Here is a 56128-nt window from a genome sequence, read left to right on the forward strand (position 1 = left end):
CACCCCCCGGGTCATCCGTTCGACAGGGGGGAACAGTCATGCCGGGCCCGGAGGCCAGCGGTCCTCTTACAGGACCGCGGAAAACATAACGGGGGGGGCAGAGCCTGGCCGGCGGCCGATTCGTGGTCGTAGTGCCCGATCACCTCCCAGCCCGCCGTATCAAGGTCACCCGCCAGGGCGATGACGGTGGAGGCGTCGTCCTGGACCAGATAGGCGAGGGTGATGAGACCGCCGTCGGCCGCGTACCAAGACTCGATCGGGTCCAGTTCGCCCCGCCGTCGGGCAGCACGGGCCTCGTCGGTCCACAGGCGCTTGTCGTCGGCGGACAGTTGGGGGCCGGGTTGATGGTGCTGGTCGGCGAGATCGGCTGCGATGGAGCCGTAATCGGCCCAGAAGGCCAGGTGCGGCCACACGGTCGTGTGCTGCTCGCATTCGCCGGCCGATCCGGGCGCGGCGGGATGGTCCAGCACGAGGGTGATCTCGGTGTGGGAGGCGGCGAGGGCGTCGAGCAGGTCACGCCAGGCCGCGGTGTGGGGGGCCGGAGGCAGTCGGTCGAGGCCGCTGCGCGCAGCGTGCAGAAGCTGGTGGCCCTGCTCGGCGAGATGCGTGGCGTAAGCGGCGAGGGCGGCTCGGGTGCGGCGGCCTCGGGCAGTTGCCGACGCGCCGAGGTGGACAGTGCGGCCGTAGCGGTCCCGGGTGGCATCCAGCGCGGTCTCGGTCTCACGGTCGATGACCGCCATCCGCAGCCGGAAACCGCGTCCCCGCTCGGCGAGCTTGGCCGCGCTGGGTGTGGTGGTGTCAGAGATCAGGTGCTCCTGGCGGAAGGTTTCAGCGGCGGGGTGGCCTGCCGGGCGGCGCTTGGGCGGTCATGGCTGGCGGCCGTGCAGGCGTGGCCGGAGCCTCCTGGCCGGGTGGGTGAGGGCGAAGGCCGGGGTCGAGGTGCACCGGGTAGCGGACGGCGGTGAGCATGTCTGCCGCCCAGGCCGCGTGCTCGTTCTCCCAGCGCTGGCCCAGGTCGAACGGCAGCCGTATCCAGTGCCCGCGCAGGGCCGGCAAGAAGAGGAACCCGGCTCGGAGCAGGATGTCTCGGGCGAACGCATCGATGGTGCCGGTGACCTCAATCTCGCCACCTCGCCCGTGAGTGATGCGGATCGTCTCACCGCCGGGTGTCATCGGGAGCGTCCAGCGGGCAGGTGAACGGTCGGGGCGTAAGTGGGCATCGGCGGGATCGGTCGCGGGGCCGGTGCGGTGGTGGTCGGCGCGGCACGGCGTTGGGGGGAGCGCACGGCCGCGGCCTGGGCGGTGCGGGCGCGACGATCCGAGACAGCGTGGCGCCGGGCCGGGCGCGGTGCAGCGGCCGGTGCGTCCGGGTCCAGGCCCATGTCGGCGGACACCGAGTAGCCCTGGGCCCGCAGGTCGCGGACGGCTTGGCGGGTGCGGCGCGGACCGTCACGGTCGGGCTCCGTGAGGCGGAAGAGCCCCGGGCGGTCAGGCACAGGCTCGAACTGCTCACGAGTGAGGAACCAGTGGGCCAGGTGCGCGGGCATCGTGGCGGTGAAGGAGGCGACGAAGCCGTGCTGCGGATGAGTGCCGAAGGCGAAGTGAGTACCAGGGTCCAAGAAGGTGGGTCTCCTTAAGAATCGGGTGCCGGTCAGCGATGGCGCGCCTGGCCGGGCGGGAGGCGGCGGGGCGGCTGGGGAAGGACGGCAGTGGGGCGTGGGCGAGGGGAGGCATCGCGGGCCTGGCGGAGAAACTGGTGGCCGTGGGCGAGCCAGCTCTCGATGGCCGGCCAGGTCCGCGCATGGTGCTCGGAGCGGGCCAGCGGAAGGCCGCTGTTCTGGTCCTCGCGTACCTGTTCTGCGGTGAGGAGCGCGTCGGCGAGCTGGTCGAGCACCTCGGTGTCCTGCGGCCATGCGCTGGTCGCCGGACGGCACTGGTCGAGCAGCGCGGGACCGTGGTCCAGGACGGTGAGAAACTCCCGCCACACGTTGTCCAGGAACTCGCCGGCAGCCGTGGTGAACACCGGGTGTTCGGACCGCAAGGCACCGCCGGACTTGGCGGCGGCACGCAACTCGTTCCAGGAGTCCCACTCCGACTGGATGAGGTCGAGGGCCTCGGCCGTGTGTGCGATCCGGCGCTCGTGGACGGCGCGGTCGTAGGCGGGCAGGTAGCGCTGGATGATCGCCTGCGCGGCGCGGCCGGGGAACGGAGGCACGGTGACGCTGCGAGGAGCGTGCGGATCGTCATACCCCTCACCGAACGGCTCAGGCGCGAAAGCGCCGATGAGGTAGCCCAGTTGATGGCCGGGGCGTTCGACGAGGAGCAAGGTGGTGCCGGAGATCGGGTCGGTGAGAGTGGCGGCGTAGGGGATTCGGTCGGTCCGTACGGCGCGGGCGAGTTCGCCGCAGTCCCATAGATAGGGCACGAGGTCGTCCTGCCACACCGGGTGGGAGTAGATCTCGACCTGCGTGTCCCACTGGCCGGGCAGACAACGGGCGATGTCCTGGGCGGTGTCACCGATGAAGCGCCGGCTGCTGGCCGTCACCTGTATCCCCCGCGTCTCGGCACGTTCGGCCAGGTGGGCCAGGGTGACTCTGGCCGCCGCCTCGTCCGCGTGAGTCAGGCGGTACACCCCCGCCTCGGCCCGGTGGAAACCGGCATCGTTCAGCGCGCTTTCCGCGGACTTGTACTGCTCGCCGGTCGCGATGGCGACGACGCCAGTGTTGCGGCTGTAGGCGAGCGTGATCTGCGCGTCAGCCACTCAGGCGCTCGCGGGGTGCGAAGACGTATCGTCCGCCGCGTAGCCTTGACCGGCGACAACAACGTCCATGACGACTCCAATCTGGGTAAGGAGAGCACCGCTGTGCCCCTGGTTTCTGTGGTCATGCCTGTGCACAATTCGGCGGCCACGCTGGGGCCCGCGGTTCGGTCGGTGCTGGCGCAGACCCACACCGATCTCGAATTGCTGATCACGGACGACGGCTCTTCGGACGAGTCGATGGATCTGCTGAGAGAGCTGGCGCGGCAGGACGAGCGGGTCCTGCCGGAGGCAGCGGTCCGGCAGGGGGGCGCGGCTCGGGCCCGCAACCTGGCGATCGCGCGGGCTCGGGGTGACTACGTCGCCTTTCTCGACAGCGACGACCTGTGGCTTCCGACGAAGGTCGAGAAGCAGCTCGCCTTCGCCGCGGAGGCCGGCACACCCCTGACGTTTACCTCCTACTACAAGATGGACGCCTCGTTCGAGGGTGAGGCCGTCGACTTCGTCCCGAACGGGCGTGTGGTGTGGGCGCCGGAGCGCGTGGACTACAGCGCGATGCTGGTCCAGGACCACATCGGCGCTCTGACCGCCATGTACGACCGCAGGGTGGTCGGTACGAAGCTGATGCCGGACATGCCGAAGCGGCAGGACTACGCCCTCTGGTTGTCGATCATGCGAGATGGGACTCCCGCGCGGGCGCTGCGGGAGCCGTTGGCGGTGTACCGCGCACAGCGGGCGGGGTCGCTCTCGTCGAACAAGCTGTCGCTGGTCCCGTACAACTGGAACCTCTACCGCCAGCATGAACAGCTCTCGGTGTTCCGGTCGGCTCGGGCGCTGGCCGGGTCGGCATGGCACTCGGTGCGGAAGTCACGCATCTAGCCCCCGATCACGAGTTCGGGGCGACCGGCGCATCCGCTCGGGGAGGGGCCCGACCGGTGCCCCGCCCCGCAGCTGTGCCGCGTAGTCGGCGGCTGGACCCGACCCGGTGGGTCACCGGTGCTGGCACAGGAGCGAGCGCAGGCTGCGGCCGTACTGCCAGGCGTGCTCGCGGGCGGCGCTCTCCAGCTGGTCGTATCCCGGCTGGGCGGTCATCTGCCCAGGGTGCTTGCGGTAGCGGTAGACCGGCAGTGGCAGCAGGATCCCGGGAGCAAGGCTGGTGATGCCGACGGCCGCCATGCTATCCCGGCACACCTGCTGCGTCTCATTGGTTGACTCACGGTCGTTGGGGTCGCACGAGAACCTCTCTGTATCTCCTGCACTCAACTGAGTTGGCATGTACGGTCCCGAGGCATGTTGCTGATCTCCTTCTCCCGTGAGGGGTGGGAACAGTGGGGGCTGGACTACGAGCCACTGATCCCTGAGCGCATGCCGATTCTGATCGACGACGACCTCCGGTTCGAGGACGAGTCCGGACCGCGAGCCACCGTGGTCGCCAACACCTGGCTGCGCGAGCTGCCGATCAACAAGGTGCCGGCGTGGCGGTCTTGGTGGGCGTACGCTCGTGCGCTCCTGGCCTGGCTGGAGTTCCTCCAGCGGTACGGCGTGGATCCGTACGGCGACCGCGAGGAACTCCGCGCTGCGCTCGGCGGCCTGGCCGAGTACCGGCTGGCCGGGCCGCTTAAGGAGCGGTGGGACGTCGAGACCTGGAACCAGCGCGTGAACGCGATGTCCCGCTTCTACGGCTGGTGCGTGGACAACGAGCACTGCATGAACGTGCCGTTCACCTATTCGTGGGCCCGGCGCTTTACTGAGACGGGCGGCCCGCGCGAGGTGCGGCGCAACAACGCCTCCATCCGCCGGGCACAGCGGCACGTCACGATGAAGTACCTGGAGGAGGAGTTCGCGGAGCTCTTCGTCAACGCCCTGGCGGGGCTCGGGCCGGACGGGATGCCGTCCGGGTTCCGCGGCCGGATGCTGGGGCGGAACGCGGCCGTGGCCACGTTCGTCCTGTCGGCTGGGCTGAGGGCTCAAGAATTCACCTATCTGTTGCGGTACGAGGTCCCCGGACTTCCGCCGCGGCGGACGCCGATTCCGGTGCCGCTGCCGTTGAGCAGGGCGGTCACCAAGGGCAAGAAGGCCCGGGAGTCGTGGGTGATGTACGACGCGCTCGCGAGGATGCATCAGTACCTGGATCTGGATCGGGAGATAGCCGCGAGCCGGGGCTTATACGTCCCGGGCAGGGGTCCTGGCCTGGAGGTTCGCGATCCGGACTGGGAGGGCGGCCACGTCGACGGCCTGCGCCGGGCGTGGCGCCTGGTGCTGCCGGACGAGCGGCTGCGGCTGGTGGACGAGGCCGGGTGCTCGCCGTTGGTGGCTCTGCAGTCGACTGGTGTGCCGTTCACCGACTGGGACACCGTTTTCCGTCGGACCTCGCGGCGCATCCGGCGGGACTTCGAGCCGAGGTTCCCGATCGTGTCCGCCCACACCCTGCGCCACACGATGGCGATGGCGACCCTGAAGCGGCTGACCCAGGGCTATTACGAGCAGGCCGCGCGGCTGGTGCTGGACACCGACGAGGACGCGGCGCTGGCGCTGTATCTCACGCGCACCGAGCCGTTGCTCGTGCTGCGCGACATCCTCGGTCACTCCAGCGTTCTGACCACGGAACTTTACGTGCGCCGCCTGGACGTACGGCGCATCTACCGCGAGGCGTACCTGCGTCAGGGCCGCGCCGCCGGCCTCGCCAGCCCGGCCGAAGAGGCCGAGGCCGCCGCCGAGTTCACCGACGAGGAGGACCTCTGACATGCCTGCTACCGTCCACCAGGACCCGTTACGCGTCGAGTTCGTCTTCCCTGACGGGCAGCGCTTGACCTGCCTGCTCGACGGTACCGAGGACGACGAGCTGGCCGCCGAACTCTCGCGCGGGCTGCCCGGTCTCGTCCATCCGCTGGGGCAGGTTGCCGCGCCGCGCACCGCCAAGCGGTACGTGCGCGACCTGCGCAAACTGGTCACTGGCCTGACCGCGCTCGGGCTGACCGGCGGGCTGGGCGAGGTGACCGTCCCGATGCTGGTGCGGCACTGGCTCGCCTCGAGCCCGAGCCATGTCATGGGCTCGCGTTGGCTGTTGCTGTCGGTCCAGGACGCGACCGGGCTGATCCCGAAGCCCGTGGTCCACAACATCACCGGCCGGCTCATCAAGAAGATCCCGAAGTCGGACCCGATCCGGCCCTACACCGAGGGTGAGTGGGCGCGGCTGCTTGATGGGCTGCGGTCGGTGGCGGCGCAGGCGTGGTCGGCGCACCGGGAGGCGAAGAACCTGGCTGCTGCCGGATGCCACCCGGCCGAGGGCGCGCTGACCCGCGAGAACGTCGCCTGGCTGCTCCTGCAGGAGGGCCCGATCAGCGGCGAGGAGTTCGGCGAGATGGCCGGATGCTCGCCGAAGAACAAGTGGGTCACCGTTCATGTGAACCAGCTCAAGGACGCGCTGTATCCGACGTCGATCACCTTGGCGGCGCACCGCCTGCTGTTCGGCGCCTACAGCGGCATCGTGCCGGACGGCATCGCGGACCTGGGCCTGGGCGATGTGTCCTGGGCCGGGGAGTCCACGGTGCTGCTGGATTACGTCAAGAAGCGCCGCGGCAAGGAGTCGTCCACGCTGACCGACCGGGCGGTGCGGGTGCTGGAGCGCTGGCTTGCCCTGACGGCGCTGAGTCGCCTGCACGCCCCGACTCACCTGGTCGAGGAGCTGTGGCTGCGCACGCGCCGGCGCCACAGCCGGCGCGAGCATCCGAGGGTCTTCCTGATCGACACGATCGAGGTGAGCTCCCGACGGCAGTGGGCCCAATGGCAGCTCGTCCACCTGACCGGCCTCCAGGGCGACGACGGCAATGCCCTGCCCATCGACAGCCGCCGGGTGCGCACCACGTACCTCAACCAGCTCTCCCGGGCCGGCTGGACCGGGGCCACGACGATCGACCCCAACCACACCCCGGCCGTCGAGGGCGACCACTACCTGTCCTCGCTCACCCCGGCGCAGTTGGAGGCGGTGGAGTCCATCATCGAGGACGGCCAGGCCGACATGCTGCGCAAGGCCCAGCCGCCGACCGTCCTGACCGACGAGGAGACGGCCAAGTTCGCCACCGAACTGCCCGAGCTCGCCCGGCAGATGAGGGTGGATGCCGGGGTACTGGCCGAGCTGCTCGGCGGTGAGCGGGACGTATTCACCGCCTCCTGCAAGGACCAGCTCGCCGGGGTGCACGGCCCGAAGGGCAAACCGTGTCCGGCCCGGCCCTGGGTCTGCCTGCTGTGTCCCCTGGCCCTGTTCATGCCCCGGCACGTGCCGAATCTGCTGCGGCTCAAGGCGTTCTTCTCCCGCCAGTTCCGCCAGATGGCCAACGCCGAGTTCATCGCGGTCTTCGGTCCCTACGCCGACCGGCTGGAGCACGAGATCCTGCCCCGCTTCCCGGACGCCGTCCTTGAGGAGGCCGCAGGCGATGTCGCCGACACGGACGCCGAGGTCCCGCTGCGCCCCGAGGAGGGCACCGACCCCCAGGAGGACGAATGAGTACGCCAGCAGCCGGCCGCACGCCCAAGGCACGGGTCACGCCGATTCCCCCCGAGCTGTCGGCGCGCTCGCCGTTCGCCGGCGCGGACATCGCCGACATGACCGGCCTGACGATGCTGCCGGGGAGCCACCGACCCTGGTTCGAGGAGGACATCTGGGACATGCTCGGCATGGCCGACGCTCCCAAATCCATGAAGCCGTACTACAAGCTCTGGCGCTTCGAGCGCGTCCGCGATCCGCGCTGGCGGCTGGTGACCAAGGAGTTCATCCTGGCCCAGATGTGCCCGCTGGACGAGCGGGTAGCCGCGCTGCCGTTCGCCATCCGCACCGCGATGAAGCCGACCAGCGTGGAACAAGTGATCACGCGTACGGCGACCTGGTTCAACTTCCTCACCACCGCCGGCGTAACCACGCTGGCGGACGTCACCCAGGAGCACTGCGACGACTTCAAGGCACTGTGCCGCCGCCGCAAGAGCCGCCACGACAAGCCTGTCGCCGGGGACGTGGCGCCCGGCACACTCGCCAACCTGGTGCGGCCGGTCCAGGCCCTGGCCCTGTACGGCGACTTGTTCACCGCGGACCGGTACGCCGAGGACTTCATGCCCTGGCAGGGCCGGCCCACGTCGCAGGTCGCCGAGTCCACCGGAGTGGCGGGAAACGTCACCCCGCCGATCCCGGACACCTTGATGCGGCCGGTGCTGGCCGCCGCCCTGTACACCGTCTTCACCCTGGGCCCGCACGTCGCCGACGCGGTCGACAAGCTCCGCGCCCACCGCGAGACGATCGCCCCCATGCCCAAATTGGTGACCCTCACGGCGGAGGCAGCCAGGGACTTGAGCAGGGGCCTGGAACACCACGAGCGTGAGCAGATCCCGCTGCCCAGGCTGCCGACCTACTCCGTCACCCAGCGCATCAAATCCGGCTGGGATCCGGCCGATCCGCTGCTGGAGGTCAACTTCGAGCGGCTGCTGCAGTACACGGTGGGGGTTCATTCGTTTCCGTCTCCGGTATGGGAACTGATCAAGCCCGCGGTGGCGCGGGTCGCCGAGAAGGTCGGCACGGTCTACGAGCACGGCGCACAGGCCGCGCTGATCCCGCGGTGCGACGACGAGTCGGTCCTGGTGCCCTGGACACTGCCGCTGCAGGAGCTGGAGCTGCGCACGCTCGCCCGCATCGTCCAGGCTGCCTGCATGCTGGTGGTCGCCGCGCTCAGCGGGATGCGGGCCAGCGAGTTAGCCGAGATCGGCTCGACCTCCTGCCCGCCGCCGGTGGCGACCTCGGGCGGCCAGGCCCGCTACCGGATCGCCTCGAAAGTCATCAAGAAGCGGCGCTGGGGCGGCGAGCCCGACGAGTGGGTGGTGCTCGAAGAGGCATTTAGGTCCACCGAGTTGAACATCCGACTCGGCGGGGACCGCATCGACAAGGCCCCGTTCGGCACCACCGAGTTCTCCGTCGCGGGCCTGTACGAGAAGTTCAAGACCTTCGTCAACGGCCCCGAGGGCCGACGCCTCGGCCTGCCGCACATCCCGGCGGGTCCGGTCACCAGCCGCGGTGTGCGCCGGACGTTGGCCATCGCGGTGGCCTACCGGCCGGGCGGCCTGCTGGCTGCGAAGGTGCAGCTCAAGCAGGTGCATGCCGCCACAACCGAGGGGTACGCGCACCGTCCTGGCGGGGCCCAGGGCCTGTTCATGGCCGAGGTCGCCGAGCTCGAGCGCGACCGGCAGCTGGAGCTGACGGTGGCGGCCTGGCGTGACTTCAAGGCCGGCCGGATGCCCTCCGGTCCGGGTGCCTCCACGCTCATCGCCTCCTTCGAGCACGTCGACGCTGAGCTGGCCGACCCGCCGCCGGGGCTCGCTCATGTCCTGGACGCCGACCAGCAGCTGTTCAACCTGTTGAAGCCGCTCGCCGCGCGGCTTCACATCGGGGTGGCCAACTACTGCTGGTTCCGTGACCCGGCGAAGGCGCTGTGTCTGCGGCTCGCCGGTGCTGTCATCGGCCCGGACAGTAAGCCCCTGATCGGGATGTGCGACTCGGCCCGCTGCCCGCAGGCCACCCACCACGGGGAGCACCGCCCGGTGTGGCTGAGCAGCGCGGACCGAAGCCGGAAGCTGATCACCGTCCTGCCGCGCAGCCAGAAGGACGCCCGCACCCGCATCCAGGCCGACATCGACCGCTCCCAGCGCGTCGTGGACGCCATCGACCTTGCCACCGTCGGGTAGGAGGGGACGTGCCTCGCATCAGCGGCGAAGACCGCGCCCGAAACGAGGAAGCCATCCGGGCCGCCATGGACCGGCTGCTGCGCGGCGAGCTGCCGCCCGGCGGACGCTGCGACCTCAAGACCCTGGCGGCGGAGGCCGGGGTGACGCGGACCGGCTTCTACGCCAAGCGCAACCGGGACGGGACCACACGGCGCGGCCCGTACCAGCACCTGGCCGAGGAGTTCGAGCGGCGCCTGAAGGCGCTGCAGGACGCCGGAGCGGTGCCCGACCCCCGCGACGGGCAGATCACCCGGCTCAAGCAGGACAACGCCACCCTGCGCGAGCGGGTGTCCGCCCGGGACGCGGAGATTGCCGAGCTGAAGGAGTTCCGGGGGCGGGCGCTGTCGCAGATCGCGGCCCAGGACGCCGAACTGCGGCGGCTGCGCCGCCAGCTCGAAAGCGGCACCGTACGGCGCCTTCCCGCCGCGGGGCAGGCCCCGTTCGGGTCCTGCAGCTGACCACCGCAGCGGCGGCTGCCCTCGGTCAGATGCTGGTGGTCATTGCGGCCGATCGGCGGCGCTACACGTGCAGTACGACGTCGACGGGTGGCGGTGGGGCAGGGACTCCGAACAGCGAGCGGCGCTCCTCGAAGCCCTCGACCTTGATGGGCTGTTGGTGCTGGCGGTGCCAGCGGTCGGCGGTGAGGACGTCGTCGTGTGCCTCGACAAGGCGGTGGTCCAAGGCGAGGCGCCGTACGCCCTGGCCCGCGCCGACCGCGCCGAGGACGCCAGAGCCGACTGGGATGTACCAGAGCGCTGGCCGTCGTCGTCCAAGCCATGGCCGGACGCCGCCCGGAGGCCGAACCCCCGGGTTGGAACGGGCTCGTCCAGCCAGCACCAGGTCGCTGGCGAAGCGCCTGATTCGTGCCTGGGACGGCTATGCTGAACGCCGGTGTTATGCCTACGACAGGGGGCCTCGGTGGAAAACTCCGCAATCTCCAGTGAACTTGTCGCTGTGGATCTCATCCCGCGACCGGTGCTCCATGGCGCCCAGGACGATCAGCCGGAGCGGGGTGTGTTCTACTTCGGAAGGCCGTTCACGTCCCCGCTGGATTTGGAGACCGCGCCTGACCAGATCCGCGCCTATGCGACAGAGAAGCAGGGCGAGGTGGAGTTCCGTCGGCTCGTGGTGAACCTGTCGCTGTCTCCCAAGCCCGGTGAGCCTATCCGTCACGTCACGGTAAACGCAGTGATCGACACTGTCGCTGGATCCAGGGAGCCCTTGTTCAGGGACGCCTCGCCGGTGCGGCTCGCCAAGGCGGTGACTCGCAATTCCAAAGTGAGTGTCAAGACCGACTTCGGGGCGGTGAAGCCGGAAGCCGAGCGAGGATCCCAGTACGAGAAGGAGGACCCGTTCCTCCTCGCGAGAGGGATTGGAACCGGCAACCTCCAATGGGAGTTCCGTGAAACGCCCGGTCAAGCACTGGATGGCTCCCACGAACTCCAGGCCACGTTGGAGTTGCCTGTCGGCGTGACCGGCAGCATCCTGCTTTCGGCCGCAGTGAACATCCGCAGGAAGCGGCTCGGCATCATCGGGTACAACGCGCAGCTCCCGCAGGACATCGCGGTCTTGCCGTTCCGCTGATCAGCGCCAGTCACCGATCAGTGTGAATGCCCCCCAGTTCAGATACTGCGGATAGGCGTTCCTAGTGGCCTGCTGGGCGCGCCGGAAAGCGTCCCTCTTGCTGCCACCCGCCAGCAGGCAGGAATACAGCTCCTCGAAGAACAGTGTCGCGACCGGCGCGGTCACCGGCCACAGGACGCCGATCACAGTGGAGGCTCCTGCCATCAGGAATGCAGCAGGCAGCCCGCGAAGGTTGTCGTTGAGGTCAAAGCGTCCCAGAGCCGACTCACAGGCACTTAGCGTCACCAGTTCGACACCCCGCAAATCCAGGCCGAGAATCTGGTGGGCGAACAGTCGACCGTCACCGCCGTCTGCCTCTGGATCAAGATAAAGGCACTGGTACCAGGGCGCCTCCACGTCATGCGAGCCGTGCGCGGCGATGTGGACATAGTCGACGTGCTTGAGGGCCTTCATGACGGCGCGGGGTGTCGTCGCGCCTTCCCTCAGGAGGCGTGCGCCCGGAACTTGAGCGGCCAGGTTTCGGACATGTTCGGTGATCTGCGGTTGGATGGGCAGCTTGTACTTTGCGCCGCCTCTAGACGAGCCGGCGATCAGCAATCTGCGCCTGCGGACGGCCTTCTTGGGCCGAGGCAGGATATGCGCGCTGCTGCCAACTGTGGTGACGATCCAGTCATCGGCGAGTGGGCGCCCGTCCACGTGCAGCAGATGGAATGGCACGTAGTGCAGCGGGCCATGCGGCCAGAAACATAGGTGCTTCTTGCCCTGTGCTCGCCATTCCCGCAGCCTGTCTGGGGCAGGGCCACCCAGCTTTATGAAGTGCTCCTCCAGGGCCTCGGCGCCGCGCAGCGTTACCGGGCTGCCCAGTGGGTCGACGTTGATCTCTTCCCGAACTTCTGCGACCTTGAGCGCAGTCCAGTGCAGCGTGTATGCGGCATCCTTATCCTTGAGGTCATACCTGATGAGAGCACCGGGGATCCCCAGTCTCGCGATTTGGATCTTCCGATCCTGTGTGGTGACGTAGCAGGAGACAAGTGCGGTGAGGGAAGTGAACATGTCATTGGTGTCGCCCCGATCGTGCTCGGTAAGAAACAGGGAGATCAGGACTGTTTCGTCGTCCAAGTTACTTGCCACGCGTTCAGTCATTTCGAATGTTGCGGGCCTGACTCGTCTTGCCTTTTTCGACGTGTAGGTCTGGAAGAGTAGCGACTTGTTGATTGCGTGGTCGGCAGCACGACGGAGGGTCCCGAGGGGCACCTCGACTCCACTCGCTGGCGTGATCTCGTGGGAGTTGACGACGAAGAACCCTGATGTCCCACTCGGCAAATCCTCAATGTCATCCAGGATGCCCAGCCGGTCTGGCACATACGGTCCGTCCCTCTCCTCCTGTGCGCGGATCAGCTCGTTGAGGTGTTTGATGGAGGGAGGTTGGCGCCATAACCCGGGATTCTGTACCAGCAGCCGGAAGTCAAACCCCTTGAATAGTAGGTGTTGCTGGGCGACCATCGGCATCGCAACGGACAAGTCTGCACGGAGGAGGAAGACTGCAAGGTACTGCCCGAGATTGTGCACGAAGTCCGCACAGTAGTCTTCAGCACCCACCATACCTGTGACGATAGGCTCGACAATCATGAGGAACTTCAAGGCGCGATCGACCAAGTCCTCATTCTGATCTGCATGCTCCAGTACGGGCAGAACCCGATTGATCAATTCGGCGGCTAGCCCAGCCGAGTCGTGGCGGTCGGCGTACCGAGCGGTGTCTTCGGCCGCATAGAAGTACTCCAGCAGCGCCTTGTCGTACTCACCCGCTTCCTCCAGAAGCGCCGCGTGCCGCTTGCGATAGTCCAGCAGAAGATAGTTGAGTACCCACGCATAGGTGGTATGGAATTCTTGGTCGACCTCGTTGATCGTGTCGAGAAGTGTCACCGCCTCCCCTACATCCTCGAGGCGGACATGAAGGGCCGCATGCACCAAGGTCGCAGCACGCTCGCTGGACGACATGTTCGCTCGGGCACAGCCCTCTTCAACGGCCGTGATCAGCTCAGAGAAGCTGGCAGGTGTGCGAACGCACCGCAGCCGGTTTCCCGGGATCTTGTGAGCTAGATGTTTCCATACCTGCAGTGGGATCGGGAGTTCTCCGCCCTCTGCCAGGACCTCGTGGATCGCCGTCCAGATGTCTCGGAGATCACCGGGATCCTCGACAAAGGCGACGACGTCCGACATAAGACTCAAGAGGCTGGAGCCGGAGACCTGTCGACGCAATTCCCGCACCGTGAGAGGCAGCAACCCTTCCAGCGGCTTAGGTTCCTGCACTCCCATCTCCCGGACCGTCGGCGCCACGGCCCGATAGAATTCATCCAGCCGCTCGGCTGGAGCGACACTTCGCATCACTTCCTCTACTGCGGTGGCCGCGGCCTTCCAATGTTCATCCTCACGCTCGGGATCGAGCCGGGCCAGAAGGGGCAACACTTGGGCTCTCGCAATCTGGCAGCTGCCGCGCAACTCCTGCGGTGCGTCCCGTAACGATGCATCCAGGTAGCTGAGTGCTGCCTTCATCGCCCACTGCGGTTCCGGCATGGCACGGCCCTGTTCACCGTTCCACGCCATCTGGCCCTTCGAGGCAGTGACCAACCCGCTCCCAGTAACAACCGAGTACACTCCGGCTCGCACAAAGAACGGCGCCAGCCATCGGGTGAGCGAGCCTGAAAGATCGTCGGGTTCCAGTTCCGCGCAGTAGGGCCCGGCCAGCAGCCATCCCGCCGCCCTCCGGGTCTCGGCAAGTTCCGCTCTCTCCGCTGCAATCAGGTCGCGGTGACGCTTGAACAGCAGACCACCGCGTGCCTTGAGCCATGTGATTCTCCGCTCAAGGATCCCGATCTGCAGGTTGGCTGTGTGCAGCGCCTCCCGCAAGCGGCCGCCCCACGGCTTCTTGTGCAGGCTCCTCCGGGTGACCTCTACGAACAGATCGGCTGCAAACCACCAAGGCGACTCACGCTCTCGTCCCTGCTTTACCTCCGTCAACGCCAGTAGCAGCCGACAGAAGTAGTAGGCATGGTCGGGGTTGCTCTCCACGAGATCGACTGCGACCCGAGCGCAGTCATGTAGTGCGTCCCTCGGGAAGTCCGGCTGTGGGGTTCCCCTCACGCTGGTGAGCGCCGCATTCTCCGACACCCGACGGTCGGCGATCTCCGATGCCAGGATGTACATGTCACCAAGCGGCGGATCGATCCTCACTAACCGCTTCCCCTCTCTCATGCCGAAAAGCGGGCGCTCGTGGAAGTCGAGCAAGGCCATCGCTGTCCTTGGGAGCCTAATGGAGCACCGTGGAGATCTGGTGTGAACGTCCCCATGCCCACACGATTAACCGGACGAACCCGCAGCGCAGTTGAGTGACTCTGTCAGGTCCCCGCCCACGGCCCGTCATGCAGCCAGGAGGTTGTGAGGCGTTGAGACACTTCCAAGCTGGAACAGCTTGACAGACCGCATAACCGCCGACCTCCTGGTGGACTCCGGGCAATGCCAACTCGACCTCGGCCAGCCCGAACGCGCTCGCGAACTGATCGAAGAAGGCATGGCCCTGCTCCCCGGAGCCCGCGACAGGAGGAAGGCGGTCTTCCTCACCTACGAGGCGGGCAGCTACCTCAAGGCGGGCGAGCCTACCGGGCCGCGGAAGCCGCCAGAGCTCCTCCAGAAAGGGAAGGCGATTCGGGCTCAGACCGGTCGGGGTGATCACGGCGACGGCCGGCTGGTCGTGCTGGCGCAAGGACTTCTCCGTACGAGTGTGGCCGGCAACGTTCATTCGGTGGGCCACAGTTGAGCGCGGCAACCGGACACCTCCGGCTGAGGCTGAGCGGCACAGACGGTCAGAGCTACGCGGCGCGAGATCCGGACTGACGGGTGCGGCAGGCGATTGTGAAGTGCGCCACAGGTGCCCGGTCGGCCGCCGGATAGAATGAGACTTGTGACGCGGTGCGTGTATCCGACAACTCCCGCTCTTGAAGCGGCGAGTTAAGCGACACGACCTGCGAGGGACACGGGAAGTGCCGGGATAATAGACGTAGTCCTCTCCCTGGACGAGGCCGCCCATCGGGGCCGCGCGCACCAGCTCGGTGCGGGCCAGGATGGTGGTCGGTCCAATGGGAATGGTGTCGGCCGGTGAGCGCCAGTACGTCCATACATCCCCCGCCTCGTGCCGGCCGGGCGGCGCCGGGCACCGCCAGAGCGTGGTGCTGCCGTCGGGGTGCAGGTCCTCGCTCCACCCGGCGCACTAGCCCACCCCCGCCTGCTCCAGGGCGTCGAGCCTGGCGGCCATCGCGTGGTCCGGGAACAGGTCGTCGTCGTCCGCCCAGTTCACGTACGGGGTGCGGACGAGGTTGAGGGCGAAGTTGCGGGCGCAGGCCGCGCCGACGGGCCGCGGCACAGCCAGGGTGCGCACGCGTGGATCGCTGGCCAGCGCTGCCGGCAGACGGTCAGGGCCGACGCCGTCGAGGGCGATGACGGCCTCCCAGGGCACGGTCTGCCGACAGAGACTGCGGTGCATGGCGGTCAGGAAGCCGAGGCGGTCCTCGCGCAGGCGGGTGGCGATGACGACCGTGATCAGGGGGGTGGGCAGGGTGAGGTCTCCGGTGTGAGGGGGAGGGCGGGTTAGCGGCCCGCGGCCGTGCGGGGCCGTGGCGTGGCCGCGGCCCGAGCGGTCTGCGGGGGCTGGGCCGCGCGCGTGGAGGTGGCGAGCGGCGTGGGCGTGGGCCAGTGAGCTGGATGGTCGCTGAAGCGGGTGCGGGGGTCGGTGTCCCAGCCGATGACCGGACCGGCGTCGGCGTGGGGCACGCTGATCACTTCGATGCCCTCGGAGCGCAGGACATAGCGCCACTGCACGTCTTGGTCGGCGGCGGTCCGTTCCGTGACCGTCATACGGACCGGCGGGGAGCCGTCCGGGGTGATGAGGTGGTCGAGGGTGCTACTGGGCCACTGCTCGCCGCCGGTCAGCACAGTGACGACCTGCGGTGGCGCGCCGGCGAGGAGGTCGGTGCCCAGCTCGTCCCAGCCGACGGCCACGCCGTCGACGAGGCGCTGGACCATAGCTTCGACGTCGCCTTCGAAGCGGTACTGGAAGGCGGCGAGGAGCAGGGGCAGCTTCGCGCTCGGCTGGCCGTCGAGCTGGACGTAGATGCCGTCATAGCCGCTGGTGGTGGGGCGGGCGATGAAGGAACGGGTCGACAGAAGGAGCCTCCGGAGGTTGCGATCAGCGGCCCGGGGCCGCACCGGTAGGCGGTGCGCCGGGCGGCGCGGGCGGGAGGCCGGGCCCAGTGCGGCCCGGCAACGGGCTGGGCGGGGGCGGTGGCGGGTCGTACTCGGCGCGCAGGATCGCCAGGTCCGCTTGATGGCCGAGGGCCAGTGCTGACAGGCTGTCGCTGGCCGCCCTCATCAGCATCTTGGGCGGTGAGCCCAGCTCCGCTCCGCGGTTCTGGCCCCGCCACCGGGCGGCAGCCACAAGGTACTCACTCACCGCTTCGAGCACGGGTGCGGCGGCATCCAGCAGGCGCTGGGTGACCGCACTGGCCTGCGCGGGGGTCTCGGCGGCGGCAAGGGCATGGAGATAGGGGCCGAGGTCGGGCGCTGGCAACGGCTGCTCGGGCAGCGGGTGCTGGACCAGGAACGGCTCGGCGTCCCGCCTGGCCCACCGCAGCAGGTCGTTGTCCGTGGCGATGCCACAGCGGGCGGCGGCGATCTGGTCGCCGTCTCGGCCGACGTTGTCGTACAGCTCGAAGTCGGGATCTCGCAGGGCCAGCTCCTAGAGGGAGAAGTCGGGGACGGTGGGCTTGGCGTCCGTGCGGCGGCAGCCGTAGCCCAGCAGGCTGGAGGGCCTCGGCGTGGCCGGGACGGCGGCGACATCGGAGCAGGTGAAGGTGTAGGTGAAGGCAGGGGCCGGTGCGTTGAGCCAGGCACGGTCGAGCTTGTCCGGCACGATCTGAAGCCCCGGGGCGGCGACGGCGTCGTGCTGGGTGTGCGTGTGGGAGAAGATCACGAGCGCGCCGGTAGTCGTCTTCAGCGCGTACGCATCGCGGAACTCCGTATCGGCGGAGGCGAACTGGGTGGTGCCGCGTGTGCCGAACTTGCGGGTCGTCTGGTCGTGGACCTTGATCTGCCGCCGGGCTGCCTTGGTCGGGGTGAAGACCTTCTTCCCCGTCTTCTCGCCTCCGGTCGCGAAGTTGTCCGCGACGGCCGTGCGCAGCACGCCGACCGGCGCGGCGAGCGAGGTGGAAGAGGCGTCGACCGCGGTGGCGTAGCCGTCCTTGTCGAGGATGATGTCCGGCAGCTGCTCGGGGTCGTCGATGTCGACGGCCGCGACCATCTCCCAGCGTTTGGTCTTCGTGCTCTCGGCCAGCACCAGCACACGGGCGTACTGCTTCCTGCTGCCGGAGCGGGTGACGGCGGCGAACCACCGCTGCTGGCCCGGCCTAACACGCGGGATGTAGACGTCTGTTGCATCGAGGTCGTACGACCACGGCCGGTACGGCTCGCGGTCCGACCTCGGCAGGGCCGCTGACTCCTTGAGGTCGGCGGACGACATCTCATACAGCGGTCCGTCCTCGATGGTGTCGAGGAGTTTGGTGTCGCCGGTGGCGTTGGCCGTGTTGTTGATCTTTGAGTAGTGGGCGATCTGGGCCAGGGCCTCCTGCTTCGCCAGCGCCGGCTCGGCGGTCGGCGTGGCCTGCGCGGTGCGGTGCGGGGTGGCCGTGGTGCTGTCGTGGGTGTTGCTGGAGGTGGAGCACGCGGACGAGGTCAGCGCGACAGCAGCGGCGGTGAGCAGGAGTGCGGTTCGGCGGACAGAAGTGTGCAGGGGAATGAGGAAACTCCGGGGGATCGTGATTCAGCGGGTGCGGGCTGGGGCGGCCGTCGGCGGTGCTGGCGCTGGCCGCATCGATCGGGCGTCCGCGGCAGTGCGCAGAGACTTGGCGGCACGGGCGAGGTGAACGCGGCTCTCGGCGAGGCGTTCCACGAGTTGCTGGTGCACGGTGGCCACGGTCCGGGTGCTGGCGCGGCCAGGATCTTGATGGCTGAGATCGGCGAGGACGCCAAGGCAGTGGACGGCACCGCCCAGAGCAGCGAGTGCGGCTCCGGCGGGTTCAGCGGCACGGGCGAGGGCGAGCGTGGTGCGGCGTTGAGACGGCGTGGCCTGGTCCGGATAACGAGCAGCGGCTCGGTGGCGGAAGGCGCTCTCGCCGGCCAGGTAGCCCAGCAGCCTGGCCAGGTGACGTACCTCATCGTCCAGAATCTCGCTGAGCCCGGGGCCCGGCTGGACCTGGTCAGGGAGCGGGAGCTGGTCGGCCACGGTGTTGATCCGGTCGGCCACGTCGTGCAGCAGCATCCGCTGGTCGGGATCGGACAGCGACGGTGTACACACAGGGAGGTCCGGTTCTACCGCCGGGCGGCCGGCTGCCTCGCGCCGGGCGGCGCGCCCAGCGTCGGTGCTGCCGTGCTGATCGGACGGGATGGGGTGGGGGCGGCGTGCCGGAAGTTGACGCCGATGCCTTGGGCTGTGAGCTGGCGGACCGCGCTCTGCAGCAGCAGGGCTCGTACCTCGGTGCTGTAGGAGGCGGGCAGGACGAACGCTGCCTCGTGCGGGCTGTACTGGAAGTAGCAGCCGTACAGCACGATGCGGGCATCGGCGGGCACGCTGGCGGACGGGGCGCCCACCACGCCGTCGGGGTACCAGATCAGCGTGAACGACTCGGTGACTTCAGGGGCGGCGGGCCGGTGCGGTGGGTCCGGTTGGTGGAGGGCATTGCGCCGGACCGCGTTCAGGGCTTGTGTGTAGCGGGGCAGGACTCGGCGGGTGATCTGGGCGGCGGCACGGCCCGGATCGTCGGGGACGGCGATGCCGTTCGGCTCGTCCACCCCTCGGAAGTGGTGCGGTCGCGCCCCGTCGGGCTGTAGGGGCGCTACCAGGTACTGGCGGGGGTAGCGGGGGCGCGGTATCACGCAGAGCTGTTCGCCGGCTGGCCCGTCGAGGAAGGCGGTCGGCGGATCTCAGTCGAGCAGAGCAGAGTGGGTCGGACCGCAGTCCCAGACCCGGTCCGCGATGTGCGGCTGGTCCTGGGGCGGCGGGAACCCGGTGTACCGGCGATGCCAGTGCCCAGGCAGGTGCACCGCGAGTTCGGTGGCGAAAGTGCTGAGGGTGTGTGAGGACAGGTGGCTTCCTCCTGGAGCTGGGAGAGGCCGTCCGGGGTCAGTGCATGCGGGCGTCTGTGTCGAACAGCGCCAACTCGTTGCTGTGGAGCAGGTGTTGGACGATGAAGGATCTGCCGGCGACCTTCCACAGGCCACGGCCGCGGTTGAGGTGGGCGATGGCGTCTACTTCGACAGTGGTCAGGCCGAGCAGGGAGGCGGCGGCGTGGAGTTGGTCGGTTTCCTGCCGGTAGATGATGCGGGTGGAGCAGTCGGCGAGGAGGCCCTCGGCCAGTGCCCGGCCCTGTGATCCGGCGTCGCCGGCGGTGAGCAAGTCGCTGAGCCTGTGGATGACCATGAGGTTGGCGATGCCGAGTCCGCGGGAGAGCTTCCACTGGGCCTGCATGCGCTGCAGGAGGCCGACGTGGCGCATCAGGCGCCATGCCTCGTCGTAGACGATCCAGCGCCGCCCCCCGTGCGGGTCGGTCAGGGCGGACTCCATCCAGGCGGAGGCGCAGGTCATGGCGAGGACGAGGGCGGTGTCGTCGCCGGATCCGCCGAGCCGGGACAGGTCGATGGTCAGCATCGGCGCACGCGGGTCGAAGGAGACGGTGGAGGGCGCGTCGAACATGCCGGCGAGGTCGCCGTGGACGAGGCGGCGCATGGCGTGGGCGAGGTCGCGGGCGGCCTCGCCGAGGTGGCCGGACATCGTCCCGGCGGCCTCGTCGAGCTGAGCTGGGTTGTTGAGGGCGGAGGCGACGTCCCCGAGCAGCGGCGTGCGGCCGGTGCCGGCCGCACGGTTGACTGCGGCGTCGAGGGCGACGTCGAGCGCGGTGTGCTCCATGGGCAGCAGGTCCCGGCCCAGGACGGTCCGGGCCAGGGAGCCGAGCAGGAGCAGGCGCCGTTTGCGGATCTCGCCCTCCCAGTCGGCCTCGGTGATGCTCTCCGGGCGCGGGGCCGCGTCCAGGGGGTTGAGGCGGCCGGGCAGCCCGGGGCCGAGGGCGACGGAGGTGCCGCCCAGTGCCTGGGCGACCGGTGTCCACTCGCCCTTCGGGTCGCAGGGCACATAGACCCGGTATCCGAAGGCCACGGACCGTAGGGCGAATGACTTCGCGAGCGCGGATTTGCCCTGGCCGATCACGCCGGCCAGCAGGATGTTGGGGTTGGTGAAGCCCTCGATGCGTCCGTAGAGCGCGAAGGGGTCGAAGACGAAGCTCGCTTCGGCGTGGACGTCGCGTCCGATGTAGATGCCCTCGGCACCGAGCCCTCCTTCGGCGAGGAAGGGGTAGGCGCCCGCCGCGATGGCGGTGGTCATGCGGTGAGCAGGCAGCTTCAGCCGGTTCCCTCGGGCCGACGCCCGTCCGGGGCGCCCGCCGGGCGGATAGACCGGCGCAGGCGTGTCGTGCTCGTCCGGTGCCGGACCTGTGGCCGGATGGGTGGCTGTCTCGGCGCGTGCCTTCGCGGCGGCTTCGGCGAGCTGCCTGCGGGCGGCGCGCCGGGCGGCGCGGTCGGTGCCGTGCGGGGTGAACAGCGGGCTGGCGGAGGCGCGGCGGGCGGGCCGGTGGTTCATCGGGGGCCCTCGATTCGACGGATGGTGCTCATCGCACGCACGAGGTGGTGTGCGGTGCGCGGTGCAGGTCGGTGGGCGTGGTCTTGCGGCGGACGATGTGCCCGGCAGCGAGGTGGCGCTGGCAGATGGTCAGGAAGGGAGGCCCTTCGGGGAGCTGCCCGGGCTGGCACTCGGCGGAGTCCGCGGACGCGGCCGGCAGAAGGTGGAAGGCCGCGTGGATGTCCGTGGTGGTCTGCCACAGCTGGGTGCGCGCCGCAGCAAGGTGCCGGCCAGCTGCGGGATGCGGGGGCCGTGCCGCGTCGGCCAGCTGGTCGAGGAGCCGGTGCAGTTCTGTGAGGTGGGCGTGGAGGGTGTCGAGGTGCGTCCGGTCCGGGAGATGAGGAGGCGCGGGGTGGCTCAGGGCGCGGATGTGATGGCGGACGCCTGCGGTGGCAGCACGCAGATAAGGGTGCGAGTCGGGCTCGCTAGGACGGAGCTGGGTCAATGGGAGGTCCTTGCCGCCGGGGAGGCGGGAGCGGGGGCCAGGGGCGAGGTGGTCACTGGAACGGAGAGGCGGGCGCGCGAGGTTCGGGTGACGCCGGTCGCAGGCACCGCAACGGCTTCTTGCTCGTCGCGCAGGTCCACGTATTCGCCGCGCGTCGGGAGGCCGGGATGGCTCTGCTCCGGTAGGTAGATCATGTCCGCGCCCTGGCCGTCAGCGGTCCCGGCGTCAGCCAGGTACCACTCATGCCAGCTGGGAAGGCCGGCCAGGATGCGGGCGGCGTCATTGAGGTTCATGGCGTTGACGACGAAGCTTGTGGGGGCTTCGCCGGCGTGCCGCTCATGACCTGCGAACGTCAGGGTGAAGGGGCGTGGCGCCGGCGGGCCGAGGAGGTGGGCGAGGCGGTTCCGTACGGTGTCGAGGTGGTCACTGGCCTCGATCGCCGTGGTGATACGGGCGTCGTTGTATTCGCGCAGCCTCTCCTCGATCACCTCCCCTTCGGGGTCACGGTACTGGTCGAGGACGGCGCGGTGGCGGGCGGCCAGCTCCTCGCAGGAGGTCAGCAGGGCCTGCAGTTCGCGGAGGAGGCCGTCGCGGTCGTTGATCGGTGTCAGTGCGGTTCCGGGGCTTAGAGGGTGGTGCGGGCGAGGGGGAGTGCCGCGACGGCGAAGGCGTCGGGCTGCTGGTACCAGAGCCTGCGCAGGTCGACGCCGGCGGTGACGGCGGCGGTCTCGATCTGTGCGCAGGCGGCGTCGAGGGCGGCGTCGGTGTCGGCGGTGACGGTGATCAGGCCGGTCAGGGCGACGTCGGCGTGCCCGGCGATCAGCTGGCGCTCGCGGTTTTTTACGTCGGCGTACTCGATGGAGTCCTCTTCGCTGTCGACCTGCCCGCGCCGGGCGCGTTCGGAGGCGTCGGCGATGATCGCGGCCTTCTTGCGCTGGACGTCGCGCAGCGCGGACTCGAGCCGCTGTGGGACGTAGGTGAGGGAGAGGGTGCGGCGCACGCCGGCGGTGAACATCAGGCCGTGCAGGAAGCCTGCGCCCATCTCAGTGCGCGGCCAGTTCTCCACCCAGTAGGTGGCGTGGCGGGCGGAGTCGGTGGCGATGCGGTCGTACTCCTCGACCTGGACGACGGGGCCGGCGGCGGCCGGGTCGGCTTCCGCGCGGCCGGTCGGTGACCACTGCTGGAGCGCGGCGAGTGCCTTGGGGTCGTAGGCGGTGCGCACGACGGCGGCGATCTCCCGTGCGGACAGCCACCCGGTGATCATCAGCCCGGCGTTCCGGGCGGCTTGGGCGATGGAGGCGGTGGTCTGTTCCATGACGGTGAACGCGCCGGGCAGTCCGCCACCGGCCTGGGAGATGAGGCGCTTGGCGGCTTTGAGGTCGAGGGAGATCGCCAGATAGGTCTCGTGCGGGGCGGCGGCCGGTCCGGCGGAGGCGACCAGGTCTGCGTACACCTGTCCGGCGACCGGTGCTTCGGGCCGGCCGTGCTGGGCCCAGTGCCGGGCCAGGGTGTCACCGGAGTCGGGGACGGTGCGTTCCAGGACCTGCACGGTGGCGACGTGGCCGGTGCGGGCGGTGCCCGCGAGCGCACGTCCCCAGCCGTTGACGTTGTGGTTCTGCGTGGCCGGGTCGAGCAGGGCGAAGGCACGGCTGCTGACGCGGGCGACGGCGGTGAGGGTCTGCTGGTGCGGATCGTGGAAGGCGGCGGCGCCGTTGGCGGAGTCGCCAGGTGTGACGACCTTGAGGGAGGCGGCCGTGCCGGGCAGGTGGAGGATGCCGTCCTGGCGGGGCCGGGTGATGGGTCTGGCCAGCCACAGGGTCTGTCCGTTGTGGCGGCGCCAGGCGTAGCGGGCGACGATCGGCGCCCAGTCGATCAGGGAGCGGCCCTGCCGGCGGAGGGCGACCAGGGCGGCCACCGCTGCCCACAGCGGGGCCAGGGTGATGGCGCCGAGCAGTCCGGTGGTGAGGACTGTGACCAGGAGTAGGGCCAGCGCGGCGGAGACGAGGACGAGCTGGTGGAGGGTGAGGCCGAGCAGGATGCCTCGGCGGCTGCGGTGCGGGAACTTGACGGTGGCCGGGGATACGGCGAGGTCGGACAAGGAGGCTGCTCCTGGAGCGAGGGCCCGGGGGCGGGAAGGACCGTGAACCTTCCCGCCCCCAGGGATCGGGCATCGGGCAGGAGATCAGAGACCGGACGGGGGCGGCGGCGGTGAGGCCGGACCGTTCGCTGCTGAGTTCGTGCCGGCGGTCTGGGTGCCCGTGGCGGGCGGGGCGCCCTGTGGCGGCGGGGCCGTGGTTGGCGGCGCGGACTGCCATCCGCCGCTCTGGCCAGCGGCTGCGGCGCCTTGGCCGAATCCGCTCGCACTGGGGGTGCCTGCGCTGGTGGGGCTGCCGCCCATCTGGCTGCTGGTGTCGTCGGCGACGTGGGTCGGCGGCGGCTGGACGGCCTGCTCCAGACCGGTCTTGGCGGAACTGCCGCCCGACGGGCTACCGGAGTCGGCGCCTTGGGTAGAGTCCTGTCCGTTGCCGGACGAGGGGGAGGCGATGTCGCCGGGGAACCCGTCCTGTCCGGGCACGGTGTCCGGGCCCTGCGGAGCTGCTGCGGCTCCGGCTGCGGCACCGCCGGTTCCAGCGGTGGCTGCCATCGCCGCGGCCTTCCGGCCCGCGCGCTCGGCGTGCTGCCTGGCCAGCTGCGCGCCGGCTCCGCCGGCACGGTGCAACGTTTCTCCGTCGGATCCCTCGGCTGCCCAGTGCACGAACTTGAAGGTGGCGTAGGGGCAGAGCAGCACCAGGATCATGACGACGATGCCGGCGAGGACGTCCGCGAGGGCGGCCAGGCCGTCCTTGGCGTCGGTCTTGCCCATGGCGGCGATGCCGAGGACGAAGACGATCGTCATCAGCAGCTTGCTGGCTACGAGGGTGGCGGTGGCCTCGATCCAGCCCTTGCGCCAGCGGCGGGCGACTTCCCAGCCGCCGCCGGCTCCGGCGAACACGGCGAGGGTGACCATGACCAGGATGCCGACCTTGCGGACCATCATCACGCACCAGTACAGGAAGGCGCCGATGGCGGCTCCGATGCCCGCGAAGACGGCGACGAGCCAGCCGAGCCCGGCAAGTCCTGGCAGGGAAGCGACCTTGACCATGCGGCGGACCGCGGAGGCGATGTCCGTGTGCGCGGTTTGGAAGAGGCCGGCGGACAGGGCGTCGGTGACTTCGATCGCGACGGTGGTCAGGGCGATGGCGGCGAACGCGAAGATCACACCGGATGCGGTGCCTGTGAACGCCTGGGACATGGCTTGGCCGTCGCGGCGGATCGCGGCACGGACCAGCTGCGCGCAGAAGGTGGCCACGAGCATGACCAGGCCGATGGGCAGGATTGTCTCGTAGTTGTCGCGGAACCATCCCGCGTTCAGGTCGACGCGGGTGGTGGCATCGACGGCTTTGGACGCCAGATCGGCTGCGGACGCGGCGAGTTCGTCGGCGCTTTTCGCCATCCAGTCGCCGATGTACTTGCCCGGGTCGGAGGCGAAGTCGATGGCTTCGCCGACCGCGCAGACCTTGTCCGCGACGGGGAGATCACAAAACCCCATGAGGACTCCGTTCGGTCAGGGCGCGACGCGTGGGGCGATGGCGACGAGCGAGCAGTCGGCCGAGGGGCGGCACTGGACGGCGAGGGTGATCGAGCGGTCTTCCGCACCGCCGCCGCCCTTGGTCCAGGTGATCGTCTGCTTGCCGGTGACGGTGACCGCGTAGATGTACGCCTTGGTGATCGCGGCCGGGTCCTCGGACAGGGCCTGTTTGAAGGCGGCCGGGTAGTGGCCCTCGGTGATGGTTGCGCTGGCGCGCTGCTTCTGGTCCGACATCCGCGACCAGAGCACGGGGTCCGGTATCTGCGCCGAGACTGAGGCCCAGTCGCCGTACTCGCTCTCCTTCGTCATCCACGCCTCCATGCCGGCCAGCTGTTGGGCCTGGCTGGTGGTGCGGGTGTCGTAGGACCAGAGCATCTTCGCGGCGGCCTTGGCGAACTCCACCGGGTCGGAGATTCTCGGCGGCCCGGCCACCGGGCCACTCCCGGAGGATGGCTGGCCTGTCGGGGGGACTGAGCTGTGCGTCGGCGACGGGACGGGCGGGGCAGCGTGAGGGCGGTTGCTGCGGCCGGTGAAGAAGGCCGCTGCGGCAGCCAGGGCGAGCAGGCAGGCCAGGCCGACCGCAATCACGATGATGCGAGGATGCGGCGTCCAGCCGAGGCCGTATCCGGGAAGGCGTTTGAGCATCAGTGGACCTGCGACCCCAGACCGGAGAAGAAGGCCACGATGCCATTGGCGGCGCCGAGCCCCAGGGCTGCGCCGGCGGCGACCGTAGCGCCCTTCTTGCCGTTGGCCTCGGCCTGGTGGCCACCGGTGTGGTGGCCCCACGCCCACACCGCGAGGCTGACGGCAAGGGCGCCGACGACCGCGATGATCGCGAACATGTTGATGCTGTTGACGACGTTCTTCAGAACGGACAGGCCCGGAAGGCCGCCGCCCTTGGGGGAGATGCCGGGATCGTAGGCGAGCTGTATGACACGGGCAGCGAGGGGTGACACGGGTATGGAGGGCTCCTTGCGTGCGCAGGCCAGAAGGCACTGGCGGTGGGGAAGTTCAGAAAGAGGGGGTGCGCCGAGCGGCGGGAGAGAGGCCGGCGTCAGATGACGCGGCGGGCGGCGAGGACGCCCCAGTCCTTGATCGGCGTGATCCGCACCGGCTTGCCGGTCCGGGGGGCCTCGATGACCAGCCCTTCGCCGATGTACATGCCGACGTGCTCCGGCCGGGCCGCAGTGCCACGGCTGAAGAGCAGGTCCCCGGGCTTGAGGGCCTTCAGTGAGACCGCCTTGCCTTCACCGACCTGCGTGTACGTGGTGCGGGTGAGGGTGATGCCGGCGTGGGCGTATGCCTGCTGCATCAGCGAGCTGCAGTCGCAGCGGGCCATCGCATCGGGGCCGTGGGCATTGGTGCAGGACCCGCCCCACTGGTACATCGTGCCGAGCTGCTGCATCGCCCAGACGATCGCCTTGCGGGCCCGCGGGTCGGTGCCCTTGGGGATCTTGTAGCCCTTCGGGACGGCGCCCTCGGGGATTGGCCCGTAGGAGGATCCGTCGGCGGTGTTACAGCCGGTCGCGGGGGCGGGCTTGTCGTCGGTCTTGCCGGTGTCCTTCTCCCCGGAGTCGGGGAAGGTGGCGGCAATCGCCTTCTGCAGCGTGGTCGTCAGCGGTTCCCACTGCGCGTAAGCGTCCGGATAGCCGGAGCGCTGCACCGCTTGGGCGGCCTGGGTGACGGTCATCTGCTGCCAGCCGTGGACCTTCAACAGCGCCTTGTAGAACTGCTCGGAGGCGTAGACCGGATCGTGGATTTGTGCGGCGGTGCCCCAGCCCTGGCTGGGCCGCTGCTGGAACAGGCCGAGAGAGTCACGGTCGCCGCCGCCGAGATTGCGTAGCCGGCTCTCCTGCATCGCGGTGGCTAGCGCCACGACCTGCCCCCGGTTGGGAACGCCGAGGCTGATGCCGGTGGCGACGATGGTCTGCGCGTTCGGGATCTGCTCGCCGGGGAGGTCTAGGCCCTTGATGTGCACCTTGGAGGCGTCCGCACCGTCGAGGATCTTGGTGACCTGATCAGCGATCTTGCTGGTGTCCACGTCGGAGAGGCAGTCGAGCGATGAAGTGGCGCTCTGGGCGGCTTCGCTGGAGGTGGCCATCATCATGGCGCCACCGCCGAGGAGAAGAGGGAAGAGGAAGACGACGCCGATGCCGGCGGCGAGCCCCTTCAACCTGCGGTGCCCACGCGTGGATCACCGGCTTCGGGCAGGGGCGGGTAACGAGACGTCATGCAGGGGTCCTTCGGTGCAGTGTCCGGCATGCCGCGGGAGCGCAGGGGGTGATGGAAGGGACCGCAGGCGGGCCGGGTGGGCGAATCAGGGGGCTGGCACAGGCGAGTAGCCGCTCGCCGTGCGCGGCCGACAGGTGAGCTAGGTGTGCGGGGGCATGGGGAACCTCCACGAGGCAGAGGGGGGAGTGGGCCATCGGCGGTGTGCGCCGGGCGGTTCAAAACAGTAGGCCCAGATCGGCCGTTGACCAAAAAGTTGGCGCGAGGTGCCGGAATCCGACCCCTCAGCAGCGCACTTCTTGGTCGTCGGCCGAATCGCGTCTACAGTTTTTGAACTCCCCCTCGCATCCCCAGACCATGGCCATGGGCTTTGTTCATGCCCGATTTCCGGCCGCCGGGGACTTTCCGACGCGACGGGTATTCCCGCACGCACTCCACCCGAATCGGAGCTCCCCTTTGCCTTTTTCCCTGCATCAGGGCGACGCCCTGAGCGTCCTGTCCAAGCTCCCGGACGACTGCGTCGACGCGGTCATCACCGACCCGCCCTACAACTCCGGCGGGCGCACGGCGAAGGAGCGCACCAGCCGCTCCGCGAAGCAGAAGTACACCTCCGCCGATGCCAAGCACACCCTGGCCGACTTCACCGGCGAGAACATGGATCAGCGCTCTTACGGGTTCTGGCTGACGCAGATCATGACCGAGGCACACCGCCTCACCAAGACCGGCGGTGCGGCGCTGCTGTTCACCGACTGGCGGCAGCTGCCCATCACAACGGATGCGATCCAGGCGGCCGGCTGGCTGTGGCGCGGCGTGCTGGCCTGGCACAAGCCCCAGGCCCGGCCACAGAAGGGACGCTTCACCCAGAACTGCGAGTTCATCGTGTGGGCGTCGAAGGGTGCCATCGACGGCTCCCGGAACCCGGTCTACCTGCCGGGCATGTACTCCGCTTCGCAGCCATCCGGCTCCCAGCGGCAGCACATCACGCAGAAGCCCGTCGAGGTGATGCGCGAGCTGGTCAAGATTTGCCCGCCGGGCGGCGCGGTCCTCGACTTCTGTGCCGGCTCCGGATCCACCGGCGTGGCCGCCCTGCTCGAAGGCCGGGACTTCATCGGCGTGGAGAAGACCGAACACTACGCGTCCATCGCCGCCGACCGGCTGACGGAAACGATCCGTCAGACCCTCGGCCAAGACGACGTGGTGCTCACCGCCTGACGCCACAGCCCGACACATACGAATCCGCGTTAACCGCCGTATTCGGCCGACGCGCTACCGGGCTTTGCCTGCCCTCATTTCCGCGGCACTCAGGAGGTCGTTTCTTTCATGTCTGAATCCGTAGAACCCCCGGCTGACGGAGAACTGGAGCCGGTTCGCATCCCGGACGCCCAGTTGCAGGGGATCGAAGCCAGCGTCCGCCGGCTGATGGAACAGACCGCTGAGCAGGCTCGGCAGCTGGATCATCTCGCCTCCGCTCCGCCCCCGGGGGGTTCTCCGTTCGCGGCGTTCGGCATGCCCGGGTTCGGTGGACCGCCGGCACCGGCTATGCCGGAGCCTCGGCCCATCATGGAGCTGGAGGGCGAGTCGTACGAGGACGAACTCGACGCCCTGTCGGACTGGGTCGACGACTTCCTCCTCCCGATCTATGGGGCGGAGGTCACCACGGCGGCGCCCTGGTGCCTGCAATGGCAGGAGCACGGCGACGTCGTGGCCTGGCTGCATGCCCTGTGGCTGGCCTACCAGCAGCACAAGGACCCCGAGTCGGGCCTGGCCGGCATGTTCGTGTGGCACCGCGACTTCCTCACCCACGCCATGGCCGCGATCCGCACACCCGGCGGCCCCCTGTCCGCCTGCATGACCTCCCCGGAGCGTCCCGCGCACCGCCTCCTTCCCGGACCGCCGCCCTCGGCCCGCGCGGAGAAGGAGTCCGCCGAGGCCCTGGGGCCGCGGCCCGGTGAGTACGGGCTGGCGTCATGAGCGAGGGGCAGCAGCCGGTCTTCGGCCTGAGCTTCGATCCCCGTGCTCTGACCGACCTGCTCCAGGCACCCTCCGACATCCGTGATCTCACCCTCGCCTATCTGCAGGAAGTGGTGAACGCCGAGCGCTTCGGGCTCCGCCTGACCGGCGATCTGGAGGGCTACCGCAAGCTGTTCGTGGACGCCCGTAAGGACTGGCGGGTCGTCTACGGCATCCGCCCGGCACCCGAGTCGTCGGCGCATCGGCGGGAGATCCACGTGGTCGCCGTACGGCCGCGTGCGGGCAATGACGTCTACGACGAGGTCGGCCGCCGCCTGGGCATGTCCCGCCGGCCGCTCAGCGCCCGCACCCACGCGGCACGCGCCCGTTCCCCGCAGCTGGCCACCCGCAGTCCCCTGCCCAGGTCGGCACCCCTGCCGTCCGCCATGCCGGGCCTGCCCCGCCCCGCGCAGAGCCCCTCCCCGCTTCACACCCGCTGACCCGAGGAATCGCCTATGCCCCCTGATCCGGCGCTCCCGGTTGCCCGGCGCGCTGTGTCCCAACTCGACTCTCGTATCGAGGCAGCCACCGGTCATGACGTCGACACCCTGTGGGCCCACCGCGACCGCGGCATTCTCGACAAGCCGCACACCGAGCTGGTGGACCGGCATCGGGAACTGGCCCAGGCCGAGACCGGCGTCACGTTCCACCGAGCCCTTCTGCACAGGCTGTCCTCAGAGGAGTTCCCCGTCGACGCCGCTTTGTTCGAGCGCATCGACCGCACTGTGGTCCAGCTGAAGGAGGCCACCGCAGGCCGCGATGCTGCCGCGCAGCGGGTGCTCACCGTGCTGGAGCCGATCGAAAGCGCCGCCCGATCAGCCACCCCGAGTCGCGGAGAGGCGCAGATCACTACGGCTGATCAGGCCGCGCTGCTGGCCATCGCCGGCGGCGCCAAACTCTACGAGCACCTCCTGACCAGCCGGCTGTCGGTGACCACCGCCTCGGGCACCCGCGTCCCCTACGCCGAGCTTCAGCGACTCCAGTCCGCCGGCTTCGTCACCCTCGATACCAGCCATCCCGTCCATGCCGGCCAGCCGGTCAGCTTGACCGACGCCGGCCGCGCCGCCCTGACTGCCAGCCGCCGTGCGAAGCCGGGCAAGGCTTCGTTGCCGGCCGCGCGGCCGGGAGCGTGGCCATCCGCTCCGGCACAGCGACGCTGACCCGAAAGACCACATGCCCACCCACGAACCATCCCCGCCCACCGGCCGGGACCGGCACCCTCCCCTGGACTTCCGGGTGGACGACCTTGACTCCGACGAGCAGATCAGCGCCGCCTTCTTCCATCTCGTCGGTGTGAACGAAGACATGCTCGTATCCCTCGCCGAGCACCACACCGCTGATGACGCCCGCAGCTTCTACGTCCTGTACGACGGCTCGGCGACCTTGGACCACCCGGGTGTGCCGCAATACATCGCTCTCTACCTCCAACGAGAGCACCAGCGAGGGACGTTCACTTTCGAGCGGGCGACACTGCCTCTGCCTTCGATGGCCCAATCGTGGCTGAACCACCGGGGGTGTCCGCCCGAGTCCCTGGCACTCGACCCCGACCGGGGCAGCACACCGGCCGACGAGGCGACGCGGGCCCTGGAGCAACGGCTCATGAGGGACGGAGATCACTACGCCTTCGGTTGGTCCTACACCCGGGACGACCCGGACGACGGGGTCACTCTCGTGGTACTGCGCGCCCTGGACCAGCGCGCCCCGTCCTCATTCCGTGTCGTGGTCGAGGAAGTCGACATCGAGGCGGGAACGCACACGCTTCGCGAAGGCGGCTTCGAAACGGCCGAAGAAGCCCTGCAATGGTGTGACGACCGCCTCAGCGGCGTGAGTAAGGCTCTGCCACCGGTCCGCCCGACGCCATCACTTTCCCGCCGTGCTCCCATGCCGACACCGGCGCCTTCCCGGCCCTCGGGCCGTTCACGCTGAAGCCCCGTTTCCGGGTCAGCGCGGCGAAACATAGCTGATGATCGCCGGTTGGCCAAACCGGCGATTCTCCGGACTCTTAAACGGCCGCCGGGACAACACCGGTTCGGCACTTCCCTCATTTCTTCCTTCCCGCCTGGAGGCTACTTCCGCATGCGCGCAACCCGAATAGCCGTATCCGCCGCAATCCTCGGCGCCCTCGCCCTGCCGATCGCGGCGGCCACCACCGCCACGGCCGCTCCGAGCAGCGTCCTGACCTCCCAGTCCTGCAACGACCCTGGTCCGTGGGTCATCGGCACCAAGGCGGTGACCATCCGCTCCAAGGCATCGGCCAAGTCCACCCCCGTCGGCATCTTGTACCGCGGGCACAAGTTCACCGTCCACAAGACCAGTGGCCACTGGCGGTACATCACGGATCGAACGACGGGTGAGAAGGGCTGGGTGTCCGCTACCTACGTCTACCGCGACGTCCCGATGTGCCTCGACTGAGACAGATGCACCAGCAACTCGACTGCGTCTCGGCGCTTTTGAGCGCCTAAATCCCTTCCTTCTCGGTAGTTCAAGGACCCCTGTGTCCGTCCAAGAGGAGTCCCCCTTGTCCGACGCTCCACCCGATGCAGTAGACAATGTCGTGGCAGTGCTCACCGAACGGATCGAATCCCGCTTCGGAATGAGCATGGATCACTTGAAGGCGGCCGTCGCCGCTGCGCCGACCGCCAACTCCAACGCCACGGACGTGGTCAAGTGGCACGGCCTTCTCCTCGAATCGCAGGCAGCGCTGGAACGAGCGGAGGACGCCCTCGTGGTCGTGCTGGAGAGCCAGCCCAGTGAGGTCGACGATCCGACAATGGAGTTGGCCCATCGCGTCGACGCGGCCGTCACCGCCCGGGACGGGCGGGCCATGGTCGTGCGGTGGCTTCTCGACCCGAACGCCGTGGGCAAGGAGGACCTGGCCGCCCGTCGGTTGGCCCGCTTGCGCGGGCGTCAGGGACCGGCCGTGCCCACCAGCCCTCCGCCGAGGCCGGCGACCACCCCGCAGCCGGGAAGGAGCCTTGCACGGTGAGCGTCCAGCTCAAGCTCAGCTCCGCGGACGACCTGCTGCACCAGATCTTCGGCGTCCCGGTCGGCGACCTGTACACAGCAGCGGTACGTCCCGACGCTTCCCCGGCGCTGTCCCGCGCACTGGAGCTGCGCTCCTTCCTGGCTCTGGCCGAGGAGCAGGTCGCCCGGGTCCGTGACCGCGTCCACGAGGCGATGGCCGCGGACCGCGACATGGACGAGCTGTCCGCCGAGGACCTGCGGATGGACGCGCAGTGGCTGGAGGCGGCGCTCGACGCCCGCGACGGCTACCGCGCCGCGCTGGATGACCTGCTGCGCACCATGCCCCCACCCGGGCAGCGGGCCCGGACCGTCCGCACCATGCAACCGACCCCCGCCACCGTCCTGCCTTCAGCCGCCCCGGCGCCCAAGCGTGCCGGGGCGGCCCGGGCCCGCCGACTGTGAAAGCTTCTGCTTGACCCACCCGACGTCCGCCGAGATCGCCGGACGGATCGAGGACCTCTTCGGCGCTCCGCTCGCCGCCCTCGCCTCCCATGCTCAGGACCAGCCGCCTGGCATGCTCTCCGCGCTCCTCGGCCTGCACGACACCCTCGCCTTCACCGAGCGCAGCATCGCCTTCCATCGTGAGCGACTCGCTCAACTGGTCCACCCCGAGCGGCACATCAGCGCCCACGAGGTGCCGCACGTGCTCGATTGCGCCCGCCGGCTCGCGGAAGCGGTCGCTGTCCGGGATACCCAGGCGGTGACGGCGTCGGCGGTGCTGCACAGCCTGGTGCGCGTCGAGCCGCCCGAGCCGTCCCGAGCGTCAACCGCCGCCGTGGTCACGGCCCCTGCCGCTCCGGCTGCGAGCCCTGCACCAGGCCGCTGACCCTCACGCGTATCCGCCACTCTCACTGGAGTTTCTTCCTTGGCCCTCACCGGTCTGCCCCCCGACACCGATGCCGACGTCGCCCGGGTCACCGAGGCACTCGCCATGATCACTCCACGCTGGAACGTACGGATCCTGCTCGCCCTCAGCGGGCAGCCGCTGCGCTACAGCGAACTCGCGGCCAAGGTGTCCTGGCTGCGCGACGGCCAGCTGCACCCCAAGCTGCGCCAGCTGTGCGATGCCGGCCTCGTCCAGCGCACTGAGCACACCTCGCGGCATGTCACCTACGGCCACACCGACCGTGCCGCAACGCTGCTGCCAATTCTGCCGCTGATTGTCACCTGGGCCGAGCGGTATCTGGAGAAGTCGGACCAGCCGCTGCCCGCGATTGAGCAGGTCGAGGACAGTCTCACGCTCCTGACCCGGCGGCACGCCGCCGCGATCCTGTGGGTGCTCAAGATCCGGGGCGAGGCCAGCGGCCGGGCTCTGGCCCAGACGGTCATGCCCGGCAGTGACTGGACCAACATCTACCCACCGCTGCGGCAGCTGGTGGACGACGGTCTCGTCGGAACCGACGGGATCGGGCAGCCCTACCGTCTGTCTGCCGCCGGCGACGGTCTCGGTCCCGTCCTGGGCGCCCTGTCCGCCTGGTCCGCCGGCCAGTCCCTCAACCAGGCCGGAGAGCACCCGATTTGGGGGAGCGCCAACGCCGCACCTGAAGAGCGGATGTGGCTCAGCAGCCAGACACGGATGCCGGCCCCGACGACCGCGCCCGCACCGTACCCGACCGACCAGACGCCGCCGGCCTGGCAGCGCACCGCTCTGTTCTCCCATGCCACCCCGCCCCGCCCGCTGGCGGCACTTCCGACTGGAGGCCCGCGCCGATGACCACCCTGTTCCAGGCCGCTGGCCTCCGGCACGCCTGCACGATGCTGACCACCCCCGGTCTGATCCGCCTGGTCTCCGAGATCGACGACAACGGCCCCATCGCGCCGCGCAGCCTGACTCGCACCCTCCCCGACGTGCCCGTGGCCCAGCTGCGTCAGGCCGTCGAGCAGGCCCGCGCTCTCGGGCTGGTCCGTCACCGTCCTGGTGTCGGCCTCAGCCTGACACCGTCCGGATCGGGCCTGGCCGACCTCTACGACGGGATGGCCCGCTGGGCTCGCAGCCGCAGTCTCCCGGCCCCAGTGTGCGACTTCACCAGCCGTGTCCAGCACACCCTCGCGATCCTCGCTGTGCCTATCGCTCTGACTGCGCAGGAGGCCACCGAGGAGTTCGAAGGCGCTCCGGCTACCGAGGCCGATGAGGAGCAGGCCGGGCCGCGTGACCTTCTGACCCAGTGGCTGCGCGAGAACCCGCAGCTTGTCCAGGGCGCCGAACCCGTGCTGGCCGCGTGAGGGCCGCCAGAGCCCGGCACGCCCGCCACCCTTCCTTGTTCCGCAGCGTCTACCTGCCCCGAACGGCTGACGGCGCCGCGTTCGCGATGACCACCTACGGCATCCCGCTCATCGTGGTCGCGACGACAAGGTCGACGACCCTGACGGGCGTCGCCTTCGCGCTGGAGTGGCTGCCGCGCCTGGTGGCGTTCACGGTGGCTGGCTCCCTCGTCGACCGCCACGGCATTGCCCGCATCTTCCGAACCGCGTGTGTCGGCAGGGCTCTTGCCGTCCTGCTGGCCGCGCTCCTGCTGGCGGCGCCTGACTTCGGGGTGCCAGCGGCGGTGACGGTGATGGCGCTCGCACCAGTGAGCGGCTTCCTCACCGAGTGCAGCTACATCGCTGCGGAGACCGCCGGCGGCGACGCAAGTCGAACAGTCGGGGTCCGGGCGCACCGGGTGCAGTCCGCTTTGCTGGCCATCGACCAGACCACCACGCTGGCCGGGCCCCTGGCCTCAGGACTGCTGCTGCAGTACGGCGGACCGGCTCTCATGCTCAGCACCCTCGCTGCGCTCTCCCTGCTCGCCGCCACCTTGCTTCCACGCCAGTCGGCCATGCCGAGTGGCGACACGCAGGCCAAGAACGGTGTGAGGGCCGGCTGGGGCACTCTGCGTGCCCTTCCCGCCCTGGCCTGGCTGGTCGGCGGCTTGCTCGTCTCCAATACGGCCATCGCCCTTCTCCAGGCGGCGATGCCGGTGATCGTGGTCACCGAGCTGGGACGCTCCAGCGCCGATGCGGGACTCATCTGGTCCGCCGCCGCCCTCGCCTCCCTGCTGGCCATCACCTGCGCGCGTCGGGCAATCGACCGGTGGGGGCTGTGGCCGGTCGGTGCCACCTCTGCCGCCGTCGCCGCCGGAGCCACCCTCGCAGTCGCCCAGGCAGACACCTACCGCGGATACGTCCTGCTGATCGCCGTCCTGATGGCCGGCGAAGGCGGCCTCACCGTCGTCCTGCGCACCCTGCGCTCTCATCTCATCCCGCCCGAGGTGTTCGGCAGCACCCTAAGCCTGACGATCCTCCTGCTCCTGGTGCCCTTCCCCCTCGCCGGTCTGCTGGTCGCGGCCATCCCGCCCGGCCAGATCGGGCACGCCGTCACCGTCACCTCCCTCCTGCAGGCCCTCGGCCTCTTCACCGCCTTCGCCCGGCTGCGCACCCTGCGCACCACCCCTGCTTGAGCCCTCGCCCCGAAAGGAACCGACGCCCCCGCATGCCCTCCACCGTGCAGGTCGGATTGCCCGGCCTCGACTTTCCGCACCGGGACGGACTCACGATCACCGAACGGTTCCGCGCCTTCGACTCCCAGCACCCCTGGATCTACCGGGCTCTTGAACGGCTCGTCGAGGAGCGTCTTGCTGCCGGAGCCGAGCGTGTCGGGATGAAAGCGCTGTTCGAGGCTCTGCGCTGGTGCCGGCCGCATGGGGTCAAGGGCCTGAACAACAACTACACCGCCTTGTACGCCAGGCGGTTGCTTGCTGCCCATCCGGAGTGGGCGTCCGTGATCGAGGTCCGCCGCCGACGCAGCCCGTAGAGCCCCTCGGCCACCTTTCCCTATCTGATCTTTGAGGAGTTCGTTCTTGTCTGACCGTCCTGTCGTCCTGGTTGTCGCAGCCGCCGACATGGAAGCCGAGGCATACCGCGGCTACTGCCTTGAGTCCGTGGCTGCCACCTACGACGTCGTCCTGATCACGGGCGAGGAGCCGTCGTGGGAGGTGCCGTACATCCGGGACTGCGTGGTCGTTCCCGATCCGACCGATCAGGCGGCGCTGTCGGCTGCCGGTCGCGTCCTGGCCGAACGCTACGACCTGGCAGGCGTGTTCACGTGGACCGAGTGGTACCTCGTGCCCGTGGCTCGCCTTGCACGCCAGCTCGGCTTGCCCACCACTGGCCCGGAGGCCATGCAGGCGTGTCGCAACAAGGCCACCTCGCGCACTCTGTTCGCCCGGCACGGGGTCCCGTCGGCCGCCTCGGCGAGCGTCCGCACCCTGCACGAGGCGCGGGGCGCGGCCGATCGGATCGGCTACCCGGTCGTGCTGAAACCGGCCGCGCATGCCGCAAGCATCGGCGTCATCCGCTGCGATACTCCCGAACAGCTCACCAGTGCCTTCGAGTTCGCCAACAAGGCCGCCGGTCTGGGGCGGGAGAACACCAGCGTGCTGGTCGAGGAGTATCTCGACGGGCCCGAGTTGTCGGTCGAGTGCGTCACCCATCGCGGTGAGAGCACCGTGGTCGCCGTCACCCGCAAGACCGTCAGCGACCCGCCGTACTTCGAGGAACTGGCCCACTCGGTCGACGCTGGCGATCCTCTGATCGATGTGGTCGCCCCGGCGGCACGGGCCGCGATCCGCGCCCTGGGGATCACCGACGGCGTCGCCCATGTCGAGATGCGCCTGGTCGACGGACGCCCCCGGCTGGTCGAGGTCAACGGCAGGATCGCCGGCGACATGATCGGCCACCTGGTCCGCCTGGCCACCGGCATCGACCTGCCGCGCGCCGCCGCCGACATCGCCTGCGACCGTGCACCGGACCTCACCCCCACCCGCTCCTCGGCCGCCGCGATCCAGCTCATCTACCCGGAAACCTCCGGCATTCTGCGCCGCCTCGACTTCGACGGGTCGCGCCCGGCGGGGCTGGAGCGCGTCCACTTCCAGCGCCACGTCGGTGACCAGATCCTCCTCCCGGCCGATGGCGGCGACATGTTCACCGCCCGTATCGGCTACCTGATCACTACCGCGCCCACCGCCGACCTCGCCCAGGCCCGCGCCGAGCAGGCCGCCCACAGCCTCCGCATCGACGTCACACGGCACATAGCCGGTGACGTGGTCGTGGGCGGTCGGGCTGCATGAGCCGTACCACCGCCTCCGCCCGCCATAGCCGGGGGCTGCTCACCGGTTACTTCCTGGGCTTGGGCGTGGTGATGGCCGTGTGGGGCGCCCGGATGCCGGCCGTCCAGCAGGCCGCCCACCTCAGCACCGCCCAGCTGTCCCTTGTCCTGCTCGCTGCTGCTCTTGGGATGGTTGTCGGCCTGTGCAGCGGCGGTCGGGTCGCCCGGCCCGAACGGCTCCCGCTCCTCTTGATCTTGGGAGCCGTCGGCCTGGCCGGAACACTCGCCGTCCTGGGCCAGTGCCGCACGCTGGCCTCGCTGCTCGCGGCGGCGCTCGCCTTCGGCATCGCACACGGCGTCCTGGACGTCGCAGCGAACTCCGCGGCGGTGCGCTGCCAGAACGCTTGTGGCCGGCCCATCATGTCCTCCCTGCACGCTGCCTACTCGCTGGGAGCGCTCGGCGCCGCCGCCCTGGCCGCCGCCACCGTCCGCATCAGCCACAGCACCCTGTTCCTGGTGACCGGCCTGGCGCTGACCGCCGCTGTACTCGTTGCCGGAGCGAGCACACGCGCCCTGCACGGCGCCGATCAACCTCTGACGCCCAACAACGTCGACGCCGGCGCTGCCCAGGCGGCACTGCCGCCCACGAGGCTGTGGCTGCTGGGTGCACTGGCGGCCGCAAGTCTGCTGGGGGAGGGGGCGGCAGCTGACTGGGCCGCCGTGCACGTGCATAGCCTGCACGCCAGCACGGCCGTCGCAGCGAGCGCGTTCGCCCTCTACAGCGCGGCCATGGCCCTGGGACGGCTGAGCGGCGACCGGCTCACCGCCGCCGTCGGCGCCCCCACACTGGTCCGTGCCGGCGCGGTGCTCGCCGCCGCCGGACTGGCCACCGGCGTCCTGGCCGACAGCGTGCCCGCGGCTCTGGCCGGCTGGACCGTCTTCGGACTCGGCCTGTCCGGCACCGTCCCGTCCCTGATCACCGCCGCAGGGACCGGCGGACCGAAGGCCGTGGCCACGGTCTCCGTCACCGGCTACCTCGGCCTGCTGGCCGGCCCCGCACTCCTCGGCGCCCTCGCCAGTACCGCCACCTTGCCCACGGCCCTGCTGCTACCCGCCCTCCTGGCAGCCGCCATCGCCTTCCTCGCCCACCGCGCCCTGGAGAACACCACCCCTTGACCCGCCACACCCGCCTCGTCGCCGTGATCCTCGACTACAACGGCGTCATCGGCCTGCAGCCCACCCGCAGCCAGTGGCTCCGCCTCGCCCGTATCGCGTCCTGGTCCGAAGACGACCTCACCGGTTTCCAGCGCGCCTTCTGGAGCGCCCGCGAACCCTACGACGCCGGCCAGCTCAGCGACATGGCGTACTGGGCCCGCGTCCTCGGCTCCCATCCCGACCCCCGGCTGCTGCGCGAACTCCTCGCCGCGGACACGGACATGTGGACCGCCACGGACGAGCGCGTCCTGTCCGCCCTTCGCCGCGCCCACCGGACGGGGCTGCCGATGGTGCTCTTGTCCAACGCACCCCGCCACCTCAGCGACGTGCTCGACACTCACGACTGGCGGCCGATGATGACCCAGGCCCTGTACTCGGCCCGGCTGGAAGCCTGCAAGCCCGACCCGGCCGCCTACCGCCACGCCCTTGCAGCCACCGGCGCCGGTAACCCGGAGCGCGTGTTGTTCGTAGACGACCGCGCCGACAACTGCCATGCCGCTCGCAACCTGGGGCTGACCGCGCTCCACTACACCGGCCGACCCGCCGACCTTGAAGGGGCACTGCTGCCCACCGCGTGACCCGCCCCTACCTCACCGTCCCAGGATCCTGTGCTACCCCACGACGACACCATCGACGGGGACGTCTACGTCTCCCCGCGCTACCTCGCCCGCGCCACCGCGATCGGCGATCCCGGCCTCGACCCGCTGCGCGACCTCGGCTGGGACCTTCACCACGACGACCTGGGCAATGCCTACCTGACCGCACCCGACCGCAAGGTCCGCCTCGGCTACCTTCCCGAGGGCGAGGACGACGGCCTGTGGCGCATCAACGCCTACAAAGACCCCTTCGGCCCCCCTGTCTGGGGCGTGTGCTTCAACGACTCCTGCCCGACGGAGTTCGTCACCGCCTTCACCACCGCCCTCGCCGAGGCATACCAGCAGGGACCGGACAGCTACTTGGCCAGGCCCGTCTCCGGGAGCAAGGACCATGACCCCTTCCTCGCCGTCGCACCACTGATCAACCGGGGCTGGCTCATCGACCGGCCCCGCTGGGGCGTCTTCGCCGTCCAGTCACCCGACAAGCTGGCCGGACTCGAATACACCACCGGCGACCTCGACCCGGAAACCGAGCTGACCACGCGAGAGGCACGCTGGCAGCTGTGGGCCGGCACCTCCGTCGACCGGCCCTACTGGTACGCCACCGCCAGCACGGACACCCCCGTGGGCCTGCTGAAGGCCCTCACCGAGTGCGTCTCCGACCCGGCGCCGCTGCCCCGCTGGCGGGAGGACACATACAGCTACGTCAAAGGCAGGGCCCAGGTCACCTCGATCATTCCGCCGGGGCCGCCAGCCCCGACCCCGCTCGACGTCCAGCGTGCCGTCGGCCGCAGGCCGGCCGCCCGGCCCGCTGCCAGCGTCCCGCGCTGGAGCACCACCAGCCGACCCGCGCTGGCCGGGCCGCGCCGCTGACATTCCCGGGAGACCTACGTGGCCATGTACGCCCGCGAGTTCTTCGCCGAACTCGAGTTGCCCTTCGCCGACAGTGCCGTTGTCGGCGACACCTACTACGCCACCCCCATACCCGGGGGCCCGCTGCGGTTGCGGATCGACTTCAGCCCCGCTCAATGGGCCAACGAGTACGCCGGTCTTCGCCTCGCCACCCTCCACCAGGACCGAGGTGAACTCGACGTCACCGTCCTACGGTTCGCCGATCACAAGACCTTCGATCACCGCGACTCCACGCGCGGCCTTCAGCCGCACAACTCGGGCCACGGCAGGTTAAAGGAGTTCAAGGATCGCCCTGACTGGGTGCCGTGGGAAGGCGCCCACACCAACGGCCTGCGTGATGCGATCGAGCAGTACAGCGCCGTGTGGTTCCCCGGCACCTGGGCCGCATCCGCCCCCAGCCGAGCCGCGGGTCGAACGGCGCGGTCGGTCCCGTCTCCGCCGGCTCAACGTAGGGGTGCGCGCTCCCGATGACGACGAAAATCCCACAGACAGGACCCTTTTCTGTTGCTCGACCCGCCCCTTCGAAGACCTCGATCGCGATCAGACGGTGCGCGTCCTGCCCCGCCACCTGGCGGGTCCCGGTCCGGCCGATCTCCGTGCCATCTGGCCCTTCCCCTTCGACGACGACTGGTCCCTGCACCAGCCTTCGGACGACGAAGGGGCGGTCGCGTGCAGTCCGTGCCTTCGCCTCCGTACCGGCTACGTCGCCGACCCCCACAGGCGGGGCGGCATGCAGTGGATCACCGTCGCAAGTCCCTCGGCTCCCGCCTCGCGCCGTCCTGGCGAGCCTGGGGCGGTCAGCCGGACGAACCCCAGTGGAGCGTGCAGTTCACCCCGTCGACGCCCACCACCCTGGTCGCAGCCTTTACCGCCTCCCTCCTCTCCACCGAGCCGGTAGAGCGCACCGTGAAGGACGTCCCCTTCTTCACGCGCCACCACGTCTCCGTCGCGGTGGCGACTCCAACCGCCAAGCCGCCCAAGCCGTTTACGCCGGTTGCTACGCCGCCCCCGAGGCCGGCCGTAAGCCGAACCCGCTGACACGCCTGTACCCACCCCCAAAGGAGACCAAGGCTCCCGCCGGATACGACCTCTACACGCGCACCAAGACCTTCACCGCCGGCCCCGGCACTCCGGTCACCGTGACCGTCACCAACTCCAAGCGTTCGACCTCGCCGCATCCCACACCGACCAAGAAGCCCACCCACACCCCGTCCACACCGGGGGACAACCCGACCAGCGGAACCTCCGGCGGCGGCCCCAGCCCGGCCACCTCTGACACATCCGACAGCACCCCATCGGCTGCCCCGGTGCAGGCCGTGACCGATGATGCATCGCCCACCGCCCCCGTCGGCTCCCTGGCCCACACCGGGGCCGACACCAGCCCGTGGCTCCTGGGCGGCGCCGCACTCCTTGTCGCCGGCGGTACCGCCGCCGTCATTGCCGCTCGGCGCCGAGCCAGGACCGACAGTGAGGAGACCCCTGCCGAGAACTGACCCCAGCTGAGCACAGCGCCCATTTGCCCCCGGAACCGTCGCGGACCGGGGGCTGTCGGCTGTTCAGCCCATCTGTGCGGCGGTGGCTTTCGCCAGGCGTCTTGGAAGAGCACCGCAATCCGGCGTTACGGGTTGCTCGGCTTGTTGGTTCCTTCGATGAGGAACTCCCGGGCGCCGCGCAGGGAGGTGACCAACTCGCGTTGGGTCGCACGGCAGTCGAGACGGACATCGAGCCCACCGGGGATCCCGGATTCGCTGCGCCGTCCTGCCCGCAGCCGGGAGACGTCGAGCCCATCGCGGCGAGCGACGAGGACACCGAGGTCGTAACGGCTGACAGGCTCGGCTCCCGCAAGGTGGCGTACACCGGAAGCGTCGGAGAACCCCAGCTCCAGCAGAGCGGCGGCCAGATCCGACACATGCACCGGGCACCGGACGTCGTCCGTGAACAGCGCCCCGTCCCACTTGCCCGACGTCAGGTCATGCACTGCTCGGACATGAGCAGAGCGTCGGTCCCCGATGATCAGGGAGGTACGGGCGACGACGGCGTCCGGGTACACGAGGCGGACGCCGGTCTCAGCCGCTGCCTTCGCCGCGCCGTACGGGGTGACAGGATCGGGCAACTGGGACTCGTCGTAGTGGACGCTTGCGCCGGAGAACACTGCGTCGCTCGACACGTGGACCAGCCGGCAGCCGTGCCGGGCGGCGGCCAGCGCGAGCCGCACAGGCCCCTCTGCCGTCACTGCCCAGTCGGCTGCGCCGCTGGTTGCGTTGATGATGACGCGCGGTGCCATGTCCGCAACGACGCTTTCCACATGCTGTGGATCCCGCAGATCAAGGGAATGCCAGATGGCGTCCGGGACCGAGCCCGGCCGGGTCGCGTACGTCGCGGCCGTGAGATGACCCGCGGCCGTCGCCTGGCGGACCAGCTCGCCGCCGAGGAACCCGCTCCCTCCAACGATCAAGACCGACATAAAGTGACACGATAGAGAATCACGGATGTCTCCGGCCAGTCTTGCGTAAACCGGCAGACGGGCAGGAGGCCAGTATGCCTACTGGTGAGCGTGCATTCGCGTCTCGCGGCGTGGCGATCACCAGCACGACTCGCGGTCCTGGCCATAGTGCCGTAGACCGGGTGCATGGTGCTGCAACCGCCGGTTGAACCGATGCTGGCGCAGGCCCGTGACCAGATGCCACCGCCGAGCGCGCTCCCCGGCGAGCCGCTGTTCCAGCCGAAGTGGGATGGCTTCAGGGCCCTCGTTTTCACCCCCTGTTCGGCGCCCGGACCCGTCCTGATCCAGTCCCGGCGCGGGACACTGATCCAGGCCCGTTTTCCCGACCTCGTGCACGCCGCCGCCGAGCTCCCCAAGGGCCTGATCCTCGACGGAGAACTGCTGGTATGGGCCGGTGAACACCTGTCCTTCGAGGCCCTGCAACGGCGCGCGGCCTCGCACGGCCGTCCCGTTGCCCGGCTTGCTGAGCAGACGCCGGCCCACTTCGTTGTGTTCGATGTCCTCCAGATAGACGGTCATGAATCGTTGCGGACGCCGTACGCCCAGCGCCGGGCGCGGCTGGAGACGGTGTTCGCCAAACACCACCTGGCCGACCCGTGGACGCTGTGCCCGGAAACCGGCGATGTGATCCTCGCCCGGGAATGGCTGATGTCCTGGACCGAGGTGCCCGGCATTGAGGGCCTGATCATCCGTGGAAGCCAGCAGCGCTACCTGTCTGGTGCCCGCGCGCTCATCAAGATCCGCAGACGCGACACCACCGAGTGCATCATCGGCGCAGTCACCGGCACGCTGCGTCGCCCGCAGAGCCTCGTGCTGGGCCGGTACGACCGGGGTGGGATCCTGCGGGCCGTCGCCCGCAGCACACAGCTGCAGCCCCGCCACGTCTGGCATCTCGCCGATCAGCTCACTGCGGCCAAGAGAGGGCACCCGTGGGAGGGCGTCCGGTTCACCACGACATGGGGGTCCCGAACCCCGCTGGAGGTGGTCCTTGTCGAGCCGGAGCTGGTCGCCGAAGTCGACGTGGACACCGCCCAGGACCGAGGCGTGTGGAGGCATCCCGCGCGGTACGTACGACTTCGCGAGGACATGGCGCCCGGGGACGTTGTTGCGTTCGGGCAAGGAGCTGTGCCGGCCGCTGGGTGACGGCCGCCGATAAGCCGGAGGAATCGTCGGCGGCCTCAATCGCTCTGCATGGCCGGCACACCAGCTGGACATCGGACCCGTAGCGGCGCGTCAGCCCCTGGCACCGCGCAGTAGCCGACCTGATTGGGGGCACATCCCAGTAGCAGAGCGGCGGCGGCCCGGTCCGTTGAAGGGTCGATGCGCTGTGGCATCTCGTCCATGTGTCCGAATGTACGTCCGGCCGCCGGGGCGGGCAGTTCGTCGACCGGAATGCTCACGCCAGGTCTGTGCCCAGCTCGGTGTCAGGGCGGCAGAACTGGCACGGCTCGATGTTCGGGTCGGTGAGCGCGGCCCGCGCCTCATCTGGCCTGATCTGGTGCGGCGTGCCCTCGATCATCGAACAATCAGCGAGGTGGATGAAGGCGGGCTCAGGCCCATGAGGGGTCCGCTTCTGCTGGACGACGTAGCCGGTCTCCATCGGCGGCGGAGTGAAGCCTGCAAGCGGGCCGCCACCGTTAACCTTGCCCATCCGCCGACCCGGCTGCCTTGGTCGCTCCGGCTCGGCCGGACCCTCGGCGCGGGCCAGGGGCATCTTGACCTTGTCTCGTTGGAGACGCAGGTAGATGGCGATGGTCTCGGTCTTGGCGAGCTGCTCGTCCAAATACGCCAGGATCAGCCGGAGCCGGGGCGGGTCAGAGGGCAGCGGCGGGTCAGGGGGTAGCTCGGACATGTGCACCGTGCAGCGCCGCCCAGCCCGCTGACCGCTGGCCCTGCCAGTACGGATGGAACAGCACCTCCGACGACAGGTGGATCAGTCGCGTCCGAACCGCAGTGCGCGGCCGTGCTGCGAGCTGCCGGTAGGTGGCGTGCCACTCCTCTTGTGCGCGAGCGAGGTCGTCGGGAATCGGACTCATAGCCGGATTCAAGCATGTGTTCGATTTCCTTGGCCACTCCGCCCGACCCTGACAAGGTGCCGGTGTGTCTCGAGCCAACCAACCTTGGGCGCGCGCCATCGAACCTTGGCCCTTGAGAGGCCGCGCCACCGAAGCCCGGTCGACCCTGACAGCAGTTCTGTCCTTTGACAGTGAAGATAGTCGAGTGCTGGCTGCTGACCTGCGCCGACTATGTTGGATGTCAACTAGGCCGCTCGTGCCGAGGGCGTCCGGTTCGGCTTTTGTCTGCGCTGCGCTGGTGTCGAATCGCTGGATCGGTCACAAGTGCTGCTGGACGGATTCAGGCGAGCGCCGGCGCGAGGTACTCCAGCGCGTAGCCAGTGCCGTTGCGCGTCACGCGTCCCACTCCGGGTGAGTCCAGGTGGGCGCCGGCGACGAAGTACCCGGGCGTGGTGAGTTGTTCGAGGAGCTCGGTGCGTGCCTTGCGTGCTTGGGGCTGTGCGCCATCGAGTTCCCAGGAGACGTCCGGCTGGGCGAATTGCAGTGACGGTACGTGCACGGTGTCGCCCCAGACGAGGAGCCGGCCGGCGCTGCTGCTGACCTCGTAGACGGTGTGCCCGGGGGTGTGCCCGGGCGTCGGGACGGCCATCACCCAGTTGTTGATCGCGATCTTGTCGGTGATGGTGGCGACTCGGTCGCCGACCGGTTCGAGCCGTCCGCTGAATACTGCTGTGTCGCCTACGCCGATCCACACGCGTCGGAGGTTGGAGAACGCCTGGGAGCCATCGGGGGCGATGAGGCCGTTGACGTGGTCTTCGTGATTGTGGGTGATCGCCACATCGGTGATGTCGCCGCGGTCGATTCCGGCTTCGGCCAGGGCGTCGTAGAGCGCACCCATGGTCGAATGCCAGGCGTTGGATGCGCCGGTGTCGATGAGGATGGATGCTGTCCCGTCAGTGATGTGGAACGCGTTGACCGAGAGGCGGAGGTTCCCGTCGACCAGCGGGACGGTATCGGGCAGCTCCGCTAGTGTGCGTCCGCTTACGTCACGCAGCCGTGTGGGCGGCATGTCGACGTAGCCGTCGCGCAGTGAGGTCACTGTCAGATCGCCGAACTCGAAGGTGGCATGGTGTCGGCCGCCTGAGATGAGCCGCATGGAATCGTCCTTGTGTGTGCGTGGTTGCTCGGTGGGGGGTTGATTGCCTGCGAGTAGCTTGGCTGTGGTGATAGTCGCGGCGGAGGCAGCAAGTCCTGTGCCGACGGCGATCAGAAGCCGCGGCGCGAATGGCTTCTCAGGGACCGTTCTTCGGCCGCGTACTGACGGTGTTGCGCAGCGTGCCAAGTCCAGTGATCGCGCATTCGACGACGTCGCCGGGGGTGAGGAAGCGCGGCGGGCTGAAGCCGAGGCCGACGCCGGCCGGGGTGCCGGTGGCGATGATGTCGCCGCTGTGCAGGGTGATTCCCGCGGAGATGGTACTGATGAGTTCCGGGATGTCGAAGATGAGATCGGCGACGGATGCCTTCTGGCGGGGCTCGCCGTTCACGGTGGAGGAGACCACGAGCCGTGTGGGATCGCCGACTTCGTCGGCGGTGACCGCCCAGGGGCCCATCGGGGCGAAGGTGTCGAGTGACTTGCCCAGGAGCCACTGCTGGTGGTCCCTTTGCAGGTCTCGCGCGGTGACATCGTTGATGATCGTGTAGCCCCACACGTGGGCCGTCGCCCGATCGCGATGGATGCCGCGCCCGCCGCGCCCGATGATGACGGCCAGCTCGGCCTCGTAGTCGAGCTCGGAGGTGACCGCGGGGTGAGGGTCGATGTCCTCGTACGGTCCGATCACCGTGGAGGGGAGCTTGGAGAAGACGACCGGTACGGTCGGCAGAGCCCCGGGGCGTTCCGGCTGGTCGTAGCCGGAGCGGCCGAACTCCGCCACGTGATCGCGGTAGTTCTTGCCGACCGCGAACAGGTTGCGGCGTGGCTGCGGGATCGGTGCGAGCAGCCGGGGCGAGGCCACGGGCGGCAGGCCGGCCGCGGTGTCGATGACAGGTCGCAGCTGTTCCCAGTCGTCGATGACGTCGAGCAGGGTGCGGTTACCGAGCACACTGCTCAGGTCGCGTACGTGTCCTTCGTCGTCGATGTGGCCGAGCGCGGCGCGCTCGGCGGCGGTGAACGTCACGAGCTTCATCAGCCGGGTTCCTTCCTCTTGCCGTGGTCGAGCAGGGCGGCGGGCAATCTCGTGCTGCGGCGGCTCGGATGCGGCTACTTCGCGGGCTGCGGACGCCAGGTGCCGTCGAGCGGTACGCCGGCGGCGGCGGCGATGCGGTCGCGGGACGCGATCAGCCGGGTCTTGAGCGCGGGCAGGTCGACGTCCAGCAGGGTTCCATCTCGTTTGACCACGCGGCCGGCGACGAGCACGGTGTGGACCAGTCCGGGGTGCCCGGCGGAGACGATGGTGCCGGCCGGGTCGGTGACCGGGAAAACAGTGATGTCGTCGGTGCGCAGCAGGATGATGTCGGCGTCCTTGCCGGGGGTGAGGCTGCCGGTGCGGGCGTCGAGTCCGCACGAGGCGGCGGCGTCGATGGTGGTGAACTCCAGCAGGTCGCGGGAGTTCAGGCCGCCGTCCAGGCCGCGCTGCACCGCGAAGGCGGTGCGCATGGTGGAGAACATGTCGCCGCTGACCGAGGGGACGTCGTCGACGGACAGCGTCGGGCGCAGGCCGGCGGCGAGTGCCCGGCCGGTCAGCGGGTTGCCGAAGCCCATCTTCAGCTCGACGTCCGGGCTGATGGAGAGCCAGCTGCCCGCGTCGGCGAGCATGCGCAGTTCTTCGTCGCTGATGCCGTTGCCGTGCACGAACGTGGTGGTATCCCGCAGCAGGCCGTGCTCGTTAAGGTCGGCGATGGGGCGCTGGGTGCCGTCGGAGCCAGTGTGCAGGCTGGTGCGCAGGCCGAGTTCTTCGGCCAGCTTCAGCTCCCGGGCGAGGGCGTCCATGCCGGTGTCCTCGGGGCCACGCAGTCCCCACACCAGGCTGACCAGTTGGTCTCCGGCCAGGTCGGCGTGGACGCGGCGGATCGCGTCGTCCACGGAGTCGGCGGAGCCCCAGCCGGCGCCCAGGCAGAAGATGGACCGGGCCGGTACGTCGCGCAGTGCGGCGATGGCGGCGTTCTCGTGCTCCGGGCCCTGCGCGACGTGGTACCAGTCCAGCATCGTGGTCACGCCGGAGTGCAGGGCCTCGAGGCGGCCGAGCAGGGTGCCCAGGTACACGTCTTCGGGCTGGTAGTGCGGCTTGACGGTGCCGTGCATGGCCACCGCCCACTCAGGGAACGTCCAGTCCGCGCCGGCGCCGCGGAACGCGGTCTGCCAGCCGTGGCGGTGGTTGTCGACGAAGCCGGGCATGACGATCCGGTCGGACGCGTCGATCACCTCGGCGTCCGGCGCGTCGATCCGCTCGGCCACATGGATGATCTTTCCGTTCTCGATGAGCACGTCGCCGGGCTCAAGGTCCCCGATGGCCGGGTCCATGCTGACGACGGCGCCGCCGGAGAGCAGGGTCTTCATGACAGGGTCCTTTGCTTCGGTGGTTCACGTTCACCCGCGTCAGGCGGGTTGAGGCCGGGTGCAGGGACGCTCAGTGGTGCAGCGCGTCGGCTGCGGCGAGGGCGTCGGCGACCAGGTCGGCGGTGTCCTCGGTGCCAGCCGCCAGCCGCACCAGGCCCGCCGGCACGGCATCGGTGATCTGGTCGTCGCTGAGCATTCCGGCCCACATGGAGGCCGGGTGCACGGCGAGCGACTCGACACCGCCCAGGCTGGCCGAGCGGCGTGGATAGCGCAGGTGAGACAGGAAGACATCGGCCATCTGGTATCCGCCGGTGAATTCGACGCTCAGCACCCCGCCGAATCCCTTCATCTGGTCGACGGCCAGCTTGTGCTGCGGGTGGGTCGCCAGGCCGGGGTAGTGCACGCGCGCCACTGCCGGGTGGCTGTTCAGTGCCTCGGCGAGGGCGAGGCCGTTGTCGTTGTGGCGCGGCACACGCAGCGGCAGGGTGCGTATGCCGCGCAGCAGCAGCCAGGCGTCGATGGGGCCGAGGGTGGCACCGGTGAGCAGGCTGGTGTCCCAGATCCGGTCCAGGATCTTCGCCGGCCCGGCCAGCACCCCGGCGGAGACGTCGGAGTGGCCGTTGAGGTACTTCGTCGCACTGTGCCAGACCACGTCGATGCCGAAGTCCGCCGGACGCTGGTTCAGCGGGGTGGCGAAGGTGTTGTCCGCCAGGGTCAGCACACCATGGGCATGGGCCAGGTCGGCGACGGCGCGCAGATCCGTGATCTGCAGCAGCGGGTTACTCGGTGTCTCCACCAGGATCAGCCGCGTCTTGGGAGTGAGGGCCTTCTCAAACTCCTCGGGGCTAGTCTGGTCGACCAGCGTGGTGGACACGCCCAGACGCGGCAGCAGATTGAGCAGGACCGATGCAGTGCCGCCGTAGGTGGACTTCTGCCCGATGACATGGTCACCGGCGGACACCAGAGCGAGTACCGCCGTGGTGATCGCAGCCATGCCGGACGCGGTGACCATCGCGGCCTCGGTGCCCTCCAGCTCCGCGACCACGGCCGCGACCTGGGCGTGGTTGGGGTTGCCGAAGCGGGTATAGAAGTCGGCGCCCCGCGGCTCGACAGCGCCGGCGGCGAAGGTGGCCGCGTCCTCGGCCGAGAACGCCGCCGTCTGGTAGATGGGCGGCGCAACAGCGCGGCTGGAGTGGATCTCACGGTCGGTGTGAACGGTGACGGTGCTCTTGCCTGGCATGGCTGCCCTTCCGGAATTCGACGCTATGTCCATATCCAGCATGGCCGCCGGTAAAGCCGACGCGACCCGGTTGTCAGCAATCTTGGCAAGATCTTGCGCTCAAACACGGCAATCATTTGTGCTATGTGAGCCTGTCAAGCAATATCCTGCTGTCATGGATGAAGTGGACCGGTCGATCCTGGCCGTACTCGAACGGGACGGCCGTATCAGCAACAACGAGCTCGCCGCCCGCGTCGGACTGACGCCCTCACCGTGCCTACGGCGCGTGCGGCAGCTGGAGGAGACCGGCGTCATCCGCGGCTACCGGGCGCTGATCGACCCGGCGGCGGTCGGCCGCGGGCTGCGCGTCTTCGCAGGGGTGCGGCTGATGCGGCACACCCGCGCAGCCGTGGTCGCCTTCGAACAGCAGGTGATGGAGCTGCCGGAGGTGACCGCCTGCCACCACATCACCGGCAACTTCGACTACCTGCTGCAGGTGGAAGTCGCCGACCTGCCCGCCTACGAGGATTTCCACGCCAACCAGCTGGCTGCCCTGCCCGGCGTCGGCACGGTCAACAGCTTCGTCATCATGAAGACACTCGACACCCCATGCCAACCAGCTGCCCGCGGCCCGGGCGGCCCACGCTGACGGTCGTCCCATGACCGGAGCCGGCGGGTGCCGCGCGGGCGCGGGCAGCGGGAATGTCACGCGGTGATGGAGCCGCGGATGCACACCGTCGTGGCGCCGCTGACCCAGACGGTGCCGTCCGGATCGGCGGTGATCTCGATGCTGGCGGCCCGCCCCAGCCGCGTGCCCTGGGAGACCCGGTAGGTGGAGGGTGCGCCGCCGATGGCGGTGAGCCACTGCCCGACACCGGCATTCATGCTGCCGCAGGCCGGGTCCTCGGGAACGCCTGCCCCTGGGGCGAAGGTGCGCATCTCGAAGTGGTGCGAGGATCCCTCGGGGTGGGCCCCGATCGCGCCGACCATCGCGGTCGGGATGAGAGACAGGTCGGGCTCGAGAGCGAGGACGTCCTGGGCGGTGGCCAACTGGACCACCGCCCAGCCAGGCCCGTTGTCCACCCACTGGTGGGCAAGCACCCGCTCTCGGGTGATGCCGAACGCGGCGACGATCTGGTCCAGATAGGCGTCGTCGAGGGCGCCTTCGCGCACCCTGGGCGGGGCCGCGAAGGACAGTGAGCCGTCCCCGCGACGCACGGTGACCAGGCCCGCGGCGCACTCCTGCACGATCCGGTCGGTGTGCTGTGGCGTGCCGCCGCCCTCCAGCCAGGCCCGCGCAGAACCCAGGGTGGGATGCCCCGCGAACGGCAGCTCGCCCCCGGGCGTGTAGATCCGCAGCCGGTAGTCCGCCTCCGCGGCAGTGGGGGGCAGCACGAATGTGGTCTCGGACAGGTTCGTCCAGCGCGCCAGACGCTGCATCTCCTCATCCGCCAGGTCCGTGCCGTCCAGGACGACCGCGACCGGATTGCCACCGTAGGGCTGTGCGGGGAACACATCGACCTGCATGAACGAACGGGTTCGCGGCATGGTCATCGAGCCTTTCGCATGGTGCCAGCGGATTCGGTGTCCATCCGAGCTGGCGCCTGCGGGCTGGTACAGGGCCACTCGCACTGCAGTGGACTGAATATGGCCCGGCATGGGAAGCAGGCGATCACTGTCCACCGGCCGACGTCCCCGTGCCGCCTGGTAGGCAGTGGCCTGCTCCGCGTCTTCGGTACCAACCTGCACTACCCAGCCTGCTCACCGTGTGCAACCAGCTGACCTGGGTCGACTGGGGCGGATGTCAACGAATCTGCTGGTGCTGCCGCCGTACGGGGTCGTGTGTACCTGATGTAGTGGCGAATGCTGTCGTAGGTGACCAAGTAGTCGTGGTGGTCCAGGAGCGCCGTCCAAATCTGTCTTCCGTTGAGCCTTCTGCTGATCATGCTCTCGATCAGGTCGGCGAGTTCGCCTGTGATGGGATCGGTCAGCGGGCCTGTCTCTGCAGTGGTGAGGCGTGGGATCTCCAGGGCGAAGCGGACGTCCGAGCAGCGTAGGTTGTAGCGCTTGGCGAGCGTGCGGATTTGTGCGCCTTTGAGGGCCTCTTGAGCGATACGGTGGGCCAGGGGCCGGCGCCGGGTGAAGGGATCCTTCCTGGGGAGGCGCCGGCGTGGTCTGTTCGTGCCGCCCAGGGCGTCGGCGTCAGCAAGGGCACGTTCGAGTACTACGGGCGAGTGCCCTGCGGCCGTGGCGAGGTTTTCGAGGAGCGGCTTGCCGAACCACTGTGGTGGGCCGCAGAGATAGCAGTGCAGGAAGCTGGGCTTGAGATGGTTGGCGCGAGCCAGACGCCGGATGAAGGAGTTCGCGGACTCTCCGAGACGGGGACGGAGCCGGACCGGCAGCGGTGCGAACCGGGGCGGTAGCTCGCTGTTCATCGGAACTTGCCGGTCTTCGTGGCCAGCGACGCCGTGGTGTGGGCGGTGTGGTCGAGCGGAATGGCCTGGAGGCTCTTCTTGGTGATCTTCTCGGTGCCGGTGAGGATGGCGTCGAGGGCGGCTCCGCGGATGGCGTGGGAGAGGGATCCGATCATGCCGCCGGTGCGGTCGTGCAGGAAGCGGTCCAGGCCCGTGAGTGTGCCGGGCCGGTGGTCGTGCAGCCGCAGGGCGTCCTCCATGGCGGCGACCAGGCCCTTCCATTCGCTGTTGTAGGGGAAGGGGCGGGAGGGGATCAGGGTGAAGCGGCCGGCGATCTGGGCGCCCCGTGTCCCGGACAGCAGGCCGGATTCGGCGATGTCGATGCCGGCATAGACGAAGGTGGCGGCCAGGCGCTCGGAGAAGTACTTGAGGGTGTCGGCGACTTCGGCGCCGTGGCGGCTGGTGAGTGAGATGTTGTGGAGTTCGTCGACGAGCACCAGCCCGGTGCGGGTGTCGGTGCAGACACCGACCACGGCCTCGATGATGTCGGTGATGTTCGAGCGGGCCCGCACGGGCACGCCCAGGAAGCGGGCGAACTCGGTGGCGATCATGCGGGCGGTCGCGGCAGGCGGGACAGTGACGTAGACGACCGGGATGCGGTCGGTGACCTGTGGGTGCCGGGCCCGGTCAAGGAGTTCGTGGGAGCGCCCCAACTGGGTGATGGCGATGGTCTTGCCGGTTCCTGCGGGGCCGGAAACGATCAGCCCGCGGCGGGCGCTGATCGCGTGGCGGTTGAGGAGGACCAGCCGGCGGCCGCAGATCGCCGTCTTCTCGACGATCGAGGTGGCGACCGTGAGCATGCGGGCGTGATGGTCAAGGCGATCCTCGTCGTAGAGGCCCCGCTCGGACGCCGACATGCGCTGCCAAGCGCTCCGGGACGACAGAGCCGGGGCTGTGGGTGGCCCGTCGATGAACCTCCGCCACCCGGCCAGGGTGTTCAGCTGCCGCCCAGCATCGGTGTCGGCCTCCCGCAAGACGGTGCGCCGGGCCGCCGGCTTGGGGATGGTCACGAGCGCCTCCAGGGGTTGGCCAACGGGTCGAACAGGCCCAGCGGGACGACCTCGGCCAACGAGGTGTCCGTGGCCTCATCCATCGGTTCGCTGTCGGCCGGCGGATCGGGGATCTCCCGCCCTGGGGCGGTCGCCCGGGTGCGGGCGGCGATCCGGCGATCCCGCCGGGACCGCCTTGCCGGAGGGTCCTTCTCGTCCGGGGGGCCGTCGTGGGCGCGTGTGAGCAGGGCGGCTGCCGCGTCCGCGATCTGTGCCTCGTTCCCATTCCGCGGGGCCTGCTGACGGGCGTGGTCCCAGGCCAGTTCTCCGAACGGGACGCCGACGCGGTGCAGGTGCCGCCAGAACACGGTGATCCACCGGTCCCTCCCGTCGCGGCGGTCGCGTACCCAGATCCGGGAGACGTCGTAGGGGTCGTAGTGGACCTCCCACAAGCCCTTCTTCTCCGCGACCCCGGAGCGCTGACGGCGCAACGGATTCAACTCTGGGCTGTCGTAGGTGCGGTGGTTGAGCCGGATGCCGTAGGCGTTGATCGCCTGCCACCGTTCCGGCAGCAACTCGATGTAGTCCTCACCGCTCAACGGGGCCGGAACGTAGCCGCACGACTCCAGCAGCATCGCGTATTTCTCGTTCGGCGAGTAGGCCCGCTTCGGAGCGCCTGGATCTCGTAGGGCGTCATGCGGCCGGTTCTGCCAGACGGCGACGATCCACTCGTCCAGCAGGTCCTGCAGCTCGGGCAGAGACCACAACGGTCCGTCCTCCAAGCGCCGGCCGCGACGGTCCACCGACCGGCCGGTGTAACCGGCGACAAACGGCGCGAACAGCGTCGACACCGAACCCAGGGTCTTCTCGATCACGCCCTTCTCGAAGGGCGACGCCTTGTGTGTCGGTTGCAGCGTGACACCCAAGAAGCGGCACGAGGCTCGGAAGTTGTGCGAGATGAAGACCTTGCCGTGGTCGCAGACGATCGTCTCCGGAATGATCACCGGCCTTGCCGCCGCATGCTCCAGCCGCTCGTCCAGGGCCAGCAGCCGCTCGTGCGGCAGCACCGACCGGGACATCCGAAGCGCCTCTGGCCAGCCCGGACGCATCGACTCCGGTGTGATGCTGCGGGCCATGAGGGCGGAGGCGTCGGCCGCCTTCGTCGTCGGGCGCAATACCGCCGCAGTGATCGACCTGGAGGCGATGTCGACCAGTGCGGTCAACTCGACCTTCTCCGCAATGCCGTTGTCCAGCCGCACCAGGACATCCAGCGGACTGGAGTCGATCTGCATCAACTCGCCCGGCGCGATGGCCGGTACTTCCCCGAACGGGCCGGCCGGACGCGCATGCACTGAGCGGCGCGTGGTCGCCGAACCGGTCGCGTGTGTGCCGGCGGCCAGCTTGTCGAAGAGCCGGTAGAGCGTGCGCTCCGTGGGCAGTTCGATACCGTCGGTATCCTCGCGGGACGCCAGGATCTGCTTCGTCCGCCAGATAGTGAATCGGACCGTCCTTGAGGAGGCATCCGCCGTCTCGGCGATCGCCTGCCGCATCGCTTCGACCACCGCTGGGGCGATCCGGCCGAACGTCGGCAGTTGCTTGGCCGACCGACCGTCGGCCAGCCCGACAAGCCCGTCGCGGTGATATCGCTGGCGCCGCTGCTTGATGCCGCTGGCTGTCATCGGATGGCCGGCTGCCGTCAGCTCGGCCGCTTTCGCTCGCTCGCGATCGGCCAGCGAATGCCGCCTGGGGTCGAACTCCGGTCGTGGCACTGCCCCTTGGGGTGCATCAGACGGCAGACCGTGCAGCACCTCCAGGATGTGGTCCTCCCACCAACGAGCCTGGTCAGCAGCCGTCTTGGGGAACTCTGCGATCCGGGCAGTCGGCGGAACCCGTCGCCGCTTCTCTTTCATCCGGCACCTCCACCGGACAGGCGGACGACTGTGCGCGGGCCCAACAGTTCGACTGCGATCCCCTCGGCGGACAATTCCTGCCTCCACAGCAGGTGGAACAGCACGGGCAGCGTCGCGAGCCGGTCGCCGGCCGCATCCGCCCCGGGCATCAGCGGCCCCGGTTGCGAGAAGACCTCCATCAGCCGGGCAGCGACCGGACCCCGCCGGCAGCGGGGATGACGGTAGCGCGACAACCACCGCACGTTCGCCAGCAGCACCGCCTCCGGCGTCCCCACCCGCTCGAAGCCCCACCCGGCCTCGGTGCAGGCCCGGCGCGTCACTTCGAACGCTTCGGCATCGCGCGGCGCGATCCAATCGTCGGCGCGGACATCGACAACCACGGCCGAACCATCTGCCCGACGCACAAAGAAGTCCGGGGCATGCCGACGCTCACGCGAACCGTCGTGCCAGTGCAGCCAGAACGGTTGGGAGGCGACACCCACCACGGCGGGATCGAAGTCCATGAGCACGAGGTGGTCCCGCTCCAGCCACGACTCGAAGCCGACATGCTGCCCAGTCGTCGCTGCCCAGTACCAGCCCGGGAAATGGCGCCCACCCGGCGGCCACCGAAACGGCCGTACCGGAACCGCATCCTCGAACCTGACCGACACGCAGTCCAGCAGCGGACGCCGTCGACGCTCGCGCCGACCTTCCATGCACGACACCTCGACGTACGGCACGGCCCCGTCCGCCTCAGCCGGTACGGCCATCCAACACCCCCAGCGTGCTCACCCCGCACGACTAGGTTCACTGTCAAAAGAGCCGAAACGACTGGGTTCGTTGTCAAACGCCTCGATTGGATGACAAAGGACAAGTTCGCCTGGGGCAGACAGGAAAGATCCACGAAAGACTGGCCAATGCTTCCAGCGGCATGTCAACGTAGACGATCTTCCCGGAAAACCCCAGGCCAGGAAGGTGATGGCGCGTGACGGTCGGCCGCAAGCCGCTTCTCCCGGAGTTCCTTCTACGTGGAGACATCGGCCGACATGCTCCCACCGCCGTGCCACAGGTGCCGGAGCCCCCGACGCGTGTAGCGCGCCCGAGCCGCCATTGGCTCTGCTCATTGGAGGCGACTTCCTGCTTGTCCGGCGGTCTGTCGGCTGGCCGCCGCATCCGTATCCCCATGCAAGGAGCTGTCCGTGCCGTCTACTGAAATGACAGTTGGAGATCTCATCGACCTGCTGTCCGCCTGCGACCGCGACGCCCCGGTCCGGCAGGCGATCAACCCGCTCTTCCCGGCGGAGCACCGCCTCGCCCAGGTCGTCCAGTCCGTGGACACGACCGGGCAGACTATCGTTCATCTCGCCGAGGGCCGCGATGAACACAGCCAGCTCGGTGTCCTGCCGCCCGAGGTAGCCGTGACGCTGGCCTGGCAGTCTCCCGTCCAGTCACCGCGTCGCCCCCG

61 protein-coding genes and 2 pseudogenes (1 of these 63 cut by a window edge) are annotated in these 56128 nt (G+C 69.3%); 30 read left to right on the plus strand and 33 right to left on the minus strand.

What is annotated here, in order from left to right:
* Positions 1-11: 11 nt before the first annotated feature.
* The 4 genes from ABT171_RS37330 to ABT171_RS37345 form a co-directional block, all read right to left on the minus strand.
* Positions 12-740 (minus strand): hypothetical protein, encoded by a 729-nt coding sequence (locus tag ABT171_RS37330; protein ID WP_351250871.1) that lies wholly within the window; start codon positions 738-740, stop codon positions 12-14.
* An 88-nt stretch (positions 741-828) separates the two neighbouring features.
* Entirely contained in the window at positions 829-1173 is a 345-nt protein-coding gene (locus ABT171_RS37335; protein ID WP_351250872.1) for a hypothetical protein, read from the minus strand.
* Positions 1170-1619, minus strand: a complete 450-nt coding sequence (locus ABT171_RS37340; RefSeq protein ID WP_351250873.1) for a hypothetical protein — start codon at positions 1617-1619, stop codon at positions 1170-1172. The genes ABT171_RS37335 and ABT171_RS37340 overlap by 4 nt, the downstream gene beginning before the upstream one ends.
* A 32-nt stretch (positions 1620-1651) precedes the next feature.
* Positions 1652-2761 (minus strand): hypothetical protein, encoded by a 1110-nt coding sequence (locus tag ABT171_RS37345; protein ID WP_351250874.1) that lies wholly within the window; start codon positions 2759-2761, stop codon positions 1652-1654.
* A 102-nt stretch (positions 2762-2863) separates the two neighbouring features.
* Here ABT171_RS37345 and ABT171_RS37350 point away from each other — a divergent pair, with 102 nt between their 5' ends.
* Positions 2864-3637: a glycosyltransferase family 2 protein gene (locus ABT171_RS37350; RefSeq protein ID WP_351250875.1), complete on the plus strand. Its 774-nt coding sequence runs from the start codon at positions 2864-2866 to the stop codon at positions 3635-3637.
* 111 nt (positions 3638-3748) lie between these two features.
* Here the strand turns inward: ABT171_RS37350 and ABT171_RS37355 are convergent.
* Positions 3749-3940, minus strand: a pseudogene (locus ABT171_RS37355) (glycosyltransferase); the annotation flags it as partial.
* Between the two features lie 108 nt (positions 3941-4048).
* Here ABT171_RS37355 and ABT171_RS37360 point away from each other — a divergent pair.
* The 4 genes from ABT171_RS37360 to ABT171_RS37375 are packed head-to-tail and all read left to right on the plus strand — an operon-like array spanning position 4049 to position 9978.
* Positions 4049-5500: a site-specific integrase gene (locus ABT171_RS37360; protein WP_351250876.1), complete on the plus strand. Its 1452-nt coding sequence runs from the start codon at positions 4049-4051 to the stop codon at positions 5498-5500.
* 1 nt (position 5501) lies between these two features.
* On the plus strand, positions 5502-7262 hold the full coding sequence (locus tag ABT171_RS37365; RefSeq protein WP_351250877.1) for a hypothetical protein: 1761 nt from the start codon (positions 5502-5504) through the stop codon (positions 7260-7262).
* Entirely contained in the window at positions 7259-9481 is a 2223-nt protein-coding gene (locus tag ABT171_RS37370; protein ID WP_351250878.1) for a hypothetical protein, read from the plus strand. The genes ABT171_RS37365 and ABT171_RS37370 overlap by 4 nt, the downstream gene beginning before the upstream one ends.
* 8 nt (positions 9482-9489) lie before the next feature.
* Positions 9490-9978 carry a hypothetical protein gene (locus ABT171_RS37375; protein ID WP_351250879.1) on the plus strand — a complete coding sequence of 163 codons (489 nt, stop codon included), beginning with the start codon at positions 9490-9492 and terminating at the stop codon, positions 9976-9978.
* Positions 9979-10039: 61 nt separating this feature from the next.
* Here the strand turns inward: ABT171_RS37375 and ABT171_RS37380 are convergent, their stop codons facing one another.
* Positions 10040-10201 carry a hypothetical protein gene (locus ABT171_RS37380; RefSeq protein WP_351250880.1) on the minus strand — a complete coding sequence of 54 codons (162 nt, stop codon included), beginning with the start codon at positions 10199-10201 and terminating at the stop codon, positions 10040-10042.
* Positions 10202-10474: 273 nt separating this feature from the next.
* On the opposite strand from ABT171_RS37380, the gene ABT171_RS37385 reads away from it, so the two are divergent.
* A complete protein-coding gene (locus ABT171_RS37385) occupies positions 10475-11104 on the plus strand; it encodes a hypothetical protein (protein ID WP_351250881.1) in 630 nt (209 codons plus the stop codon).
* On the opposite strand, the gene ABT171_RS37390 is transcribed toward ABT171_RS37385, so the two are convergent.
* Entirely contained in the window at positions 11105-14395 is a 3291-nt protein-coding gene (locus tag ABT171_RS37390) for a CHAT domain-containing protein (RefSeq protein ID WP_351250882.1), read from the minus strand.
* A gap of 178 nt (positions 14396-14573) precedes the next feature.
* Between ABT171_RS37390 and ABT171_RS37395 the strand changes: the two genes are divergently transcribed.
* Positions 14574-14918 (plus strand): hypothetical protein, encoded by a 345-nt coding sequence (locus ABT171_RS37395; RefSeq protein WP_351250938.1) that lies wholly within the window; start codon positions 14574-14576, stop codon positions 14916-14918.
* A gap of 240 nt (positions 14919-15158) precedes the next feature.
* Here ABT171_RS37395 and ABT171_RS37400 read toward each other — a convergent pair.
* The 14 genes and pseudogenes from ABT171_RS37400 to ABT171_RS37465 form a co-directional block, all read right to left on the minus strand.
* Positions 15159-15701, minus strand: a pseudogene (locus ABT171_RS37400) (glycosyltransferase family 2 protein); the annotation flags it as partial.
* Between the two features lie 44 nt (positions 15702-15745).
* The gene (locus ABT171_RS37405) at positions 15746-16363 is read right to left on the minus strand and encodes a hypothetical protein (protein WP_351250883.1); all 618 of its coding nucleotides are present in this window, start codon (positions 16361-16363) and stop codon (positions 15746-15748) included.
* Entirely contained in the window at positions 16344-16724 is a 381-nt protein-coding gene (locus ABT171_RS37410) for a hypothetical protein (protein ID WP_351250884.1), read from the minus strand. The genes ABT171_RS37405 and ABT171_RS37410 overlap by 20 nt, the downstream gene beginning before the upstream one ends.
* 168 nt (positions 16725-16892) lie before the next feature.
* On the minus strand, positions 16893-17972 hold the full coding sequence (locus tag ABT171_RS37415) for a DUF8094 domain-containing protein (protein WP_503078427.1): 1080 nt from the start codon (positions 17970-17972) through the stop codon (positions 16893-16895).
* Positions 17973-18506 (minus strand): hypothetical protein, encoded by a 534-nt coding sequence (locus tag ABT171_RS37420; RefSeq protein ID WP_351250886.1) that lies wholly within the window; start codon positions 18504-18506, stop codon positions 17973-17975.
* 14 nt (positions 18507-18520) lie between these two features.
* A complete protein-coding gene (locus tag ABT171_RS37425) occupies positions 18521-19000 on the minus strand; it encodes a hypothetical protein (RefSeq protein WP_351250887.1) in 480 nt (159 codons plus the stop codon).
* 331 nt (positions 19001-19331) lie between these two features.
* Positions 19332-20840: a putative type IV secretion/conjugal transfer ATPase gene (locus ABT171_RS37430; protein ID WP_351250888.1), complete on the minus strand. Its 1509-nt coding sequence runs from the start codon at positions 20838-20840 to the stop codon at positions 19332-19334.
* Between the two features lie 28 nt (positions 20841-20868).
* Positions 20869-21324 carry a DUF6238 family protein gene (locus ABT171_RS37435; protein WP_351250889.1) on the minus strand — a complete coding sequence of 152 codons (456 nt, stop codon included), beginning with the start codon at positions 21322-21324 and terminating at the stop codon, positions 20869-20871.
* On the minus strand, positions 21321-21812 hold the full coding sequence (locus ABT171_RS37440; RefSeq protein ID WP_351250890.1) for a hypothetical protein: 492 nt from the start codon (positions 21810-21812) through the stop codon (positions 21321-21323). The genes ABT171_RS37435 and ABT171_RS37440 overlap by 4 nt, the downstream gene beginning before the upstream one ends.
* 137 nt (positions 21813-21949) lie before the next feature.
* Positions 21950-23422 carry an SCO6880 family protein gene (locus ABT171_RS37445; protein ID WP_351250891.1) on the minus strand — a complete coding sequence of 491 codons (1473 nt, stop codon included), beginning with the start codon at positions 23420-23422 and terminating at the stop codon, positions 21950-21952.
* A gap of 84 nt (positions 23423-23506) precedes the next feature.
* Positions 23507-24913 carry an SCO6881 family protein gene (locus ABT171_RS37450; RefSeq protein WP_351250892.1) on the minus strand — a complete coding sequence of 469 codons (1407 nt, stop codon included), beginning with the start codon at positions 24911-24913 and terminating at the stop codon, positions 23507-23509.
* Positions 24914-24928: 15 nt separating this feature from the next.
* A complete protein-coding gene (locus ABT171_RS37455; RefSeq protein WP_351250893.1) occupies positions 24929-25597 on the minus strand; it encodes a hypothetical protein in 669 nt (222 codons plus the stop codon).
* Positions 25597-25914 carry a DUF6112 family protein gene (locus ABT171_RS37460; protein ID WP_502972747.1) on the minus strand — a complete coding sequence of 106 codons (318 nt, stop codon included), beginning with the start codon at positions 25912-25914 and terminating at the stop codon, positions 25597-25599. Before ABT171_RS37460 ends, ABT171_RS37455 begins: the two co-directional genes overlap by 1 nt.
* 92 nt (positions 25915-26006) lie before the next feature.
* The gene (locus ABT171_RS37465; protein WP_351250895.1) at positions 26007-27125 is read right to left on the minus strand and encodes a C40 family peptidase; all 1119 of its coding nucleotides are present in this window, start codon (positions 27123-27125) and stop codon (positions 26007-26009) included.
* A 512-nt stretch (positions 27126-27637) separates the two neighbouring features.
* On the opposite strand from ABT171_RS37465, the gene ABT171_RS37470 reads away from it, so the two are divergent.
* The 20 genes from ABT171_RS37470 to ABT171_RS37565 all read left to right on the plus strand — a co-directional run bounded on the left by ABT171_RS37470 (position 27638) and on the right by ABT171_RS37565 (position 41514).
* Positions 27638-28393, plus strand: coding sequence for a DNA-methyltransferase (locus ABT171_RS37470; RefSeq protein ID WP_351250896.1), 756 nt, complete (start codon positions 27638-27640; stop codon positions 28391-28393).
* A 207-nt stretch (positions 28394-28600) separates the two neighbouring features.
* On the plus strand, positions 28601-29152 hold the full coding sequence (locus ABT171_RS37475; protein ID WP_351250933.1) for a DUF4913 domain-containing protein: 552 nt from the start codon (positions 28601-28603) through the stop codon (positions 29150-29152).
* On the plus strand, positions 29149-29631 hold the full coding sequence (locus ABT171_RS37480; RefSeq protein WP_351250897.1) for a hypothetical protein: 483 nt from the start codon (positions 29149-29151) through the stop codon (positions 29629-29631). The genes ABT171_RS37475 and ABT171_RS37480 overlap by 4 nt, the downstream gene beginning before the upstream one ends.
* 15 nt (positions 29632-29646) lie before the next feature.
* Positions 29647-30351 carry a hypothetical protein gene (locus ABT171_RS37485; RefSeq protein WP_351250898.1) on the plus strand — a complete coding sequence of 235 codons (705 nt, stop codon included), beginning with the start codon at positions 29647-29649 and terminating at the stop codon, positions 30349-30351.
* 76 nt (positions 30352-30427) lie between these two features.
* Positions 30428-31117: a hypothetical protein gene (locus tag ABT171_RS37490; RefSeq protein WP_351250899.1), complete on the plus strand. Its 690-nt coding sequence runs from the start codon at positions 30428-30430 to the stop codon at positions 31115-31117.
* Between the two features lie 150 nt (positions 31118-31267).
* Positions 31268-31603, plus strand: coding sequence for an SH3 domain-containing protein (locus ABT171_RS37495; protein ID WP_351250900.1), 336 nt, complete (start codon positions 31268-31270; stop codon positions 31601-31603).
* A gap of 106 nt (positions 31604-31709) precedes the next feature.
* Complete coding sequence (locus tag ABT171_RS37500; RefSeq protein WP_503078352.1) at positions 31710-32177, plus strand: hypothetical protein; 468 nt, start codon at positions 31710-31712, stop codon at positions 32175-32177.
* Positions 32174-32617, plus strand: a complete 444-nt coding sequence (locus ABT171_RS37505; RefSeq protein ID WP_351250901.1) for a hypothetical protein — start codon at positions 32174-32176, stop codon at positions 32615-32617. The genes ABT171_RS37500 and ABT171_RS37505 overlap by 4 nt, the downstream gene beginning before the upstream one ends.
* Positions 32618-32627: 10 nt before the next feature.
* Complete coding sequence (locus ABT171_RS37510) at positions 32628-33041, plus strand: hypothetical protein (RefSeq protein ID WP_351250902.1); 414 nt, start codon at positions 32628-32630, stop codon at positions 33039-33041.
* 39 nt (positions 33042-33080) lie between these two features.
* Complete coding sequence (locus ABT171_RS37515; RefSeq protein ID WP_351250903.1) at positions 33081-33929, plus strand: winged helix-turn-helix transcriptional regulator; 849 nt, start codon at positions 33081-33083, stop codon at positions 33927-33929.
* Positions 33926-34438: a hypothetical protein gene (locus ABT171_RS37520; RefSeq protein ID WP_351250904.1), complete on the plus strand. Its 513-nt coding sequence runs from the start codon at positions 33926-33928 to the stop codon at positions 34436-34438. Before ABT171_RS37515 ends, ABT171_RS37520 begins: the two co-directional genes overlap by 4 nt.
* Positions 34435-35652 (plus strand): MFS transporter, encoded by a 1218-nt coding sequence (locus ABT171_RS37525; RefSeq protein ID WP_503078363.1) that lies wholly within the window; start codon positions 34435-34437, stop codon positions 35650-35652. The genes ABT171_RS37520 and ABT171_RS37525 overlap by 4 nt, the downstream gene beginning before the upstream one ends.
* 32 nt (positions 35653-35684) lie before the next feature.
* Entirely contained in the window at positions 35685-36005 is a 321-nt protein-coding gene (locus tag ABT171_RS37530) for a hypothetical protein (protein WP_351250905.1), read from the plus strand.
* An 88-nt stretch (positions 36006-36093) separates the two neighbouring features.
* On the plus strand, positions 36094-37320 hold the full coding sequence (locus ABT171_RS37535) for an ATP-grasp domain-containing protein (RefSeq protein ID WP_351250936.1): 1227 nt from the start codon (positions 36094-36096) through the stop codon (positions 37318-37320).
* Positions 37317-38474 carry an MFS transporter gene (locus ABT171_RS37540; RefSeq protein WP_351250906.1) on the plus strand — a complete coding sequence of 386 codons (1158 nt, stop codon included), beginning with the start codon at positions 37317-37319 and terminating at the stop codon, positions 38472-38474. Before ABT171_RS37535 ends, ABT171_RS37540 begins: the two co-directional genes overlap by 4 nt.
* Positions 38471-39091 (plus strand): HAD-IA family hydrolase, encoded by a 621-nt coding sequence (locus tag ABT171_RS37545; RefSeq protein WP_351250907.1) that lies wholly within the window; start codon positions 38471-38473, stop codon positions 39089-39091. The genes ABT171_RS37540 and ABT171_RS37545 overlap by 4 nt, the downstream gene beginning before the upstream one ends.
* Positions 39092-39121: 30 nt before the next feature.
* The gene (locus ABT171_RS37550; protein ID WP_351250908.1) at positions 39122-39982 is read left to right on the plus strand and encodes an SPDY domain-containing protein; all 861 of its coding nucleotides are present in this window, start codon (positions 39122-39124) and stop codon (positions 39980-39982) included.
* A 24-nt stretch (positions 39983-40006) separates the two neighbouring features.
* Complete coding sequence (locus ABT171_RS37555) at positions 40007-40492, plus strand: hypothetical protein (RefSeq protein ID WP_351250909.1); 486 nt, start codon at positions 40007-40009, stop codon at positions 40490-40492.
* 264 nt (positions 40493-40756) lie between these two features.
* Complete coding sequence (locus ABT171_RS37560) at positions 40757-41059, plus strand: SPDY domain-containing protein (protein WP_351250910.1); 303 nt, start codon at positions 40757-40759, stop codon at positions 41057-41059.
* Positions 41060-41337: 278 nt separating this feature from the next.
* The gene (locus ABT171_RS37565; RefSeq protein ID WP_351250911.1) at positions 41338-41514 is read left to right on the plus strand and encodes an LAVTG motif-containing sortase-dependent surface protein; all 177 of its coding nucleotides are present in this window, start codon (positions 41338-41340) and stop codon (positions 41512-41514) included.
* A 125-nt stretch (positions 41515-41639) separates the two neighbouring features.
* Here the strand turns inward: ABT171_RS37565 and ABT171_RS37570 are convergent, their stop codons facing one another.
* Entirely contained in the window at positions 41640-42485 is an 846-nt protein-coding gene (locus ABT171_RS37570) for an SDR family oxidoreductase (protein WP_351250912.1), read from the minus strand.
* 165 nt (positions 42486-42650) lie between these two features.
* On the opposite strand from ABT171_RS37570, the gene ABT171_RS37575 reads away from it, so the two are divergent.
* Positions 42651-43667, plus strand: a complete 1017-nt coding sequence (locus ABT171_RS37575) for an ATP-dependent DNA ligase (RefSeq protein ID WP_351250913.1) — start codon at positions 42651-42653, stop codon at positions 43665-43667.
* Between the two features lie 253 nt (positions 43668-43920).
* On the opposite strand, the gene ABT171_RS37580 is transcribed toward ABT171_RS37575, so the two are convergent.
* The 6 genes from ABT171_RS37580 to ABT171_RS37600 all read right to left on the minus strand — a co-directional run bounded on the left by ABT171_RS37580 (position 43921) and on the right by ABT171_RS37600 (position 49332).
* Entirely contained in the window at positions 43921-44307 is a 387-nt protein-coding gene (locus tag ABT171_RS37580) for a DUF6233 domain-containing protein (RefSeq protein WP_351250914.1), read from the minus strand.
* Positions 44308-44356: 49 nt separating this feature from the next.
* Positions 44357-44659, minus strand: coding sequence for a DUF8825 domain-containing protein (locus ABT171_RS42045; protein WP_503078379.1), 303 nt, complete (start codon positions 44657-44659; stop codon positions 44357-44359).
* Positions 44660-44879: 220 nt separating this feature from the next.
* A complete protein-coding gene (locus tag ABT171_RS37585; RefSeq protein WP_351214528.1) occupies positions 44880-45695 on the minus strand; it encodes an MBL fold metallo-hydrolase in 816 nt (271 codons plus the stop codon).
* Positions 45696-45831: 136 nt separating this feature from the next.
* The gene (locus tag ABT171_RS37590) at positions 45832-46722 is read right to left on the minus strand and encodes a fumarylacetoacetate hydrolase family protein (protein WP_351214526.1); all 891 of its coding nucleotides are present in this window, start codon (positions 46720-46722) and stop codon (positions 45832-45834) included.
* Between the two features lie 74 nt (positions 46723-46796).
* Positions 46797-48092 (minus strand): amidohydrolase family protein, encoded by a 1296-nt coding sequence (locus tag ABT171_RS37595; protein ID WP_351250915.1) that lies wholly within the window; start codon positions 48090-48092, stop codon positions 46797-46799.
* A 70-nt stretch (positions 48093-48162) separates the two neighbouring features.
* Entirely contained in the window at positions 48163-49332 is a 1170-nt protein-coding gene (locus ABT171_RS37600) for a trans-sulfuration enzyme family protein (RefSeq protein WP_351214522.1), read from the minus strand.
* 154 nt (positions 49333-49486) lie between these two features.
* On the opposite strand from ABT171_RS37600, the gene ABT171_RS37605 reads away from it, so the two are divergent.
* Positions 49487-49960: an Lrp/AsnC family transcriptional regulator gene (locus ABT171_RS37605; RefSeq protein WP_351214520.1), complete on the plus strand. Its 474-nt coding sequence runs from the start codon at positions 49487-49489 to the stop codon at positions 49958-49960.
* Positions 49961-50016: 56 nt separating this feature from the next.
* On the opposite strand, the gene ABT171_RS37610 is transcribed toward ABT171_RS37605, so the two are convergent.
* The 5 genes from ABT171_RS37610 to ABT171_RS37630 all read right to left on the minus strand — a co-directional run bounded on the left by ABT171_RS37610 (position 50017) and on the right by ABT171_RS37630 (position 55433).
* Entirely contained in the window at positions 50017-50859 is an 843-nt protein-coding gene (locus tag ABT171_RS37610; protein ID WP_351214518.1) for a PhzF family phenazine biosynthesis protein, read from the minus strand.
* Between the two features lie 200 nt (positions 50860-51059).
* Positions 51060-51746, minus strand: coding sequence for a TniQ family protein (locus tag ABT171_RS37615; RefSeq protein WP_351250916.1), 687 nt, complete (start codon positions 51744-51746; stop codon positions 51060-51062).
* On the minus strand, positions 51743-52795 hold the full coding sequence (locus ABT171_RS37620; RefSeq protein WP_351250917.1) for a TniB family NTP-binding protein: 1053 nt from the start codon (positions 52793-52795) through the stop codon (positions 51743-51745). Before ABT171_RS37620 ends, ABT171_RS37615 begins: the two co-directional genes overlap by 4 nt.
* Positions 52792-54684: a Mu transposase C-terminal domain-containing protein gene (locus tag ABT171_RS37625; RefSeq protein WP_351250918.1), complete on the minus strand. Its 1893-nt coding sequence runs from the start codon at positions 54682-54684 to the stop codon at positions 52792-52794. The genes ABT171_RS37620 and ABT171_RS37625 overlap by 4 nt, the downstream gene beginning before the upstream one ends.
* On the minus strand, positions 54681-55433 hold the full coding sequence (locus tag ABT171_RS37630) for a TnsA-like heteromeric transposase endonuclease subunit (RefSeq protein ID WP_351214514.1): 753 nt from the start codon (positions 55431-55433) through the stop codon (positions 54681-54683). Before ABT171_RS37630 ends, ABT171_RS37625 begins: the two co-directional genes overlap by 4 nt.
* A gap of 429 nt (positions 55434-55862) precedes the next feature.
* Here ABT171_RS37630 and ABT171_RS37635 point away from each other — a divergent pair, with 429 nt between their 5' ends.
* Positions 55863-56128, plus strand: partial view of a hypothetical protein gene (locus ABT171_RS37635; protein ID WP_351250919.1) — the 5' portion only. It continues 25 nt past the right edge of the window; only the first 266 of its 291 coding nucleotides appear in the window; the start codon lies at positions 55863-55865; its stop codon lies beyond the right edge, outside the window.

The sequence above is a fragment of the Streptomyces sp. NPDC001851 genome, assembly GCF_040297165.1.
Lineage (GTDB): Bacteria > Actinomycetota > Actinomycetes > Streptomycetales > Streptomycetaceae > Streptomyces.

Coding starts and splice junctions, on each gene's coding strand:
- ABT171_RS37330 (WP_351250871.1), bottom strand. CDS start 740: ATGGCGGTCATCGACCGTGAGACCGAGACCGCGCTGGATGCCACCCGG.
- ABT171_RS37335 (WP_351250872.1), bottom strand. CDS start 1,173: ATGACACCCGGCGGTGAGACGATCCGCATCACTCACGGGCGAGGTGGC.
- ABT171_RS37360 (WP_351250876.1), top strand. CDS start 4,049: ATGTTGCTGATCTCCTTCTCCCGTGAGGGGTGGGAACAGTGGGGGCTG.
- ABT171_RS37365 (WP_351250877.1), top strand. CDS start 5,502: ATGCCTGCTACCGTCCACCAGGACCCGTTACGCGTCGAGTTCGTCTTC.
- ABT171_RS37370 (WP_351250878.1), top strand. CDS start 7,259: ATGAGTACGCCAGCAGCCGGCCGCACGCCCAAGGCACGGGTCACGCCG.
- ABT171_RS37390 (WP_351250882.1), bottom strand. CDS start 14,395: ATGGCCTTGCTCGACTTCCACGAGCGCCCGCTTTTCGGCATGAGAGAG.
- ABT171_RS37430 (WP_351250888.1), bottom strand. CDS start 20,840: ATGAACCACCGGCCCGCCCGCCGCGCCTCCGCCAGCCCGCTGTTCACC.
- ABT171_RS37450 (WP_351250892.1), bottom strand. CDS start 24,913: ATGGGGTTTTGTGATCTCCCCGTCGCGGACAAGGTCTGCGCGGTCGGC.
- ABT171_RS37455 (WP_351250893.1), bottom strand. CDS start 25,597: ATGCTCAAACGCCTTCCCGGATACGGCCTCGGCTGGACGCCGCATCCT.
- ABT171_RS37475 (WP_351250933.1), top strand. CDS start 28,601: ATGGAACAGACCGCTGAGCAGGCTCGGCAGCTGGATCATCTCGCCTCC.
- ABT171_RS37480 (WP_351250897.1), top strand. CDS start 29,149: ATGAGCGAGGGGCAGCAGCCGGTCTTCGGCCTGAGCTTCGATCCCCGT.
- ABT171_RS37485 (WP_351250898.1), top strand. CDS start 29,647: ATGCCCCCTGATCCGGCGCTCCCGGTTGCCCGGCGCGCTGTGTCCCAA.
- ABT171_RS37495 (WP_351250900.1), top strand. CDS start 31,268: ATGCGCGCAACCCGAATAGCCGTATCCGCCGCAATCCTCGGCGCCCTC.
- ABT171_RS37520 (WP_351250904.1), top strand. CDS start 33,926: ATGACCACCCTGTTCCAGGCCGCTGGCCTCCGGCACGCCTGCACGATG.
- ABT171_RS37530 (WP_351250905.1), top strand. CDS start 35,685: ATGCCCTCCACCGTGCAGGTCGGATTGCCCGGCCTCGACTTTCCGCAC.
- ABT171_RS37535 (WP_351250936.1), top strand. CDS start 36,094: ATGGAAGCCGAGGCATACCGCGGCTACTGCCTTGAGTCCGTGGCTGCC.
- ABT171_RS37540 (WP_351250906.1), top strand. CDS start 37,317: ATGAGCCGTACCACCGCCTCCGCCCGCCATAGCCGGGGGCTGCTCACC.
- ABT171_RS37555 (WP_351250909.1), top strand. CDS start 40,007: ATGTACGCCCGCGAGTTCTTCGCCGAACTCGAGTTGCCCTTCGCCGAC.
- ABT171_RS37570 (WP_351250912.1), bottom strand. CDS start 42,485: ATGTCGGTCTTGATCGTTGGAGGGAGCGGGTTCCTCGGCGGCGAGCTG.
- ABT171_RS37575 (WP_351250913.1), top strand. CDS start 42,651: ATGGTGCTGCAACCGCCGGTTGAACCGATGCTGGCGCAGGCCCGTGAC.
- ABT171_RS42045 (WP_503078379.1), bottom strand. CDS start 44,659: ATGGCGCGCGCCCAAGGTTGGTTGGCTCGAGACACACCGGCACCTTGT.
- ABT171_RS37585 (WP_351214528.1), bottom strand. CDS start 45,695: ATGCGGCTCATCTCAGGCGGCCGACACCATGCCACCTTCGAGTTCGGC.
- ABT171_RS37590 (WP_351214526.1), bottom strand. CDS start 46,722: ATGAAGCTCGTGACGTTCACCGCCGCCGAGCGCGCCGCGCTCGGCCAC.
- ABT171_RS37595 (WP_351250915.1), bottom strand. CDS start 48,092: ATGAAGACCCTGCTCTCCGGCGGCGCCGTCGTCAGCATGGACCCGGCC.
- ABT171_RS37600 (WP_351214522.1), bottom strand. CDS start 49,332: ATGCCAGGCAAGAGCACCGTCACCGTTCACACCGACCGTGAGATCCAC.
- ABT171_RS37605 (WP_351214520.1), top strand. CDS start 49,487: ATGGATGAAGTGGACCGGTCGATCCTGGCCGTACTCGAACGGGACGGC.
- ABT171_RS37610 (WP_351214518.1), bottom strand. CDS start 50,859: ATGCCGCGAACCCGTTCGTTCATGCAGGTCGATGTGTTCCCCGCACAG.
- ABT171_RS37615 (WP_351250916.1), bottom strand. CDS start 51,746: ATGAACAGCGAGCTACCGCCCCGGTTCGCACCGCTGCCGGTCCGGCTC.
- ABT171_RS37625 (WP_351250918.1), bottom strand. CDS start 54,684: ATGAAAGAGAAGCGGCGACGGGTTCCGCCGACTGCCCGGATCGCAGAG.
- ABT171_RS37630 (WP_351214514.1), bottom strand. CDS start 55,433: ATGGCCGTACCGGCTGAGGCGGACGGGGCCGTGCCGTACGTCGAGGTG.